This window comes from Pseudomonas sp. NPDC087185 (genome assembly GCF_044744955.1).
In the GTDB taxonomy this organism is placed as follows: Bacteria; Pseudomonadota; Gammaproteobacteria; order Pseudomonadales; family Pseudomonadaceae; genus Aquipseudomonas.
Genome location: NZ_JBIUZK010000001.1, coordinates 285,655 through 340,483, shown reverse-complemented (window position 1 = coordinate 340,483; position 54,829 = coordinate 285,655). Strand labels below are relative to the sequence as shown.

Sequence of the window (54,829 nt, the reverse complement as noted above, 5' to 3'; positions counted from 1 at the left end):
TGATCGTGGTCAACACCAACCCGCTGTACACCGAGCGCGAGATGCGCCACCAGTTCAAGGACGCCGGCGCCCGCGCCCTGGTGTACCTGAACATGTTCGGCAAGCGTGTGCAGGAGGTGCTGCCCGACACCGGCATCGAGTACCTGATCGAAGCCAAGATGGGCGACCTGCTGCCTACGGCCAAGGGCTGGCTGATCAACACCGTGGTCGACAAGGTGAAGAAGATGGTCCCGGCCTACCAGCTGCCGCAGGCCATTGCGTTCAAGCAGGTGCTGCGCGAGGGCAGGGGGCTGAGCCACAAGCCGGTAACCCTGAGCCTCGACGACATCGCCGTGCTGCAGTACACCGGCGGCACCACGGGCCTGGCCAAGGGCGCCATGCTCACCCACGGCAACCTGGTGGCCAACATGCTGCAGGTGCTGGCGTGCTTCTCGCAGCATGGCCCGGACGGGCAGAAGCTGATCAAGGACGGCCAGGAGGTGATGATCGCGCCGTTGCCGCTTTACCACATCTATGCCTTCACCGCGAACTGCATGTGCATGATGGTCACCGGCAACCACAACGTGTTGATCACCAACCCGCGCGATATCGCAGGCTTCATCAAGGAGCTGGGCAAGTGGCGGTTCTCGGCGTTGCTGGGGCTGAACACCTTGTTCGTGGCGCTGATGGATCACCCGGGCTTCCGCCAGCTGGACTTCTCTGCACTCAAGGTTACCAACTCCGGTGGCACGGCGCTGGTCAAGGCCACCGCCGAACGTTGGGAAAGCCTCACGGGCTGTCGCATCGTCGAAGGTTACGGCTTGACCGAAACCTCGCCGGTCGCCAGCACCAACCCCTACGGCCAGCTGGCGCGCCTGGGTACGGTGGGCATACCGGTTGCGGACACCGCGTTCAAGGTGATCGACGATGACGGCAATGAGTTGCCGTTGGGAGAGCGCGGCGAGCTGTGCATCAAGGGCCCGCAGGTGATGAAGGGCTACTGGCAGCAACCTGAAGCCACGGCCCAGACCCTGGACGCCGAGGGCTGGCTGAAAACCGGCGACATTGCGGTGATCGACCCGGACGGCTTCACCCGCATCGTCGACCGCAAGAAGGACATGATCATCGTCTCGGGCTTCAACGTGTACCCCAACGAAATCGAAGACGTGATCATGGGCCATCCGCAGGTGGCCAACTGCGCCGCCATCGGCGTGCCGGACGATCGCTCGGGCGAGGCGGTGAAGTTGTTCGTGGTGGCGCGTGAGGGTGGGCTCAGCGTCGATGAGCTGAAGGCCTACTGCAAGGCCAACTTCACCGGCTACAAGGTGCCCAAGCACATCGTGATGCGTGAGTCGTTGCCGATGACGCCGGTGGGCAAGATCCTGCGGCGCGAGCTGCGTGACATCGCCTGATTGGCCTGAGGCTTGTTCGCGGGCTTGCCCGCGAATGCTTCAAAACCGCTCTAACAGGCGATTATCAGCCTGATTTGCGACATTTTGGATAAATACTCTAAAAATGACCTGTATCGTTCATTGAGTCATTTTTATGACCGTGAGGCCTGATTTGGCCTCTAGGCGACCCTTGGCAAAGCTGTTACGCTCGGCCCGCTTTCAGATGATTCGGTTTGCAACGAACCGCCATCTCATATCAATAATAAACGCATCGACGCGTGAATCGAACTTCGCTGTTGCTGAAGGAGTGGGCTTCCATGATCGACCATTTTTGGAAGGATAAATACCCAGCCGGGATTACGGCGGAAATCAATCCTGACGAATTCCCCAATATCCAGGCGGTACTCAAGCAATCCTGCCAACGCTTTGCCGACAAACCGGCCTTTAGCAACCTGGGCAAGACTATCACCTACGGCGAGTTGTATGCCCTGTCGGGCGCGTTTGCGGCCTGGCTGCAGCAGCACACCGACCTGAAACCGGGTGATCGTATTGCCGTGCAGCTGCCGAATGTCCTGCAATACCCGGTGGCCGTGTTCGGCGCCATGCGCGCCGGCCTGATCGTGGTCAATACCAACCCGCTGTACACCGCACGGGAGATGGAGCACCAGTTCAACGACTCCGGTGCCAAGGCCCTGGTGTGCCTGGCCAACATGGCGCACCTGGCCGAGAAGGTAGTGCCCAAGACCCAGGTCAAGCATGTCATCGTTACCGAAGTGGCGGACCTGCTGCCACCGCTCAAGCGCCTGTTGATCAACAGCGTGATCAAGTACGTGAAGAAGATGGTGCCGGCCTACAACCTGCCGAACGCCGTGCGCTTCAACGATACCCTGGCCCAGGGCAAGGGCCAGCCGGTGACCGAGGCCAACCCGCAAGCGAACGATGTGGCCGTGCTGCAGTACACCGGTGGCACCACGGGCGTGGCCAAGGGCGCGATGCTGACCCACCGCAACCTGGTGGCCAACATGCTGCAGTGCCGCGCATTGATGGGCGCGAACCTGCAGGAAGGCTGCGAGATCCTCATCACCCCGCTGCCGCTGTACCACATCTATGCGTTTACCTTCCATTGCATGGCGATGATGCTGATCGGCAACCACAACGTGCTGATCAGCAACCCGCGTGACCTGCCTGCGATGGTCAAGGAGCTGGGCAAGTGGAAGTTCAGCGGTTTCGTCGGCCTCAACACCCTGTTCGTTGCCCTGTGCAACAACGAGGCGTTCCGTGCCCTGGACTTCTCGGCGCTGAAAATCACCCTGTCCGGTGGCATGGCGTTGCAGTTGAGCGTGGCCGAGCGCTGGAAGACCGTCACCGGTTGTGCCATCTGCGAAGGCTACGGCATGACCGAGACCAGCCCGGTGGCGGCGGTCAACCCCGCCGAAGCCAACCAGGTCGGTACCATTGGTATCCCGGTGCCGTCGACGTTGTGCAAAGTCATCGACGACGGTGGCAACGAACTGCCGCTGGGCGAGGTGGGCGAGTTGTGCGTCAAAGGCCCGCAGGTGATGAAAGGCTACTGGCAGCGCGAAGATGCCACCACCGAGATTCTCGACAGCGAAGGCTGGCTGAAGACCGGTGACATCGCCGTGATCCAGGCGGACGGCTACATGCGCATCGTCGACCGCAAGAAGGACATGATCCTGGTCTCGGGCTTCAACGTGTACCCCAACGAGCTGGAAGATGTGCTCGCAGCCTTGCCAGGTGTGCTGCAGTGCGCCGCGATCGGCGTGCCGGACGAGAAGTCGGGTGAGCTGATCAAGGTGTTCATCGTGGTCAAGCCGGGCATGACCCTGACCAAAGAGCAGGTGATGGAGCACATGCGTGCCAACGTCACGGGCTACAAGGTGCCGCGTTACATCGAGTTCCGCGATGCCTTGCCGACCACCAACGTGGGCAAGATCCTGCGCCGCGAGCTGCGTGATGAAGAGCTGAAGAAGCAGGGGCTGAAGAAGATCGCCTGATCGGCCTTGCCTCATCGCCGGCAAGCCGGCTCCCACAGGTCATGCGCAGTTATCAAGGGCTGCGCCGCCTCTGTGGGAGCCGGCTTGCTGGCGATGAGGCCGGTACGATCAGCGCAATTTCTCAAGCATCTGGTAGTACCACATCCCCGCCGCCAGCACCGGATTCCCCAGCACGTCCCCCATCGGCACCTTGATGTGCTTGCACGCCGCAAAGGTATCGAATTTCTCCAATGTCCCGGTCAGCGCCTCGGCCATGATCTCGCCCATGATGTGGCTGGTGGCGATGCCGTGCCCGGAATAACCCTGGCAATACCACACGTTGTCAGAAAGCTTGCCCAGCTGCGGAATGCGGTTGACCACGATGCCCATCGCGCAGCTCCACTGGAATTCGATCGGCACGCCCTTGAGTGCCGGGAAGGTACGCTCGATGCAGGGGCGCAATTCGCCGGCGATATCCCGCGAATCCTTGCCTGAATAGTTGGCGCCGCCGCCGAACAGCAAGCGCTTGTCGGCGGTGAGGCGGTAGTAGTCGAGTACGAAGCGGCAGTCGTACACCGCCATGTCCTGCGGGTTGATCTGCTCGGCCAGTTCCCCCAGCGGCGCGGTGGTGACAATGCCGCCCATGGCCGGGAAGATCTTGCCCTTGAGCTGGCGCTTTTCCAGCTTGTGGTAAACGTCACCGGCCAGCATCACCTGGCGCGCTTCAATGCGGCCCTGGGCGGTAACCACGGCCGGGCGCGGGCCATGGACGATATCCAGCACTTCGGAGTTCTCGAAGATCAATGCGCCCAGCGCATGGGCGGCGCGGGCCTCGCCCAGGCACAGGTTCAGCGGGTGCAGGTGCAGGTTGCGCAGATTTTTCAGCGCGCCCAGGTACAGTGGGCTCTGCAGGTGCTGGGCAACGGCGCTGCGGTCGAGCAGCTGCACCTGGTCGCCCATGCCGCGGCGCTGCGCCTCGGCTTCGAAGCCGCGCAGCTCGTCGAGGTGCGACGGTTTCATCGCCGCATGCAGGTGGCCGCGCTTGAGGTCGCAGTCGATGCCGTAACGCTCGACCCGCTGCTCGATGATCTGGTGCCCGCGCCAGCGCAGGTGCCAGATGAAGTCGTCCACCTCGCTGCCCAGGCGGTTGCGCATCTGCGTGCGCATGGCCTCATCGCCCGACAGGCTGCCGGTGACCTGGCCGCCGTTGCGGCCGCTGGCGCCCCAGCCGATGCGGTTGGTTTCGACGATCGCCACCTTGAGGCCGCGCTCGGCCAGCTCTACGGCGGTGGCCACGCCGGTGAAGCCGCCGCCGATGATGGCCACGTCGACCTGCACGGTGCCCTTGAGCTGCGGGTACTGGGTGGGGTCGTTGAGAGTGGCGCTGTAGTAGGACGGCGCGCGCTGTGCCGGGCCGTTGTTCACTGCTGCGTTCATGGGTGTTCCTTGTTCTGAAGGGTGTGAGGCTCAGGCCTGGTGCAGGTACCAGCGCCAGTCCTGTTCGCTGACTTCGGCCATGAACTGGCGGTACTCGGCGCGCTTGACCTTCAGGTACACGCCGAGGAAGTCGCCGCCGATGGCTTCCCGTGCCCATTCCGAGTGCTCCAGGGCGTCGAGCACGGTGAGCCAGTCGGTGGGCAGGTGCTCGGTGGCCTGGGCGTAACCGTTGCCCTCGACCGGAGCGCCCGGGTCGAGCTGCTCGCGGATGCCACGGTGGCTGGCGGCGAGGATGGCCGCAGCGGCCAGGTAGGGGTTGGCGTCGGCGCCACAGATGCGGTGCTCGACATGGCGGCTGTTGGCCGGCCCGCCAGGCACGCGCAGGCTTACCGTGCGGTTGTCGACGCCCCACGTGGGCGCCAGCGGCGCGTAGCTGTTGGCCTGGAAGCGGCGGAACGAGTTGGCGTTGGGGCAGAACAGCAGCAACGAGTCGCGCAGGTGACGCAGCATACCCGCTACCGCCTGGCGCAACAGCGGGGTGCCGGCCTTGTCCTCGCTGGCGAACAGGTTGTTGCCGGCGCTGTCGGCCAGGCTCAGGTGCATGTGCATGCCGGTGCCGGCCAGCTGCGCAAAGGGCTTGGCCATGAAGCACGCCTGCATGCCATGGGCATGGGCCACGCCTTTGACCAGGCGTTTGTAGCGCACCGCCTGGTCCATCGCCAGCAGCGCATCGCCGTGCTCCAGGGTGATTTCCACCTGGCCAGGGGCGTATTCGGAAATCGCTGTGCGCGCCGGTATGCCTTGCGCCTTGCAGGCTGCGTAAAGGTCGGCGAGGAACGGTTCGATCTGTTCCAGCTCGCGCAGGCCATACACCTGGGTGCTGCGGGGGCGGCCGCCGTCGTTGTCCAACGCCGGTTGCGGGCGGCCCTGGGCATCGCGCTGCTGGTCGAGCAGGTAGAACTCCAGCTCGCAGGCCATCACCGGGTGGTAGCCGTCGGCCTTGAGCGCTTCGATGGTGCGCAGCAGCACATGGCGTGGGTCGGCGACGCTGGCCGGCAGGCCTTCGCTGGGGTGCATGCTGACCTGCACGGCGGCGGTCGGCACACGGCGCCAGGGCAGGCGCACCAGGCTGCCTTCCAGGGGGTAGGCGCGGCAGTCGATGTCGCCGACGTCCCAGACCAGGCCGGAGTTTTCCACGTCATCGCCGTTCAGGGTCAGGCCAAGGATGGTGCTGGGCAGCGGGCGGCCGCTCTGGTACACGGCCAGCAGTTCGTCGCGGTGCAGCAGCTTGCCGCGCGGCACGCCGTTGGCGTCGAGGATGAACAGTTCGAACAGCTCGATATCAGGGTTTTCAGCGAGGAAACGCGTGGCGTGCTCTACAGGTGCAAAGTGCATGATGGATTCGCTCATGGGCGCACAGGACCGTCGCGCAGGCGCGGTCCCGCTGAGTCAATCGGCCGAAGGGCGGCCGGGTCTGGTCAGGCAGGCGTGAGCGAAGTATCCGGTGGGCGCGCGTGGCGGCAGTGCCACAGGGCCCAGAAGGCGAGGATCACATGCACCAGTGGGTTCTCGCCGGCGCGAGTCCGGGCCTTCGCAAGCGAAGGGCGGGAAAGCGGCGGGGCGAGGGGCTGGGCGGGGGTCATGCCTTGGATACTCACATGCGGCGTAAGGTTGATTAAAGCAGTGAATGGCAACCTTTACATCGGGCTTCACTAAACATATGTGCGGGCTTGCCGGCTCTATCGCCGGCAAGCCGGCTTCCACAGATGCCCCACACCGTTCAGGTCCTGGGGGGTACCTGTGGGAGCCGGCCTGCCGGCGATAGGGCCAGGCCAGCCAGCAAAGAACCCTCGAATCTGCGACAATCGCGCATCCTTCGAATGCCGATCATGAAAAAGCAGGCTCACCTGCATCACTAAAAAGCCCCATGACTGACCACGCCATCGACAAACTGCTGCAAAACCTTGACCACGCCATGATCGCCGATCGCCATCGCCTGCGTCGGCAACTGCACGAGCTGCGCAAGCGCCCCGACGAGGCCAAGCTGGCGCAGTGGGTGGAGAAGGTCCAGGCGTCCTGCGCCCAGGTCACTGCACGCCAGCAAAGCGTGCCGCGCATCCGCTATGACGACAGCCTGCCGATCGCGGCCAAGCGCGACGAGATCAAGAAGGCCCTGGCGGAAAACCAGGTGCTGGTGATCGCCGGCGAAACCGGCTCGGGCAAGACCACCCAGTTGCCGAAGATCTGCCTGGAACTGGGCCGCGGCAGCCACGGCCTGATCGCCCACACCCAGCCACGCCGTATCGCCGCCCGCAGTGTCGCGGCGCGGGTTGCCGAAGAGTTGGGCACGCCGCTGGGCGGCCTGGTCGGCTACCAGGTACGGTTCGAAGACCAGAGCGACAGCAACACCCTGGTCAAGCTGATGACTGACGGCATCCTGCTGGCCGAAACCCAACATGACCGCTTTCTCGAACGCTACGACACGATCATCGTCGACGAAGCCCACGAGCGCAGCCTGAACATCGATTTCTTGCTCGGCTACCTCAAGACCTTGCTGCACCGCCGCCCGGACCTGAAGCTGATCATCACCTCGGCGACCATCGACCTGGAGCGTTTCTCCCAGCATTTCGATGGGGCGCCGATCATCGAGGTGTCGGGCCGCACCTACCCCGTAGAGACCTGGTACCGCCCGCTGACCAGCGAGCAGGACGAAGAGGGTAACCAGGTCGAGGAAGACCTCACCGTCGATCAGGCCATCCTCGCCACCCTGGACGAGATCGCCCACCACGAGCGCAGTGAGGGCAAGGGCCCCGGCGACGTGCTGGTGTTCCTGCCGGGCGAGCGTGAAATTCGTGATGCCGCCGAGATGCTGCGCAAGGCCCAGCTGCGCCATACCGAAATATTGCCGCTGTATGCGCGCCTGTCACCGGCCGAGCAGCAGCGCATCTTCCAGTCGCACACCGGGCGCCGTGTGGTGCTGGCCACCAACGTCGCGGAAACCTCGCTGACCGTGCCCGGCATCCGCTACGTCATCGACACCGGTACCGCGCGCATCAGCCGCTACAGCTACCGTGCCAAGGTCCAGCGCCTGCCGATCGAGGCGGTTTCCCAGGCCAGCGCCAACCAGCGTAAAGGCCGTTGCGGCCGGGTCGAGCCGGGCATCTGCATCCGCTTGTACAGCGAAGAGGATTTCAACGGCCGGCCGGCGTTTACCGACCCCGAGATCCTGCGTACCAACCTGGCGGCGGTGATCCTGCAGATGCTGCACCTGCGCCTGGGCGCCATCGATGCCTTCCCGTTCATCGAGCCGCCAGATGGCAAGGCCATCAGCGACGGCTTCAACCTGCTGCAGGAACTGTCGGCGGTCAACCGCGAGAACCAGCTGACGCCATTGGGCCGCCAGCTGGCGCGCCTGCCGATCGACCCGCGGCTAGGCCGCATGCTGCTCGAAGGTGCCCGCCAGGGCAGCCTGCAGGAAGTGCTGATCGTCACCAGCGCGCTGTCGGTACAGGACCCCCGCGAGCGCCCGCCGGAGCGCCAGCAGGCTGCCGACCAGGCACATGCCCAGTGGAAGGACGTCGATTCCGACTTCGCCGCGCTGGTCAACCTGTGGCGCGGGTTCGAGGAGCAGCGCCAGGCGCTGACCGCCAACCCGCTGCGCAACTGGTGCCGCAAGCACTTCCTCAACTATTTGCGCCTGCGCGAATGGCGCGATGCGCACCGCCAGCTGGCGCTGATCTGCCGTGACCTGCAGTTGACGGTGAACAAGGAACCGTCCGACTACCAGAAGATGCACAAGGCCATCCTCAGCGGCCTGCTCAGCCAGATTGGCCACAAGACCGAAGAAGGCGATTACCAGGGCGCGCGTCAGCGGCGCTTCTGGGTGCACCCGTCCTCGGGCCTTGGCCGCAAGCGCCCGCAGTGGGTGATGGCCGCCGAACTGGTCGAGACCACCAAACTGTATGCGCGCATGGTCGCCAAGATCGAACCCGACTGGATCGAGCCGCTGGCGACCCACCTGGTCAAGAAGAACCACTTCGAACCCCACTGGGAGAAGAAGCGCGGGCAGGTAGTGGCCTATGAGCAGATCACCCTGTACGGCCTGATCCTGGTCGGCCGCCGCCCGGTGCATTACGGCCCGATCGACCCGGTCACCTCGCGCGAGCTGTTCATCCGCGAAGGGCTGGTCGGTGGCGAAATCCAGTCGCGGGCCAAGTGCCTGGCGGCCAACAAACGCTTGCTCGAAGAACTCGACGAGCTGGAAGCCAAGGCCCGTCGGCGCGATATCCTCGCGGATGAAGAAACCCTTTACGCCTTCTATGAAGCCCGCCTGCCAGCCGAGATCCACCAGACCGCGACCTTCGACAGCTGGTATCGCATGGGCAGCCAGAAGGATGCCAGCCTGCTGATCATGCGCGAGGAAGACGTGCTGGCCCGTGAGGCCAGCGAAGTCACCGCGGCGCAGTACCCGGACAGCCTGCAGGTGGGCGAGCTGAGCCTGCCGCTGAGCTACCACTTCGAGCCGGGCCACCCACGTGACGGCGTCACCGTGCGAGTGCCTGCGCCCCTGTTGCCGAGCCTGCCGGGCGAGCGCCTGGAATGGCTGGTGCCGGGCCTGATCGAAGCCAAGTGCGTGGCCTTGGTGCGCAACCTGCCCAAGGCCCTGCGCAAGAACTTCGTGCCGGTGCCGGACTTCGTCAAGGCCTCGCTGTCGCGCATGACGTTCGGCCAGGGCGCGTTGCCACAGGCCCTGGGGCAGGAGCTGCTGCGCATGACGGGCGCGCGCGTGTCCGACGAAGCCTGGGCAGAGTCGGTCGGCTTGGTTGAAGGCCATTTGCGCATGAACATCGAGGTGGTCGATGGTGACGGCAAGTTCCTCGGCGAGGGCCGCGACCTGGCCGAGCTGACCGCGCGCTTTGTCGCCGCCAGCCAGGCGGCGCTGGCCGTGCCGCGCAGCGACAAGCGCGAGCAGCCGGTGCAGGCCAGGGCCTTCAGCGAAGTGAAGCAGACCGCCCAGCAGAAGATCGCCGGCCTGTCGATGACGGTGTACCCGGCGCTGGTGGAGGAGAGCGGCAGCGTGCGCGAAGGGCGGTTCTCGACCCAGGCCGAAGCCGAGTTCCAGCACCGCCGCGCCCTGCAACGCCTGTTGCTGCAACAGTTGGCAGAGCCGGCCAAGTTCCTGCGTGGCAAGTTGCCGGGGCTGACTGAGCTAGGCTTGCTGTACCGCGAACTGGGCCGTGTCGAAGCGTTGGTCGAGGACATCCTGCTGGCCAGCCTGGATAGCTGCATCCTCGAAGGCGAAGCCACTCTGCCGCGGGATGGCGCCGCATTGGCCGGCCTGGCCGAGCGCAAGCGCGGCAACTGGGCCGAGCATGCCGAGCGCCTGGCCCGTCAGACCCTGGACGTGTTGAAGCTGTGGCACGGCCTGCAGAAGCGCTTCAAGGGCAAGATCGACTTGAGCCAGGCGGTGGCGCTCAACGACATCAAGCAGCAATTGGCCAACCTGGTGTACCCAGGCTTTGTGCGTGAAACGCCGTCGGCCTGGTTCAAGGAATTGCCTCGCTACCTCAAAGCGGTGGAATTGCGCCTTGAGAAACTCGGTAGCCAGGTGCAGAAGGACCGGGTGTGGAGCGGTGAACTGAGCAACCTCTGGGCCCAGTACAAGGCGCGTGCCGACAAGCATGCCCAGGAGGGCAAGCGTGACGAACAACTGACCTTGTACCGCTGGTTGCTGGAAGAATATCGGGTGTCGCTGTTTGCCCAGCAGCTGGGCACGAAAGTGCCGATTTCTGACAAACGTCTCAGCAAACAGTGGTCTCAGGTAGAAGCCTAAACCCCTGGAGATGTGGCAATATTGATGCAATTTGGGGCCGCCTGGCGGCCCTGTGGGAGCGGGTTTACCCGCGAACGAGGGCAAGGCCCTCGCCCTTGAGTTGGCACTAAAGTGCCATTGCGCATTTTTCAGCCAGCGCCCCGTGGCGATGGCCTTTGACCAGAGGAACGACCGTGCATAACGTCGTGATCAGCGGCACCGGCCTGTATACCCCGGCCCAGAGCATTTCCAACGAAGAACTGGTGGCGTCCTTCAATAATTGGGCGCAGCAGTTCAACCTCGACAATGAAGCCGCCATCGAGCGCGGCGAGGTCGAGGCGGCGCCAATGTCTGACGCTGCGTTCATCGAAAAAGCGTCCGGCATCAAGAGCCGCTTCGTCATGGACAAGGCCGGTATCCTCGACCCGCAGCGCATGAAACCGCGCTTGCCAGAGCGCTCGAACGACGAACAGTCGATCCTCTGCGAGATGGGTGTCGCCGCCGCGCGTCAGGCACTGGAACGCGCCGGTAAAACGCCTGCCGATGTCGACGGGGTGATCGTCGCCTGCTCCAACCTGCAGCGCCCGTACCCGGCCATCGCCATCGAAGTGCAGAACGCACTGGGCATTCAGGGCTTCGCCTTCGACATGAATGTGGCCTGCTCGTCGGCCACCTTCGGCATCCAGACCGCCGCCAACAGCGTGCAGCTGGGCCAGGCCCGTGCACTGCTGGTGGTCAGCCCGGAAATCTGCACCGGCCACCTGAACTTCCGTGACCGCGACAGCCACTTCATCTTTGGTGATGCCGCCACTGCCGTGCTGGTCGAGCGCGCCGACCTGGCCACCTCGGCGCACCAGTTCGACATCGTGGGTACCAAGCTGCAGACCGCGTTCTCCAACAACATCCGCAACAACTTCGGCTTCCTCAATCGCGCCGCGGAAGAGGGCGCTGGCGCGCGCGACAAACTGTTCGTGCAGGAAGGCCGCAAGGTGTTCAAGGAAGTCTGCCCGATGGTCGCCGAGCTGATCGGCAAGCACTTGGGAGAGAACGATCTGCAGCCGTCCGACGTCAAGCGCTTTTGGCTGCACCAGGCCAACCTGAGCATGAATCACCTGATCGTCAAGAAGCTGCTGGGGCGTGAGGTGGCCGAGGAAGATGCACCGGTAATCCTTGACCGTTATGCCAACACCAGCTCGGCGGGGTCGGTGATTGCCTTTCACTTGTACCAGGATGATTTGGCCGAGGGCTCGCTGGGCGTGTTGAGCTCGTTTGGGGCGGGGTATTCGATTGGTAGCGTGATTCTGCGTAAACGCTGACCTACAGCGTTGGCCCCATCGCCGGCTTGCCGGCGATGGGGCCAACGCATTTCTTGCACAAAAAAGGCAGGAAATGCCGGATGGGGTCGGCATTTCCCGCCTTGAGTGAAGCAGAGGCGTTGCAGCTTAGAACTTGGCTTCCAGGTCCACCTGCAGCGTGTCGACATCTGCATTGCTGTTTGGCAACTGCGAGAGGTCGGTCTTGGCCATCAGGTAGGCAGCACCCAGCGAGAAGTTCTTGTCGATTTCGTAACCGACCTTGAACTTGTGACCGCGCGAGCCGGTGAAGCCGTTGCCGAAGTCGGAGTCGGTGAACAGGCTGACCACGGCGTTACGCTGCACATCGCGATAGTTGTAGTCCAGGCTCCAGGCGCCAACCTTGGTCTTCAGGCCGGCCAGCCAGGCCTGGTCTTCGCCATCGGTGCTCTCGGTGTTCTTCACGTATTGGCCGTAGGCCGACAGTGGGATGGCAAAGCCGGTGAAGTCGAGCTGGCCGAAGCCTTCCACCAGGTTGAACTCGTTGGTGGTGTTGCCGAACGACTGAAGGATGGTGGCTTCCTTGTCGTTGTCATAGCCATAGATGCTCGCACCCACGGTCACCTTGAGCGCATCGACCGGCGCGAACTTGGTGCCCAGCTGTGCGTGGTAGACCTGAGCGTCGTGCTTGTACTGCACACCGTCGCCGTCTACGTTGTCCTTGAGGGTGTACTGGCCAGCGCTGGCGAATACCTCGGCGCCGCCCAGGTCAGCCTTGTAGGTGGCGGCCACGCCTTCCGGGTTGATGTCGCTGTCCCAGATGATGTCGCCCATGTTCACCCACGGCTGCTGCATCTTGCCGCCGATCAGGTGCAGGTTCGGGATAGCCGTCGGATGCCAGTCCAGGTAAGCCAGGTCGACCCACAGCGATTTCTTGTCGAAATAGTTGTCCAAGCTCTGGTTGGTCGAGCGGCGGTCGGCACTGCTGCCGGTAGCGATACGCACGCCAGCGTCGACTTGCGGGTTGATCTCGCTGTAGAAGCCGACGCGGGCACGCACGCGCTGACGGTCCTGGTTGCCGCTGCTGCTATTTGGATCGTCGACGTTGACGTCTTCGTAGCGCAGGCGCACATCACCCTTGATCTGGGTCTTGGCAGCCCATGCCACTTTTTGTTCGAAGGAGCTCATACGTTCGGACTGAGCTTTCTGGTCGGCCTTTTCCTTGGTTTCTTTTGCCAGGTCGCCTTGCAGTTCGTTGTACTGCGCCTGGTTGATCGAGCCGTTGGCGCGGAGCATTTCGAGCAGCTTGGCGTCGACAGCAGCACTGGCCGGAGTACTCAGAGCCAGCATCATGCCGGTGAGGCTCACTCCGGTAAGTGTAGAAACAAGACGCATAAGGTTCTCCCTACTGAAAAATATTGGGGAGGCTCAGCGCCCGCCCCCATGTTGGCATGTCTTCGGAAAGGGCCTGAATAGACAGGTTCTGGGGTTCCGGAAAACAGGCGCAAGTATTGCGGGGGCCAATGACAGAATAATGTCTAATTAGTGGCACTGCGGTTAAGTAATTGAGAACAAAAGGGTCAGCCAGGCATTCGTCATTTGAGTGAAGGGCTGTTATTCCCTGATACTGATGCCTTCGAAATGCGAGCCGACAACGTGACCAGCCTCTACAGCCTTGCCCATCTGCGTGACCTGCCAGCGGCGACCTGGGACGCCCTGGTGCCTGCCGGCCAGCCGTTCCTGCGCCACGCCTTCTTGAGCGCCATGGAAGACAGCGGCAGCGTCGCGCCGGCCACCGGCTGGGCGGCCGAGCACCTGGTGCTGGAGCGTGGCGGGCAGGTACGGGCGCTGTTGCCGGCCTACCGCAAGTGGCATTCGTACGGTGAGTACGTGTTCGACCATGGCTGGGCCGACGCCTGCGAACGCGCCGGTATCCCTTATTACCCCAAGCTGCTCGGGGCCGTGCCGTTCAGCCCGGTCAGCGGCCCGCGCCTGCTCACGGCCGACCCGGCCGATGGCCTGCTCGTGCTCCAGGCATTGCCGGAGTACTTATCCAAAGCCGGGCTCTCGAGCGCGCACATCAATTTCACCGAGCCAAGCCTGGATAGCCAGCTGGACGGCCTTCCTGGCTGGATGGAGCGGCTGGGTTGCCAGTACCACTGGCGTAACCGAGGTTACCGGGACTTCCAGGATTTTCTCGACAGCCTGAGTTCACGCAAGCGCAAACAGATGCGCAAGGAGCGTGAGCAGGTGGCGGGGCAGGGCATCGACTTCCGTTGGTACCGCGGCGACGAGCTGGATCAGGCGCAATGGGATTTCGTCTATCTGTGCTACGCCAATACGTATGCGGTGCGCCGGCGTACGCCGTACCTCACCCGCGAATTCTTCAGCCTCCTGGCCGAGCGCATGCCCGATGCACTGCGAGTAGTGATGGCTCGTCAGGGCGGTCGTGATGTAGCCATGGCCCTGAGCCTGGTCGGTGGCGACAGCCTGTTCGGCCGTTACTGGGGTTGCCTGGACGAATTCGACCGGCTGCACTTCGAAACCTGTTTCTACCAGGGCATGGACTTTGCCATTGCCGAAGGGCTGCAGCGTTTCGATGCCGGTGCACAGGGCGAGCACAAGTTGATTCGTGGCTTCGAGCCGGTACTGACGCGGTCTTGGCATTACCTGCTGCACCCGGGCCTGCGGCGGGCGGTAGAGGATTTTCTGCGCCAGGAGCGGGCGGGCGTACAAGGGTATGCCGAACAGGCGCGGGAGATGCTCCCTTACCGTCGGGAGTGACTGCACGGCACTGTCGCGGGGCTGCCCCCGTGACAGTGCCGCGTGCATTCAGGCCTTGCGCGGGTTGAGGATCAGCAAGGTCAGCACCCCCGCCACAATCCCCCAGAACGCCGAGCCGATGGAAAGCAGGGTGAACCCCGACGCCGTCACCATGAAGGTGATCAACGCCGCCTCACGCTCACGCGCCTCGCTCATGGCCACGGTCAGGCCGTTCATGATCGAACCGAACAGCGCCAGTGCCGCAATCGACAGCACCAGTTCTTTCGGCAGTGCGGCGAACAGCGCTGCCAACGTGGCGCCGAACACCCCGGCGATACCGTAGAAAATCCCGCACCACACTGCCGCGGTATACCGCTTGCTCGGGTCTTCATGAGCATGCGGCCCGGTGCAGATCGCCGCGCTGATGGCCGCCAGGTTGACCCCATGGGCGCCGAATGGCGCCAGCAGCAGCGAGGCAAAGCCGGTGGCCGAAATCAACGGTGAGGCCGGCACCTGGTAGCCGTCGGCGCGCAGCACGGCCACGCCGGGCATATTCTGCGAAGTCATGGCCACCACGAACAGCGGAATGCCGATGCTGATGGTTGCGGCCAGCGAGAAGCTTGGCGTGGTCCATACCGGCGTGGCCACTTCCAGCCTGAAACCGCTGAAGTCCAGCAGGCCCAGGCTACCGGAGAGCGCCGTGCCCACCAGCAGCGCGGCCAGCACGCAGTAGCGCGGTGACAAGCGCTTGACCAGCAGGTAGCTGAAGAACATGCCCAGTACCAGCAGCGTGCGGTGCTGGGCGGCGACGAAGATCTCGCTGCCGATCTTGAACAGGATGCCGGCCAGCAGCGCCGAGGCCAGCGATGCCGGGATGCGTTTGACCAGGCGCTCGAAGCTGCCGGTCAGGCCACAGATAAGCACCAGCACCGCGCAGGTGACGTAGGCGCCGATGGCCTCGCCGTAGCTCACCCCACCCAGGCTGGTGATCAGCAACGCCGCACCAGGCGTCGACCAGGCCACGGTGATCGGCGTGCGGTAGCGCAGCGACAGGGTGATGCTGCAGACCGCCATGCCGATCGACAAGGCCCAGATCCACGACGAGATCTGCGCGGTGGTCAGGCCTGCGGCCTGGCCGGCCTGGAACATCAGCACCAGCGAGCTGGTGTAGCCGGTGAGCATGGCGATGAAGCCGGCGACCACTGCCGACGGTGAGCTGTCTGCCAAGGGCCGCAGGCGTGCGGAAGTGGCATCGGTCATGGGGTAAGTCCTTGTCCATGTGTAAGCATTGTTTTCAGACTAACGCGGGCAAGGTTGATCCTTGCCATACAGCAGGCATTGCATTTAGCCGTACAGTCGCCAACTATTGGGCATTGATGCGCAACTGCATGGGAGGGAGGGGCGATGTACAAGGTGTATGGCGACTACCAGTCTGGCAACTGCTACAAGGTCAAGCTGATGCTGAGCTTGCTGGGCAGCCCGTATGAATGGCACCCGGTGGATATCCTCAAGCACGAGACCGAAACGCCCGAATTCCTGGCCATGAACCCCAACGGCAAGGTGCCCGTGCTCAAGCTCGAGGACGGCACGTGCCTGTGGGAGTCCAACGCTATCCTCAACTTCCTTGCCGACGGCAGCGAGTACCTGCCCAGCGAACCGCGCCTGCGTACCCAGGTGCTGCAGTGGCAGTTTTTCGAGCAGTACAGCCATGAGCCTTACATTGCCGTGGCGCGGTTCATCCAGTTTTACCTGGGCTTGCCTGACGAGCGCGTGGAGGAGTACCGCAAGCTGCACAAGGGCGGCTACAAGGCGCTAAGGGTGATGGAGCGGCAGCTGCAGATGACGCCCTACCTGGTGGGCGAGCAGTATTCGATCGCCGATGTGGCGTTGTATGCCTACACCCATGTGGCGCATCAGGGAGGGTTTGATCTGGCGGATTATCCGGGTGTGCGAGCCTGGTTGGACAGGGTGGCTAGCCATCCGCGTCATGTGCAGATGGTTGAGTGAGCCTGTACCGGCCTCTTCGCTGGCTTGTCCCGCGAGGAGGCCGGGAGGCCTCACGCATTGCTATCAAGCAGACGCGAACCGCTCGTCCAGATAGGCAATGATGGCCTTGGATTCATACATCCAGGTCACTTTGCCTGCCTCTTCGATCCGCAGGCACGGCACTTTCACCCGGCCGCCACCTTCGAGCAGCGCCTGGCGATGCACGGCGTCGTGCTTGGCATCACGCAGCGCCACCGGCACATTCAGGCGGTGCAGGGTGCGGCGGGTTTTCACGCAGAACGGGCAAGCATGGAACTGGTACAGCGCGAGGCCCTTGGCCTCTTGCTCGACACGCGCCTGGGCGGCGGCATCGCGCTTGCGCTTGGCCGGGCGGCTGATCCAGTCGCCGAACACGATGAGCTGGCCGAGGCCGACCCGCAAGGCTTTGACGATCATGGCAACTCCTGAAAAGAAAAGCCGACCCACAGGGTCGGCTCGGGGTCACTCGCCGATCACTTGATCAGGCTGAGGAACTCGCTGCGGGTCGAGGCGTTTTCGCGGAACTCACCGAGCATCACCGAGGTGAGCATGGTCGAGTTCTGCTTCTCTACACCGCGCATCATCATGCACATGTGCTTGGCCTCGATGACCACCGCCACACCGGCGGCGCCAGTCACCTGCTGCACGGCCTCGGCGATCTGGCGGCTTAGGTTTTCCTGGATCTGCAGGCGGCGGGCATACATGTCGACGATCCGCGCGACCTTGGACAGGCCCAGTACCTTGCCCTTGGGCAAGTAGGCGACGTGAGCCTTGCCGATGAACGGCAGCATGTGGTGTTCGCACATCGAGTACAGCTCGATGTCCCGGACCAGCACCATTTCGCTGTTGTCGGAGGTGAACAGCGCGCCGTTGGTCACTTCATCCAGCGTCTGCTCGTAACCGCGGCAAAGGTACTTCATGGCCTTTGCAGCCCGCTTGGGCGTGTCGAGCAGGCCCTCACGGGAGACGTCCTCGCCGATCTGGCTAAGGATCTCGGTGTAGTTCTGTTCCAGGGACATGTATCTACCTGTGGGAAAAAATCGCAAAAACGAAGGTTACGGCGGCAAAGCTCACGCTGCAAGCGCGGCGTTACTCGTCGCGGCCTTCCATCATGGTTCGTTTGAGCATCACGTACACCGCGCCGGTGCCACCGTGGCGGGCCTGGCAAGAGGTGAAACCGAGCACCTGCGCGTGCTGGCGCAGCCAAGTATTGACGTGGCTCTTGATCATCGGGCGCTTGCCGTCGATGCGTGCGGCCTTGCCATGGGTCACGCGCACGCAGCGCACTTCCAGCTTGGTGGCTTCGGCGATGAAGGCCCACAGGGTCTCGCGGGCCTTCTCCACGCTCATGCCATGCAGGTCGAGGCTGCCCTCGAACGCGATCTGGCCGACTTTGAGCTTGCGAATCTGGCTTTCCTGCACGCCGTCGCGGCGCCACATCAGCTCGTCTTCCGCACCCACGTCGATGACGAACTGGTCGGAGAGACCGTCGATCACCAGCGCCTGGTCGCTGCGCACGGTCGCCGCCTGGCGCAGACCGGCCAGTTGCTTGCGGTCGGCCTTGGGTTTGCCGACCTCGGCCCGGTCGTGCTTGATCGGCTTGACGCCGCGCACCTCGGCAGTGAACAGGGAAAAATCGTCGTCTTGCATGATGCCTCCACGTGGGCGGCGTAGTTTACCCGAGAGGCGGTTGGCGTGCAGCCTTGTGTCGCTTGTACCCCGCCAAGTCGAGGCAACTCAGCCGTAGGCTTCAGTCATGCTTCTTCATCAGGTGCGGCGACAGGCTCAATTCCCGCCCGCGGCGCAGGCGAATGCGGCTGCGTCGCCAGAAGCGCACGCCCAGGTACAGCAGCAGCAACCCGAGGACGGTGAGGATGCTGGAAAGCGGGCGATTGCTATTGAGTTCGGCCAGGGCCGGGTAATTACCGAGCAGCCCGGCAAAGCCGGCCATGGCCAGTAGCACACCGAGGGTGGCCAGCAGGGCCGACAGGCCGGCGGCCAAGCGGGCACCCCAGTTGCGCGGTTCGCGCTGGCGCAGGCGCTTGGCGTCGAAACTGCCTTTGAGCTTCATTCCGATTTCCTCTGTGGATATCCGGAATTGGACCTGTGGCCAACCCTTGGGTTCCGCCCGGCTGCCGGGCGGTCGTCAATGCACCAGGCTCAGATCAGGCTGGCGGTCGGTGCGACACAGGCGAAATTGTCGGCCATCACGGCCATTTCACATGCGTGGATCTGCGCGGCGGGAATCACCCGGTCTTTCAGGGCCAGGTCGCGGGTTGCCGAGGCGTCTTCCACCAACGTGCAACGATAACCATAGTCCTTGGCACGCCGCACGGTGGTGCTGACGCTGGAATGGCTCATGAACCCGCAGACGATGAGGTCCAGGTGCCCCAGTTCCTGCAGGGTTTCGTGCAGCTTGGTGTTCTTGAAGGCGTTGGGCATGCGCTTTTCGATGATGATTTCACCCTCGCGCGGCTCCAGCCCCGGGATGAATTCCCCCGCGGCGCCCTGGGGGTCGAAGCGACCGCCGACGGTGCCGAGGTGGCGGACGTGGATGATCGGACGGCCGGCCTTGCGGGCGGCGTCGAGCAACCTGGCGATGTTGGCCACGGCCTCGTCCATGCCCGACAGCGCGAGCGGACCACTCAGGTACTCTTTTTGCGCATCGATGACGATCAGGCTGGCTTGGCTCAGCTTGGCCGGCGGGTAGTCGCGGCCAGTGAGGCGGAACATCGTGGTTGGAACGGACATCAATGGCTCCTTGGAAGGGCTTTTGTATACCTATTCTCCCTTGCCTTGACGCCAATGGGAATGGTTGACATCGCATCCAGCGTAGTTACTGGCCTGTGGCTACCCGCCGGGCGATCCGCGGCAACAAATGTGCGGTGCGGGCTGTTAGACTTTTGTACGGTCTGAATTAGGAGTACCCCGTGATCACATCTCGTCTGCGCACGCTGCGCGACCACATCCGCTGGGCGGTCAGCCGCTTCCATGAGCACGAGCTGTTTTTCGGCCATGGTGCCGATAATGCCTGGGATGAAGCCCGCCTGCTGGTGCTGGGCGCTGTGCACTTGCCGTGGGAGGTGGCCGACAGCTACCTGGACTGCCAGCTGGAAGACGATGAGCGCGTACGCCTGCAGCACCTGCTCAAGCGCCGCATCGAAGACCGTGTACCGACCGCCTACCTGTTGGGTGAGGCCTGGTTCTGTGGCATGTCATTCATTGTCGATGAGCGCGTGTTGGTGCCGCGCTCGCCGATCGGTGAGTTGATCGAGAAGCGCTTCGAACCGTGGCTGGCCAACGAGCCGGCGCGTATTCTCGACCTGTGCACCGGTTCCGGTTGCATCGGGATCGTCGCTGCCGAGGTGTTCCCCGAGGCCGAGGTGGTGCTGGCCGACCTGTCCTTCGACGCCCTTGAAGTGGCCAACCAGAACATCGAGCGCCACGGCCTCGACGCGCGCGTGTTCACCGTGCAGGGCGACGGCTTCGCTGGCCTGCCGGGGCAGCGTTTCGACCTGATCCTGTCCAACCCGCCGTATGTCGATGCCGAGGATTTCGGCGACATGCCGGCCGAGTATCACCACGAACCGGAGATGGGCCTGGCCTGCGGCAACGATGGCCTGGACCTGGTGCGGCGCATGCTTGCCGAAGCGGCCGAGCACCTGACCGACAAAGGCCTGCTGATTGTCGAAGTGGGCAATAGCCAGGTGCATGTCGAGGCGCTCTACCCCGAGGTGGATTTTGCCTGGCTGGAGTTCGAGCGTGGCGGCCATGGCGTGTTTATGCTGACGGCGGAGCAGTGCCGGCAGCACCACGAGCTGTTCAAGGCACGGGTTTGATCGATACCTTGGGGCCGCCTGCGCGGCCCCGGGTTTCTAGCGAGTGGCAATCCAGATCAACAGGCCCGCCTGAAAGACTGCAAACGCCACCAGGCAGGTGATGGTAAAGCGCAATCCGCTGTCCTCGCGTCGGTACTTGGCCACCCGCTCATCGCGCTCGCGCAGTTGCGCGTCCTTCTCCAACAGGTTTTGCTCGGCCTGCTGCAGCATCCCGGCGGCCTCGAGGATGTCCACCCGCTGCACTTTCTCGCTGTTCCAGCCGCCCTTGAGCTGGCCGACCGTGGCCTCGACCGTGCGGCCTTTGAGGTGCTGCGGGTCGGCGTACTCGACGTCGATGCCCGTTGCGGCGAGGAACCGGTCACGGCGCAGGCGCGTGTCTTCGTTCAGCGCATCCTTGTTCGCCAGCGCCATTCCTTCGACCCGGTAGTGCGACCACTTGCGCTGCAGCCACTGCACGGCCTGGGCCATCATGTAACGGCCGATGCCACGGTTCAGCGGTTCCAGTTGCAGGCCGCTATCGCTGCCCACGGTGACCCGCCGCTCGGCGTGATCGACACGTACATCCAAGCGGTTTTGTTCCTTGCGCACTTTTTGCCCAGGCAGGCGGATTTCCATGCGCAACAAGCTGTGCGCCTTGTCGTGGCGCTCGGCATGGCCGAACTCGACGAAGCGCAGCGGCCGTGCGCCGCTGTTGCGGTCGGTGGGCAGCGGCGCCAGGCGCAGCAGTTGGAAGTGTTCGACAGCGAGGTCGGCCCACGGCAGCTCGGCGCTGTCCGGGGCTTGCGGCTCTTCGGCCGGCTCTACGGCGACGGGGGCATCGGTCATCAAGGCGTTCTCAAATACTGGCCAATACCGAGCGTATCGGCCGTATCAGCCAGGACCTGAGGCCATTGTGCGGCGATCTCCTCAGGCGGAGGGCAACTGATGAATGAAGGTGACCACGCGCTCACCCAGCTCACGAGCCAGCGGCAGCTCCGGGTTGAGGTAGCTGTCACGTTGCGCCTGCATGGCCTTGGGGCTGATGCGCAGCATGTGGTTCATGCCGTCGATCAGCACCAGCTGGGCGTCCGGCTTGGCGGCCTTGAGGCGCTCGGCATCGGCCACGTCGACCTGTATGTCGTTGCGGCCCTGGACGATCAGCGCCGGTATCGCCAGGCGGGCGAAGGCTTGTGCCGGGTTTTGCTGGAACAGCGAAATCAGGTAGGGCTGCACGCTGGGGCGAAACACCTGACGCAGGGGCGCCGGTACGTCGAGGGTGGTCTGCCCGGCCTGCAGGCGGTCGAGCAGGGCGCTGCCACGGGCCAGTTGCGCTGGCGGCATGCGTTGCGCCAGCTGTTCGCGCAGCACGTCCGCCATCGGCCGGCCGCTGCCGGCCAGGGTGATGACCGCGCTGGCGCCGGCTTGTTCGGCGGCCAGGCTGGCGATCAGTGCACCTTCGCTGTGGCCGACCAGGATCAGCGGGCCGAAGCGCGGGTCGGCCTTGAGCTTGCGGCTCCAGGCCACCACATCGGCAACGTAGCGCTCGACGCTGAGGTCGCGTTCATCGGGTGTGGCCGGCTGGCTGGCGGCCACGCCGCGTTTGTCGTAACGCACACTGGCGATGTGCTCGTTGGCCAGCAGCAAGGCCAGGCGCTTGAGGTTGTCGATACGCCCCGAAGCCGGGTTGTTGCCATCGCGGTCGGTGGGGCCGGAGCCGGCGATGATCAACACCACCGGCGGCGGGGTGGCCTGTTGCGGCAACAGCAGGCTGCCGTGCAGCACGCCCTGGCCGGTATCGAGGTCAATGGGGCGTTGCAGGACGGTAGGCGCGGCGGCCTGGGCCAGGCCGGTACACAGCAGGAAGAGGAAGGCGACAAGGCGCGACATCATGCGGTACTACTTGGGGAGATGACGGTTTGACCCAGTGTGTGCGGGAAGGTTCGCCAAACAGGCCCGCACGGGCGAGCAACCCGCATGAAATTTTCCGTATACTGGCCGCCTCGTTCACTTCAGGCAGACTCGCGGAGCGTCCATGTCCGGCAATACCTACGGCAAGCTGTTCACTGTCACCACCGCTGGCGAAAGCCATGGCCCGGCGTTGGTCGCCATTGTTGATGGCTGCCCACCGGGTCTGGAGATCTCCCTGGCCGACCTGCAGCATGACCTCGACCGGCGCAAGCCGGGGACCAGCCGGCATACCACCCAGCGCCAGGAACCCGACGAAGTGGAGATCCTCTCCGGCGTGTTCGAAGGCCGCACCACCGGCTGCTCCATCGGCCTGCTGATCCGCAACACCGACCAGAAGTCCAAGGACTATTCGGCGATCAAGGACCTGTTCCGCCCAGCCCACGCCGACTATACCTACCACCACAAGTACGGCGAGCGTGACTACCGCGGCGGTGGTCGCAGCTCGGCCCGCGAAACTGCCATGCGCGTGGCGGCCGGTGCAATCGCCAAGAAGTACCTGGCCACCCAGGGCATCCAGGTGCGTGGCTACATGAGCCAGCTGGGCCCGATCGAAATCCCGTTCAAGACTTGGGATTCGGTGGAAGAAAACGCTTTCTTCAGCCCTGACCCGGCCAAGGTACCGGAGCTGGAGGCCTACATGGACCAGCTGCGCCGTGACCAGGATTCGGTCGGGGCGAAGATCACCGTAGTCGCCGAAGGCGTGATGCCAGGCCTGGGCGAGCCGATCTTCGACCGCCTCGACGCCGAGCTTGCCCATGCGCTGATGAGCATCAACGCGGTCAAGGGCGTGGAAATCGGCGCCGGTTTCGCCAGCATCGCCCAGCGCGGCACCGAGCACCGCGACGAGATGACCCCGGAAGGTTTCCTCAGCAACAATGCGGGTGGCATTCTCGGTGGCATCAGCTCTGGCCAGCCGATCGTCGCCCACCTGGCGCTGAAGCCGACCTCGAGCATCACCGTGCCGGGCCGCTCGATCGACGTCGACGGCAACCCGGTCGACGTGATCACCAAGGGCCGTCACGACCCGTGCGTGGGTATTCGCGCCACACCGATCGCCGAGGCGATGATGGCCATTGTGCTGATGGATCACCTGCTGCGTCACCGTGGCCAGAATGCCGAGGTGAAGGTCGGTACTCCGGTACTGCGCCAGCTCTGATTTGTCGGTAGCGGCCCCCGCGCGGGGCAAGCCCGCTCCCACAGGTGCCTCACCCACTTCATGACGGGGCCTGTGGGGGCGGGTTCGTCCCGCGAAGAGGCCGGTGCAGGCCCCCACTAAGGCCCATTTCATGCCCCCAATCCCTTACTGGCGCCTGTCCAGTTTCTACCTCTTCTACTTCGCGTTGCTAGGTTCCACGGCCCCCTTCCTGGCCCTGTACTTCGACCACCTCGGCTTCTCCCCGGCACGCATCGGCGAACTGGTGGCCATCCCCATGCTGATGCGCTGCATCGCCCCGAACCTGTGGGGCTGGCTGGGTGACCGCAGTGGCCAACGGCTACTGATCGTACGCCTGGGCGCGCTGTCGACCCTGGCCACCTTCTCGCTGATCTTCTTTGGCAAGAGCTACGCCTGGCTGGCGCTGGTCATGGCCTTGCATGCCTTCTTCTGGCACGCGGTGCTGCCGCAGTTCGAGGTCATCACCCTGGCCCACCTGCATGGCCAGACGGCGCGCTACAGCCAGGTGCGGCTGTGGGGCTCGATCGGTTTCATCCTGACCGTGGTCGGGCTGGGCCGCCTGTTCGAATGGCTGAGCCTGGATATCTACCCGGTCGCCTTGGTGACCATCATGGCCGGCATCGTCGCCGCCAGCCTGTGGGTGCCCAACGCCCAACCGGTGGAGCAGGGCGAGCGTCGCGGGGCGGATGGCTTCCTGCGCCAGCTGATGGCCCCTGGGGTCGTGGCCTTCTATGCCTGCGTGGCCTTGATGCAGCTCAGCCACGGGCCGTATTACACCTTCCTTACCTTGCACCTGGAGCACCTGGGCTACAGCCGTGGTGCCATCGGCCTTTTGTGGGCGCTGGGGGTGGTGGCCGAAGTGCTGATGTTCATGGCCATGAGCCGGATCTTCGCGCGCTTCAGCGTGCAGCAGGTGCTGATGGTGAGCTTCCTGCTGGCCGCATTGCGCTGGCTGCTGCTGGGCTACCTGGCGGACCAGCCGGGTGTGCTGATTTTCGCCCAGTTGCTGCACGCGGCCACGTTTGGCTGCTTCCATGCCGCGTCCATCGCCTTCGTCCAGGCCAGCTTCGGCGCCCGCCAGCAGGGCCAGGGCCAGGCGTTGTATGCGGCATTGTCGGGCACCGGCGGGGCGCTGGGGGCCTTGTACTCGGGCTACAGCTGGAACCTGCTGGGGCCGACCTTCACCTTTGGTATGGCCAGTGCCGCAGCACTCGCGGCAGCCGTTATCATTGCTACTCGTTCGAAATCGATCAGGACCCGCCGCTGATGAGCATCCTCTGTGTTTTCCACCCGTCCAGCCCGGCTTTGCCAAACAAGGTGCTGACCCATCACGACGATATAGCTGCAACCTTGGCCGAGCAGGGCGTGCGTTTTGCCCACGCCCCGGTCGAGCTGCGCGTGCGGCCAGGTAGCAGCCATGACGAGGTGCTGGAAGCCAGTCGTGCCTACTTGGACCAACTCATGACTGGCCACGCCAGCATGGCTTTCGCCGTGCTCAACCGCGACGGTGCGCAACCTGCACAGGTCGACCTGCGCGATGAGCATGTGCATGACGCTGAAGAAGTCTTTGCCGTAGTGACAGGCCGCGCCCAGGTTGGGCTGCGTTTGGGTGAGTCTGTCTATACGGTGTTGTGCGAGAAGGGCGACCAACTGGTAATACCGGCAGGGAGCCGGCGCTGGGTTGACTTGGGCGACAACCCGTTTTGCCTGGCGCTGCGCCTGTTTGCCAGTGAGCAAGGTCTGCAAGCGAGGTTTACAGGTGATGAAACGGCTCGCGCGTTTGCAGGCATCGACGAGCTCTAGTGTCCGCTCCGGCCCCGCCTGGGCAAGCCCGCGCCTACAAGTACCCCGCCATCCCTATGGGCAATGCAGTACCTGTGGAAGCGGTTTTGCCCGCGCGGGGGCCGGTGCAGACAAACGTTAGCGGTAAGTCGGCAGGGCAAACCGCTGCTGGCTCTGCAGCATGGTGATCACTGGCAATTCACTGGCTTGCTCGGCCAGGTCACGGCGGATGGCGCTGATCGCCCAGGACAGCTGCTCGGCACTGTGCAGTTGCCCGTAGGTCAGCACGCGGCGGGTGACCTTGCCGTCAGCGGCGCGCAGGGTCAGCAGGACACCGCCATCGGGGCGAGGCTGGGTGGCGACCTGGTAGGCCGAAAACACCGAGACGAACTTTTCCTGGATGAGGTCCATATCAACTCCTGACTGTTGTGTGGGCAGACGTGAGTTGTAGGTTGCAGTGACCGTGCCAATCTTGGTTTGTTGGAAAATCCCTTTTAAATCAGGTATTTGAAAGCTTGTTGCTGAGGTGGGGTCGTGCAGGCTGCATGGTCGTGCATTTTGCACAGTGCATTTTGCACGAGCCAGGCAGTCGCTATCGGCTTGATAGATTATGAACCTTTGACCGGTCGTGCTTGCCTGACGAACACTTGGGCAATCTTTTCTGCCAGGAGGTTCCAGATGTCCGATCAACCCGCACCTGCCGCCATGTCCGATGACGAAACTGCGGCATTCGCCGAACAGGTCTTCGAGCGTGCCCGCCAGGGCGACGCCGAGATGCTCGGGCGGCTGCTGGCCAGCGGCTTGCCGGCCAACCTGCGCAACCACAAGGGCGACACGCTGTTAATGCTGGCCAGCTACCACGGCCGCCATGAGGCGGTTCGCGTGCTGTTGGCCGGGGGCGCAGACCCATTGATCGCCAACGACAACGGTCAGTTGCCGATCGCTGGCGCGGCGTTCAAGGGTGACCTGGCAATGATCCGCCTATTGCTGGAAAACGGCGTACCGGTGGACGCCGCCGCTCAGGACGGGCGTACCGCGCTGATGCTCGCGGCGATGTTCAACCGCAGCGAGATCCTTGACTACCTGTTGGCCCAAGGCGCCGACCCGGCGCGGCAGGATGCACGCGGCGCCAACGCGCTGATGGCCGCGCAGACCATGGGGGCAGCCGACACCGCAGCGCGCCTGCAGGCGCTGGTCGGCTAACAGCTTGGGGGCGTTTGCGGCTATCCTTGGCGACTTTTCACCCGCCGCAGGCCCCCTTCATGAAAAACCAGTTGCTCGAATTCATCAGCCTCATCGCCGCCGGCTGCATGCGCGATGAAGACATCGAGCGCATCGCCGACGAGGCCGCCCAGGCCTACGCCGACCCCGCCGCCTTCCTCGCCGCCAACCCGGACATCAACTACGACGACAGCTTCCCGATCCCGCTGGGTGAGTGGGTAGTGCTCGGCAGCCTGCCAGACACCGTGGTGTTTCAGGCCGACAGCTACCAGGAGCTGTTCCAGCAGATCAGCGATTCGTTCGACAAGAGCGTGCCGTTCACCCTCAAGCCCAAACAGCTGGCCCGTACCGAGCCGCTGACAGCGCTGAACCGCATCCAGGTGCAGATGGGCGCGCTGAACAAAGAGGCCGGTGGTTATGTGCTGCTCAACTTCAGCCAGTTGCTCGATGACGAGCTGCAGGTGGTGATGGTTGGCCAGAACGACCTGGCGCGGGTGCTGGAGTTGGGGGGAGAGCTGGGGATCAAGGTCGAGCCGGCCTTGGAGGCGTTGAAGGTCGCGGTTCACATTTGATGGGGTCGGGGGTGTGTACCGGCCTCTTCACGGGGCAAGCCCGCCAAGAGGCCAGCACAGACGACCCATGGCTTCAGCCAAGCGCGGTGTCCAGAAACATCATCACCGCAAACCCGCCCATCAAGCCCAGGGTCGCCGCCGTCTGGTGGCCATTGCGATGAGTCTCGGGGATCACTTCGTGGGATACCACGAAGATCATCGCCCCCGCCGCCAGCCCCATGCTGATCGGGTAGGCCAGGGCAAAACCGGTGGAAATGCCCAGGCCGATCACCGCGCCCAGCGGCTCCATCAAGCCTGAACCGATCGCCACCAGCGCCGCCTTGAAGTTCGACAACCCCGTTGCTCGCAAGGCCAGGGCCACGGCCAACCCTTCAGGGATGTCCTGGATGGCGATGGCGCTGGTCAGCGGCAAGCCGATGTTCATGTCGCCATTGGCAAAGCTCACGCCAATCGCCATGCCTTCAGGCAGGTTATGCAACGTGATCGCCAGCACGAACAACCACACCCGGCTGATGCGTTCGGCCTCGGGGCCGCAGGGGCCGGTGCTTTCATGTTCGTGCGGGGTAAAGCGGTCGAGGCCGAGCATCAGCAATACGCCCAGGCCCATCCCCAGCACCACGGTAAAGGCTGCGGCCGGGCCGTTGCCGGTAATTTCGCGGGCCGCGTCGAGCCCCGGCAAGATCAACGAAAACGAACTGGCGGCGAGCATCATGCCGGCGGCAAAGCCGAGCATCACGTCCTGGCTGCGCCCGCTGACATCGCGCAGCACCACGGCCAGCACCGCGCCCAGCGCCGTGGCGCCGAAGCCGGACAAGCCGCCGAGCAGCGCCAGGTGCAGGTTGTCGGCATGGTCGCCATTGATGGCGTTCCAGAAACTCGCCGCCAGCAGCACGATGACTGCCAGCAGGCTCACGCCCAGGCCCGCGCTGAGCCATGGGGTGTTCACCGCCTGTTGCCGCCAGGCGCTCAACAAGGAGGGCGGGGCGGTGCTTTGGGTGTGGGCAGGGGACATGCGAACCTCGAATCGATGGATACCGGCAGTTTATCCAGTGACCTGCATGGGGGGCCAAGGATTCCCTTCTATCGACGTGATAGCTGACTAAGCTGTGCAGCATGCACATTCAACGGGGGTTTTGGCATGGGCTCCACATTCAACGGCCTGGTTGGCCTGATCATTCTGGCCCTGGATATCTGGGCGATCCTCAATGTGATCAAGAGTAGTAGCGAAGTGGGTATCAAAGTGCTGTGGATCCTGTTGATCGCCCTGCTGCCGGTGATCGGGCTGGTGATCTGGGCGATTGCGGGGCCGCGAGGCAACGTACGGCTCTGAAAAGACCATTGCAGACAAAATCAGCAACAGCTCCGTGACAAAATTTTCACATTGGTTTAAACAGAATCCGCACCCGCACAATGCTGCTGGTCTAGGGATTGTACGAACAGCCGCCGCGCAGGCACTTTCGTACAAGGCCTGGCACCGGCGCCATCCCCGCAAACACGCAATCCTAGGACCTCCCCATTCATGGCTAACACGGATGCCTTGAAGCAACAGGGCGCGCGAGCTTTCACGCCGACCTTGAAATCGCACCTGGCCTATACGCTGCTCAGCGGCCTGGTGATCATGTTGATGCTCAGCCTGGTGCGCCTGGCGCTGCTGGTCTACAACAGCGACATGATCGGCGACACCCCTTATTCGACGGTCGCCGAAGGCTTCCTCAACGGTTTGCGCTTCGACCTGCGGGTGGTGGTGTACCTGAGCATTCCTCTGCTGCTGGCTATCCTGAGCCCTTGGGCCATGGCCCAGCGCGGTCTGTTTCGCTTCTGGCTGACCATCACCTCGAGCGTGGTGATGTTCCTCGGCCTGATGGAGATGGACTTCTACCGCGAGTTCCACCAGCGCCTCAATGGCCTGGTCTTCCAGTACATCAAGGAAGACCCGAAGACCGTCATGAGCATGCTCTGGTACGGCTTCCCGGTAGTCCGCTACCTGCTGGCCTGGATGTTCGGCACCTGGCTGCTTAGCCTGCTGTTCAAGGGCATCGACCGCCTCACCCGTGGTGATGGCCAGCAAACCGTTGCCCCCTGGTACAACCGCCTGGCGGTGTTCATGGTGATCCTGCTGGTGGCCGTGGTCGCCGCGCGTGGCACCCTGCGCCAGGGCCCGCCGATGCGTTGGGGGGATGCCTTCACCACTGATTCCAACTTCGTCAACCAGCTGGGCCTGAACGGTACCCTGACCCTGATCGACGCCGCCAAGAGCCGCTTCGGCGAGGACCGCGCCAATATCTGGAAGCCGGTACTGGAGCAGAACCTGGCCACGCAGACCGTGCGTGAACAGCTGCTGACCCCGCACGACACGCTGGTCGATGCCGACGAGGCCGCGATCCGCCGTGACTTCGTGCCGCCGGCCGAGCGTACCCTGCCGATCAAGAACGTCGTGGTGATCCTCATGGAAAGCTTCGCCGGCCACTCGGTAGGCGCCCTGGGCAGCCCGAACAACATCACCCCTTACTTCGACAAGCTGGCTAAAGAAGGGCTGCTGTTCGACCGTTTCTTCTCCAACGGCACCCATACCCACCAGGGCATGTTCGCCACCATGGCCTGCTTCCCCAACTTGCCGGGCTTCGAATACCTGATGCAGACCCCGGAAGGCGGCCACAAGCTGTCCGGCCTGCCAGCGCTGCTGAGCGCCCGCGACTACGACGATGTCTACGTCTACAACGGCGATTTCGCCTGGGACAACCAGTCCGGGTTCTTCGGCAACCAGGGCATGACCACCTTCATCGGCCGTAACGACTTCGTCAACCCGGTGTTCTCCGACCCCACCTGGGGGGTGTCCGACCAGGACATGTTCGACCGTGGCAACGAAGAGCTGGCCAAGCACGATGGCAAGAAGCCGATCTACGCGCTGCTGCAGACCCTGTCCAACCACACGCCATATGCGCTGCCCAAAGACCTGCCGGTCGAGAAGGTCACCGGCCAGGGCCGCCTGGACGAGCACCTGACCGCCATGCGCTATTCCGACTGGGCGCTGGGCCAGTTCTTCGAGAAGGCGCGTAAAGAGCCTTACTTCAAGGACACCTTGTTCGTCATTGTCGGCGACCACGGCTTCGGCAACCACCAGCAGGTCACCGAGCTCGACCTGGGCCGCTTCAACGTGCCGCTGTTGCTGATCGCGCCGGGTATCCAGGAGAAGTTCGGTGCGGTCAACCACACCGTCGGTACCCAGGTCGACATCGTGCCGACCATCATGGGCCGCCTCGGTGGCCAGGCGCGCCACCAGTGCTGGGGCCGCGACCTGCTCAACCTGCCTGAAGGCGACCAGGGCGTGGGCATGATCAAGCCATCGGGCAGCGAGCAGATCGTTGGCCTGGTACAGGGTGACCGCATCCTCATCGAGTCCAAGGACATGACCCCGCGCATGTACCGCTACCAGCTGGGCAGCGAGTTCAAGGCCGAGCTGATCGAGAGCCCGGACCAGCCGGAGATGCTCAAGACACTCGAAGCGTACATCCAGACGGCGACCAAGAGCCTGCTGGATAACACGGCCGGCGTCGTGCACGGCACGCCGAAGTAAGCCGAAGTGAACCGAAGAGGGGCCGCCAAGCGGCCCCTCTCTACTTGCGGCAACTGACTGAACAAATCCCCCCGCCCACGGTCAAGCAATTACAGGCATCACACCCGATGTTCTCTGCTTGAGAGGGCTATTCGATGAAAGAGTGGGAAGTCATCTTTGCCGATCAGAAAGGCGAGCCAACCACGCTGTTGTTGCACGCGGAGCAGTGCCCAAGCGAGGAGGAGGCGGCCCGCGCCATTCGTTCGCACCTGTTTCCGGTCATGGACGAGCTGGACCTCAACGACTTCCAGGACCGCGCCCCATCCCCCACCGCACGCTGGCTCAAGGAGCAGAACGGCGTGATCATCACCCGCATTCAAGAAGCTTCCTGACCCGCAGGTTGGCGTGGTGCCCTGGCAGGCACTACGCTGGTGGGAGGTGTTGGCCTGTTCTGCGGGGCTGCACCTGTTTCCATTCGCGTCTTGCATCAGCTCGATCTGACCGGCCATGCCGGCGGGTGCGTAGTGCACGGAAAGTCTATCCATAGCGTTATTCAGGAGGACGATTCATGAGCAGCCACGACGATATCAGCAGCAATGTCCTGCGCCAGATGAAAGCTGGCGGGTTCGACTTCAGCCAGATCCATCCCATCGAGTTCTACGCAGTATTTCCAGATGAAGCCGGCGCGCGACGCGCGGCCGGGCAGTTTCGCGGCGAGTCGCTCAATGCTCAGGTGCGTGAACGGGATGATGGTGTGTGGCACCTGGAACTGAGCAAGATCATGTATGCCACCTACGGTGGTATCGGTGATTTCGAAGAAACGTTCGAGCAGGTCGTTTCACCCTATGGCGGTGAGGTAGAGGGGTGGGGCGTCAAGCAAGAGCGGCCGATTGCCTGAAACCTCAGCGGTGTTCTTTTCGCGGGTTAACCCGCGCCCACAGGTACAGCTCAGGCCTAGAGTGCTGGGGTGTAGCTGTGGGAGCAGTTTGCCTGCGAGAAGGGTGCAATCTTTTTCAAGGCTTGCGCCCAGCCATGTGCCCCAGATAAGCCAGCAACGCATCCAGTTCCTGCTCACTCAGCACGCTTTCTGCAAACCCGGGCATCCGCGCCTGTGGCCACTGTCGCAGGCTCTGCGGGTCGCGAATGTACTGGCGCAAGAACGTCGGCTGAAAATACTCGGTCGGGTTATGCGGCACATTCAGGTCCGGCCCGAATTGTGCGTCGCCTGCGCCGTTGAGCCGGTGGCAGGCCATGCAGTTCTGCTGAAAGAGGGCAAAGCCCTGGCGAATGGGGGTATCGGCCGGGAGCTTCGGGTCCGGTAGCAGTGCCGGGAAGCGCTGTTCGACGGAAGCCAGGCGGCGGAGGGTGCTGATCTGAAATGGCCATTGCTCGGGGCGAATGCCGCTCGCCTGAGGGTCAGTCCACACCAGGTAGAATGGCCCTGCGCTTGGCTTGCCTTTGCCCAATGCCGGCCACGGCGTGGCAGGATCCTCAATGGCCAGCCACGCACGTGCAGGGCCATCCTGCAGCAGCGGCACGGCGGGCATTTCGGCAGCGAAGCCGTCCAGCGCAACCGCTTGTAAATGATCATCCGCCTGGATGCCTTGCAGCAGCGTGGCGAGGGGGACCGCGCGATAACGCATGGGCCGCTTGTAGGATACGTCGTGGTCAATGCTGATATCGCGCGCCTGCGGCAGGCTCAGCAGCTCGGCGCTGTCCCACTGCCGCGCTGTGCCGCCGAGTTCCAGGTGCAGTTGCGCCGCCGACAGCGGCAGGCTGAAGAGGAGTGCTAGCAGGGCAAAACAATGGCGCATGGGTAATCTCCGGCCGTCATGGCCGGCAGGTTACCTGTGCATTGCCCTTGAAGGCCACAACCACTGTTACCCGAACAAACGTGTGAGGTTCGGCAGTATCAGCAGCAAAGTCGTGGCGAATAAAATGAGCCCAGCTTGGCGAAGTTTCGATTGTCTGAACATGGCGGACCGCCTTCTTGTTGTTATTCCTGAATACCCGTTGGCTTCCCTGTCGCGCTTCGGGTCGATCACCGTGGCGTGCATCACGCCCGTACTGCTTGCCTCGTTGAATTCGATATACAACCAACAGTAGGGTGAACGTCATCCCTGTTTGAGAACGGTTTGTTCTAAAAGCCTAGTTGAACAATTTCGATCTGCTATGAGGCCATGGGCCAGCCCGCTGGCACGCTCTGGCTAGACAGCGGCGTATCCCTTGGTCGCAAGCCGACAAAATGTGACCGTTCGTCAGTACAGCCTACTTGCTTGTACGTGCCTTTCGCGGCAGTCTCTACAGCAGATTCCCACTCATGTCGTTCAGGACTATCCCTATGTCGTTACGCATCTGCATCCTTGAAACCGATGTCCTGCGACCGGAGTTGACCGCGCAGTACCAGGGCTACGGAAGGATGTTCGAGCAGCTCTTCTCGCGGCAGCCGATCGCAGCCGAGTTTTGTGTGTACAACGTGATGAACGGCGACTATCCCGCCGACGACCAGCGGTTTGACGCCTACCTGGTTACCGGCAGCAAGGCTGACTCGTTCGGCACCGATGCGTGGATCCAGACCCTCAAGGCGTATTTGCTCAAGCTGTATGAGCGTGGCGAGAAGCTGCTGGGTGTGTGCTTTGGTCACCAGTTGCTGGCCTTGACCCTCGGCGGCAAGGCCGAACGCGCCGACAAGGGCTGGGGCGTGGGCATTCATCGCTATTCGCTGGCGGCGCATGCGCCGTGGATGGACCCGGAGGTTTCCGAGCTGACATTGCTGATCAGCCACCAGGACCAGGTGACCGAGCTGCCCGAAGGCGCCACGGTGATCGCGTCGAGTGATTTCTGCCCGAATGCGGCGTACCACATTCGCGATCAGGTGTTGTGCTTCCAGGGGCACCCGGAGTTTGTCCACGACTACTCACGGGCGCTGCTCGATGCGCGCCAGGAGTATCTGGGGGACGAGGTTTACCACAACGCGGTGGCGAGCCTGGCCACCGAGCACCAGGGTGACTTGGTCGGCAAGTGGATGATGCGTTTCGTCCAGCAGCCGACCAAAGTCAACGACAGCGCGGCCTGACTTCAAGGGGCTGCGCTGCAGCCCGCAAATGGGCCGCGAAGCGGCCCTGTCAACCTAAAGCCAGCCGGAACGCTTGAAGCTGGCATAAAGCCCGGCGCATCCCAAGCCGATCACCCCCAGCACGCCGAAATAACCGTAATGCCAGCCCAACTCTGGCATGTTCTGGAAGTTCATCCCGTATATCCCGGCAATCGCCGTGGGGAAGGCCAGTATCGCCGCCCAGGCCGCGAACTTGCGCTGCACGATGCTCTGCCGCGACGACTCCAGCAGCATGCCGATCTCGATGGTCTGGCTGGCAATGTCGCGGATCCCCGCCAGGTCCTCCATCTGCCGCGTCACGTGAATCTGCACGTCGCGAAAATACGGGCGCATGTTCTTGTCGATGAACGGGAAACTCAGGCGCTGCAGTTCCTCGCTGACTTCCACCATCGGCGCCACGTAGCGGCGCAGGCGCAGGATGTCGCGGCGCAGGCTGTGCAGGCGGCGAATGTCCTCATCCAGCAGCGAGCCGCTGAGCACGCTCTGTTCCAGTTCCTCGATCTCGCCATGGATGGCTTCGCTGACGGGCTGGTAGTTTTCGGTGACGAAGTCGAGCAATGCGTAGAGCACGAAGTCTTCACCGTGCTCCAGCAGCAATGGGCGCGCCTCGCAGCGTTGGCGCACCAGGGCATAGGATTTCGAGTGGCCGTTGCGGCAGGTGATGATGTAGCCGTTGCCGGCGAAGATGTGGGTTTCGATGAATTCCAGCTTGCCTTCATGGCGCACCGGCGAATAGGTGACGATGAACAGCGCGTCGCCGAAGGTTTCAAGCTTGGGCCGGCTGTGCTTCTCCAGCGCGTCCTCGATGGCCAGCTCGTGCAGGTTGAATTGGCACTGCAGGTTGGCCAGCTCCTCGGCGTTGGGCTCTTCCAGGCCGATCCAGACGAAATGCCCCGGCTTGCGCGCCCACTCGCTGCCCTCGTCGATGCTGATATTGGTGACCTTTCTGCCGGCGCTGTATACCGCCGATGCCACGACTCGACCCATGGTTATCCACTTGTTCGGTTGCACACGGGATACAGCTTGGGCTGTCTGGAGCAGGAGGGCAACCTAGTGGCTGGCCAACTCACCTTCCATGCGGTCGATGCACTGTTGCATCTGCCCGCGGCACTGCTCTATCAATGCCGGCAGGTCCTGCAGGGTCATCCCGGCCGTGGCGATCGGTGGCAGTGAGCGCACCAGCACCGTGCGCTGGCGCCAGCGGTTAAGGCTCAGGCGCTTGGCATAGCGGCTGACGCACACCGGCACGATCGGCACGCCTGCCTCGATGGCCATGTGGAAGGCGCCTTTCTTGAAGGCCAGCAAGTGTTCTGCGGGGTTACGGGTGCCCTCCGGGAAGACCCAGATCGAGGTGTCGTCACGCAGGGTGTGGGTGGTCACCTGCATCGCCCTACGCGCCTGGTAGGCGTTCTTGCGGTCGATCAGCACATTGCCGCCAAGCCAGAACAGTTGCCCGAACAGCGGTATCCAGCCGAGGCTCTTCTTGCCAATGGCCACGGTGCGTTGTGGCACCACGCGGCCGAGAATGAACAGGTCGAAGTTGGACTGGTGATTGGCGACTATGACGCAGCCAGGGGGCAGGTCCCACAGCGGGCCGACTTCGGCCTTGACCTTGATGCCCATCAGCCAGGTGGCCGGTAGGCTGTAGAGGCGGGCGAAGACGCGGCTGTTGTCGCGGTTGAAGGGGCGCAGCAGGCCGATCAGCAGGCCAATAACCCCAACCAGCAGAAAGTGCAGCGCCAGCAGGAGCATGCGAAGGCAGTAAAGCATGGTACGACTCACACCAGACGGTGCGGTGCAGTGTACGGTTGTGCACTGTGTTGGGCAAACCCAGGTCTGAGGTGTGTCCGCTGGCCCCATCGCCGGCAAGCCGGCTCCCACAGGGCCGAGGGCAACGGTACCCCTGTAGGAGCCGGCTTGCCGGCGATGGGGCCGGTCAGGTCAGCCCATATGCTCCTGGTCCAGCTCGATGGCCTTATCCAGAACATCCAGCAGCCCCTTGCGCACCTTCAGCTTGGTGTTCTTGTGCGCCAGCATGTTCAGCTTCTTCAACTCACGCGCAGCAGCCAGGGCGGCTTCCTGCAATTGCTCGGCCGGGACCACCTTGTCGAGGAAGCCGGCGTCCACCGCGCCGTGCGGGTCGAAGATTTCGGCATTGTTCACCGAGCGCTGGAACGCCGCGCGGCTCAGGCGGTCGCGGGCCAGTTCGATGCCTGCATGGTGCATGGTCATGCCGATCTGCACTTCGTTCAGGCAGATCTTGTAAGGCCCTTCGACGCCGATGCGATAGTCGGCCGACAGCAACAGGAAGGCACCCTTGGCCACCGCGTTGCCGGGGCAGGCGACGATTACCGGGAACGGGTGCGAGAGCAGGCGCCGGGCCAGGGTGGAGCCGGCGGTGACCAGGCTGACCGCTTCCTTGGGGCCGGCCGTCATCACTTTGAGGTCGTAGCCGCCGGACAGGATGCCCGGCTGGCCGGTGATGATCACCACGGCGCGTTCCTCCTTGGCACGGTCGAGGGCGGCGTTGAAGGCGGTGATGACATCCGGCGAGATGGCGTTGACCTTGCCGTTGTTCAGGGTCAGGGTGGCGATGCCGTCTTCGGCATGGTAGGTAATCAGCTCGCTCATGACAGAGTCCTTTAGGGGGCGTGGCGATGAAGTTACCCAGCGCCGCAGGCCAGGTAAAGGAGCAAGGCTGACCGGCCAGTCAGCGTCAGGGCGCCATGCCTTGCGCTGCCAGGGCAGGGCCAGGGCTGGCAGTAAAAGCGCAGGCGAGATTGGCAGCATTGCCCTGCCGGCCTCGACTTTTCAGTGGGTTGGCTTAAATGCATGAAAAAACTGAAAAAAATACTTGCCAAGGAAAAGCTCTTCCACTAAATTAGCGCGCCTCGACAGGGTGAATGCCTTGAAGAGAAAACGGTGAAGTGTCCGAGTGGTCGAAGGAGCACGCCTGGAAAGTGTGTATACGAGAAATCGTATCAAGGGTTCAAATCCCTTCTTCACCGCCACATTCTGCGAAGAGCCCCCGAGCTGAAAAGTTCGGGGGCTTTTTGTTTTTCTGCCCGTCGTACTCCCCACATTCCTCATGGTTGAACTCATCCGCCGCAACCCGCTAAGGTCGCCGCCTTGATTCACGAGAGGCAACCATGGGCTACCTGATAATCGTCGCGCTGATCCAGGCGTTTTCCTTCAGCTTGATCGGTGAATACCTGGCCGGGCATGTCGACAGCTACTTTGCCGTGTTGGCGCGGGTGCTGCTGGCGGGCCTGGTGTTCTTGCCGCTGACCCGCTGGCGCCAGGTCGAGCCGCGTTTCTTGCGCTCGATGCTGCTGATCGGCGCGCTGCAGTACGGCATAACCTACGTCTGCCTTTACTTGAGCTTCCGCGTGCTGACGGTGCCTGAGGTGCTGCTGTTCACCATCCTCACGCCGCTGCACGTGACCCTGATCGAAGATGCCCTGAACCGGCGCTTCAACCCGTGGGCCTTGCTCGCCGCCCTGGTCGCGGTCGCCGGCGCGGCGGTGATCCGCTTCGACAGTATCAGTGGCGACTTCTTCATCGGTTTCCTGCTGCTGCAGCTGGCCAACTTCACCTACGCTGCCGGCCAGGTGCTGTACCGCCACCTGGTCGCCCGACACCCCAGTGACCTGCCGCACTACAAGCGCTTCGGCTACTTCTACCTGGGCGCGTTGATCGTCGTACTGCCGGCCTTCCTGCTGTTCGGCAATGCCCAGCACCTGCCGAGTACCGAGGTGCAATGGCTGGTGCTGCTGTTCCTCGGGCTGTGCCCTACGGCGCTGGGCCTGTACTGGTGGAACAAGGGCGCGTGCCTGGTTTCCGGTGGCACGCTGGCGGTGATGAACAACCTCCATGTGCCGGTGGGGCTGCTGCTCAACCTGCTGATCTGGAACCAGCACGAGCCACTGGGGCGGCTCTTCATCGGTGGTGCAATCATCCTGGGCTCAGTATGGCTCAGCCGCCTGGGCAACCGCGCCGAAGCACCACTGACCGGCAAGGCTTGATATGCATACCATCTTCGTCATCGTCGCGCCGATCTTTGCCCTGATCCTGGTCGGTTACCTGTGCCGCCGGACCAACAAGCTCGGCGACAAGGCCGCTGCCGAAATCAACAAGATGGTGGTCTGGCTGTGCCTGCCGGCGTTGCTGTTCAAGGTCACGGCCACTGCGACCTGGAGCGAGGTCTGGCACCCGGGCTTCATTGTGGCGTTTGGCGCAGGGGCGCTGGCGATGTTCGTGGTGACGCTAAGCTGGCGCCTGTACAGCGGTCATGGGCTGGTCGCGGCAAGTATCGATGGGCTCAGCGCGGGGTACGCCAACACGGGCTATATCGGTATCCCGCTGTGCCTGCTGCTGTTCGGTCAGCCAGGGCTGCAGCCGGCGCTGATTTCGTCGCTGATCGTGGTCTGCCTGGTTTTCGCCATTTCACTGACGCTGATCGAGATCGGCCTGCAGGAGGAGCGTCAGATCGGCCGCGCGATGTGGGTGGTGAGCAAGGCGCTGGCGAAGAACCCGCTGGTGATATCGCCGCTTTTAGGCGCCGCCTGGGCCATGTCCGGGTTGGGCCTGGCGGAACCGGTGATGCACCTGCTCGACATGCTGGCCCTGGCCACCACGCCATGTGCGTTGGTGTCGCTGGGGGCGTTTCTTGCAGAGAAGCGAACCGCCGTTCAGGCCAGCCCGTGGCCGCTGGTGGCGTTGAAGCTGGTGGGGCAACCGGCGTTGACCTGGGTGTTGGCGTTCAAGGTGTTCAGCCTGCCGACCCTGTGGGCGGCGTCTGCGGTACTGCTGGCAGCGCTACCGACCGGGACCGGGCCGTTCATGCTGGCGGAGTATTACAACCGGGAGGCGGGGCTGATCTCGCGCACCATCCTGCTCTCGACAGTGGCTTCGCTGGTGACCTTGACCGGGTTGTTGTACTTGCTGGGTTACGCGGGGTGATCTGTAGGGGCCGCAAAGCGGCCCCGGCACTCTCAAGCTTCGCTCAGCTCTTCCAAACGATGTGGTACCGGCTCTGGGGTCGCGCGCCCCGCCAGGCCCACTCGCATGTCATTGCCGCTCGGCTGCTGATACAGGCTCAACCCAAACTCCGGCAACACCGCCAGCAGGTAATCGAAGATATCCCCCTGAATCCGCTCGTACTCCGCCCACACCGTGGTGGTGGTGAAGCAGTAGATCTCCAGCGGCACGCCCTCGGCGCCGGTCTGCATCTGCCGGACCATGCAGGTCATGTTCTGGTGCACATTGGGGTGGTTTCTCAGGTAGGCCAGGGCAAAGGCGCGGAAGGTGCCGATGTTGGTCAGCTTGCGGCGGTTGGCCGAAAGCTCTGCCACCGGGCCCAGCGCCTCGTTCCAGGCCTGCAGTTCCTGGCGCTTGCCGGCCAGGTAGTCGCCCAGCAGCTTGACCTGGCTCAGGCGCTGTTCTTCCTCGCGGGTCAGAAACCGCACCCCCGCCGCATCGATGAACAGGCTGCGCTTGATCCGTCGCCCGCCCGATTGCTGCATGCCGCGGTAGTTGCGGAACGACTCGCTCATCAGGCGCCAGGTGGGGATGGAGACGATGGTCTTGTCGAAGTTCTGCACCTTGACCGTGTGCAGGGTGATGTCCACCACATCGCCGTCGGCACCGACCTGGGGCATCTCGATCCAGTCGCCGACGTGCAGCATGTCGTTGCTGGTGAGTTGTACGCTGGCGACGAACGACAGCAGGGTGTCCTTGTACACCAACAGCAGCACCGCCGACATCGCACCGAGGCCCGACAGCAGTAACAGCGGCGAGCGGTCGATCAGGGTGGCGACGATGACGATGGAGGCGAAGATCCACAGCATCATCTTGGTCAGTTGCACGTAGCCTTTGATCGAGCGGGTGCGGGCGTGCTCGGTGCGCGCGTAGATATCCAGCAAGCCATCGAGCAGGCACGACAGCGCCAGGGTCATGAACAGCAGGGTAAAGGCCAGCGCGACATTGCCGAGGAAGTGCTGTGCGGTGTCGGACAGCTCCGGCACCAGTTTCAGGCCGAACTGGATGACCAGCGACGGCGTGGTCTGTGCCAGGCGGTGGAACACCTTGTTGTGGCGCAGGTCGTCGAGCCATTTGAGCGCCTGCTGGCGCGCCAGCAGGCGGGTGGCGTGCAGCACCAGAAAGCGCGCCAGGCGCCCGATGACCAGGGAAATCAGCAGCAGCACGGCGAGGCCGATGGCGGCGTGGAGCATAGGGTGTTGGTCGAGGGTGCCCCACAGGTCGAGGCTGTCACGCCAGATTTTTTGCATATCCATGAGCTTCAAAGCGGTCTTTGCTTGGGAAACGAAGGCCCATTAGAGCGCGGATGGCGACAAAGTTGCCAAAAGAAATTCGGCTCCGGCTGCAGAAAACGTTACCCTATGCAACTGAATTTCCCGCACTTGCCTGAGGTTACCTCCGTGTTCTCCCAATTCGCCCTGCATGAACGCCTGCTTAAAGCCGTGGCCGAGCTTAAATTCGTCGAGCCGACCCCGGTGCAGGCCGCGGCCATCCCCCTGGCCCTGCAAGGGCGTGACCTGCGCGTGACCGCGCAGACCGGCAGCGGCAAGACCGCGGCCTTCGTCCTGCCGCTGCTCAACCGCCTGGTCGACCTGAAGGGCGGGCGTGTCGAGATTCGCGCGCTGATCCTGCTGCCGACCCGCGAGCTGGCCCAGCAGACCCTCAAGCAAGTGCAGCTGTTCTCGCAGTTCACCTACATCAAGGCGGGCCTGGTCACCGGTGGTGAAGACTTCAAGGAGCAGGCCGCCATGCTGCGCAAGGTGCCGGACGTGCTGATCGGCACCCCGGGCCGCCTGCTCGAACAGCTCAATGCCGGCAACCTCGACCTGTCCCACGTGCAGGTGATGATCCTCGACGAAGCCGACCGCATGCTCGACATGGGCTTTGCCGAAGACATGGAGCGCCTGTGCAAGGAGTGCGAGAACCGCGAGCAGACTCTGCTGTTCTCCGCCACCACCGGTGGCGCGGCCCTGCGCGACATCATCGGCAAGGTGCTGAATGACCCCGAGCACCTGATGCTCAACAGTGTCTCGCAGCTGGCCGAAGGCACCCGCCAACAGGTCATCACCGCTGACCACGACCAGCACAAAGAAGCGATCGTGCAGTGGCTGCTGGCCAACGAAACCTTCGACAAGGCGATCATCTTCACCAACACCCGCGTGCTCGCCGACCGCATCTACGGCCACCTGGTGGCCAAGGACGTGAAAGCGTTCGTGCTGCACGGCGAAAAGGACCAGAAAGACCGCAAGCTGGCCATCGAGCGCTTCAAGCAAGGCAGCTCGAAGGTGCTGGTGGCCACCGACGTCGCGGCCCGTGGCCTGGACATCGACGGCCTGGACCTGGTGATCAACTTCGACATGCCGCGCAGCGGCGATGAGTATGTACACCGTATCGGCCGTACCGGCCGTGCCGGCGGCGAAGGCTTGGCGATCTCGCTGATCACCCACAATGACTGGAACCTGATGTCCAGCATCGAACGCTACCTCAAGCAGCAGTTCGAGCGCCGTGTGATCAAGGAAGTGAAGGGCACTTACAACGGGCCGAAGAAGGTCAAGGCATCGGGCAAGGCTGCCGGCACCAAGAAGAAAAAGACCGAGAAGAAGACCGGCGACAAGAAAGCCGCCGCCAAGCGCAAGCCTACTGCCAAGCCGAGGGCCAATGCGCCGCTGACCAGCTCCGATGGCCTGGCGCCGTTGAAAAAGCGCAAACCGGCGGCCGAGTAATCAGCCCTACCGGCCTCTTCGCGGGCTTGTGCCGCGAAGAGGCCAGCAAAAATATTCACTATTCAGCCTTTTTCTCTGCCACCTTCAGCTCCTTGATCCGCTTGTCGATCAGCTGACACTTGTCGGGCAAGTCCTTGCTCGCCGTCCCCAGCTCCATACCCTGGAGCTCATCATTGATCTCTTTGGCCTTCTGCGGGTTCTGTTCGGTCAGCTGGCTAACCAACCCAGCCAATTCTTCACGTTTCTGGGTCGCTTCTTCCGGCGTGCAGGCCCAGGCGGGCAGGGCGCAGAACAAGGCGGTCGCACAGGCGATGCGCAGCAGCGGTTTCATCCTTATATACCTCTGGCATGGGTCATGATTGATGGAGATAGCGCCGAGCCTGGAAGTTCAGCGATTGTGACCGGCGGACCCAGCAAGCCGATCTGCGTGTCCCGGCGAGGCAGGCGTTTGTTGTCCTGACCCGGTTCAAGGGCCAGGATGGGACTGATCAGAGACGGATCAATCAGCTGTTGCGTCAATACATGCACGCTCAGCAACGCCAGCGCTGAGATCATTTTGAACGCTCCCTAACGCCCACCGGTCCCAACCTGTGTACTCCATGCGTCCACAGCAAGAGGCCAGAACCATGACCACTACTTACGACTGGGACCTGATCGAGCGTTTGCTGCACGAGGTGCAGAACGGCGCCGGTCATAGCTTCACGCCACGCCCCTACGCCGAGCAGCATGCTGCGGCGATGGCCGCAGAGGGCCAGCCAGTGGGGGATGTCGATCATCTCAAAACCCGCGCCTGCGAATACGAGAAGCTGTTGTTCGAGCGCGGCTTCATCGAGAGTCGGCCGTCGGAGGATGGCGGCAATGGCGAGAATTTCGTGCTCACCGAGCGGGGTTCGCGGCTGTTGAGCCTGATCGACAGCAGCATCCCGGGCTTCGAGCACCCCCGCCAGGTGCTCGACGACCAGGAAGATGCGCTGGACGAAACCACTTTTGAGCATGTGTCTGCAAAAGCGCAGATCGCTTGAGGTCGTTTTGAGGCTGGCAAGGTCGGCCTGGGAAACCCGATAATCGGTGTTCTATTGAACACTGCCGAGCCTTGCCCATGCCATCGATCACCCAGGAGGGCCGCCCATGAGCGCGGCCCGCAAGAACCCCGACGCCTTTGCCTTCCAGGTGATGCTGGGGCTGTGCCTAATCTGGGGTTGCCAACAGGTATTGATCAAGAGTGCCGCCGTGGATATCGCCCCGGTGATGCAGGCGGCGCTGCGTAATTGCCTGGCTGCCGTGCTGGTGGGTTTGTTGATCTGTTGGCGTGGCGGCTGGGGGCAGGTGGGCAGCACTTGGCGCGGCGGGCTACTGGCGGGTGGCTTGTTTGGCCTCGAGTTCCTGTTCATCGCCGAGGGGTTGAAGCTGACCTCAGCGGCGCACATGTCGGTGTTCCTCTATACCGCACCGGTATTCACCGCGCTTGGGCTGCACGTCATGTTGCCCAGTGAACGACTGCGCTTGCTGCAATGGTTGGGTATCCTGCTGGCGTTTGGCGGGATCGCCACGGCGTTTGCCGGCGGGATGTCGTTTGAAGAGATGGACGGCCGCATGCTCCTGGGCGATGCCCTGGGCGTTCTGGCGGGGCTTGCCTGGGGCGCGACCACGGTGGTGGTGCGTGGCTCGCGCTTGTCCGAGGCGCCGGCGACGTTGACCTTGTTCTATCAGCTGGCAGTGGGCTTTGTCGGGTTGCTGCTGATCGCCTTGCTCAGCGGGCAGATCGGTAAAGTGACATGGACGCCGTTGGCGATCGGCAGTGTGCTGTTCCAGGGCATCGTGGTGTCGTTTGTCAGCTACCTGACGTGGTTCTGGTTGCTGCGCAAGTACCTGGCCTCGAACCTGGCGGTGTTTTCGTTCATTACCCCGTTGTTCGGGGTAACCTTTGGTGTGCTGCTGCTGGATGAACCGCTGAGCATGAATTTTGTGCTGGGAGCTGTGATGGTTTTGCTCGGGGTGGTGCTGGTCAGTGCGGAACCTTGGGTGAAGCAACACCTGCGCAAGTTTGTGGGATAGGCGTTACCGTTACTGGCCCTTCGCCGGGAAGCCGGCTCCCACAGGTACAGCACAGCATTCAAGTCCTGCGCAGCACAGGTGGGAGCCGGCTTGCCGGCGATAGGGCCGGTACTGTTCAGCCTTGATTCATCAGGCAACCCGCCCTGCAATTTGGCAGCTCTGGTGGTTCCGGGTGCCGGTCAGCACCAACACCCCCGCCAGCCCCAACCCAGCAGCAGCCAGTACCAGCGCCGGCTGCAGGCTTCCGCTGTAGTGGTTGCTCAACGCTGCCAGCAACGGCCCACTCAATTGCCCCAGCGCAAAGCACGCAGTCAGCAGCCCGGCATTGCGCTGCGTGGCATGTGGCGCCAGCTCCCGCGAGCGTTGCATCACCAGCTGCATGCAAGCCAGGAACGGCGTACCGCAGAGCACTACGCCCAAGGCGAGGCCAAGGCCACCACCCATCAGGCAGGCCAGCACGCCAAGGCCTTGCAGCCACAAGGTCACGGTCAGCCAGGCCGAAGTGCGGCCGGCGCGTCGCACACTTACCAGCACCACACCCAGCGCTGCCGCCACACCAAACGCTGGCCAGAACAGGTCGGCCATCCAGTTGCCCTGGAACTGTTGGTTGGCCATTTGCGACAGGAACGTGGCTGGCAGGATGTAACCCACACCATACAAGGCATACACCAGGCCAAGGCGGCCAATACCAACGCTGCGCGTTGCCCCCTGCGGCGCCGTGCCAGGCACTGCAGCGGGTTCCAAGGCGCGCGGCAGCCAAGGACGCACCGCCAGCAACATCACGAACGCCGCAACGGCATATACCAGCCACAGCCCCCCCGAGCTCAGCCCCATCAGGTGCGCACCCAACGCCAGCAGACCGGTGAGTGCAATGCCCAGGCCGGGGCCTGCGAACACCAAGGCGCCCAGGCGCTGACGGTTGTGTGCGTTGGCCAGCTGCTGGCTGAGGCTGGTGATCATCACCAGCACCCACGCACTGGCCACGCCGGTGCCGAAGCGCAGCAGCAGGTGGCTCCAAAAGCCATCCGCGGCCCATGAGGCCAGGGTCAGCACGACGCAAAGCCACAGGCCGCCATGCAGGCGCAGCCTGACCTGGGCCGGCTTGCGGGCGAACATGGCGTCCGCCGCACCCAGGAAGTAACCCAGGTAGTTGGCAGCCGCGACCAGGCCGGCGACCGTCAGGTCGAACTGGCCTTCGGCAATCAGCTGCGGCAGCTGCGGTGTGAGGGCGAAGCGGCCTATCCCCATGGCCATCATCAGGGCCACGGCGCTGGCCAGCAGTTGTACGAAGGGCGACATAGGGACTCTCCTGCACGGCTGTAAACGATGGGTGGTAGGTTAGGGCGCTTTTACTTTCAATAAAATTGAATAATGATGATCAAGTTGTTCTGTTTTGGAGAATCTCATGGAGTTCAGCCAACTGCGCATTTTCCAGGCCGTCGCTGAAGAGGGTTCGATCACGCGTGCCGCCGAGCGCTTGCATCGGGTGCCGTCCAACCTGTCCACGCGCCTGCGCCAGCTCGAAGATCAGCTGGGCGTCGAACTGTTCCTGCGCGAGCGCCAGCGCCTGCAGTTGTCGCCTGCCGGCAAGGTACTGCTGGATTACGCCAACCGGCTGGCGGCGCTGCGTGATGAAGCCATGGCGGCGGTGCAGGGTGGCCAGCCGGCCGGTGATTTTGTGCTGGGCACCATGTACAGCACCGCCGCGATCCACTTGCCGGCGTTGCTGGCGCGTTACCACCAGGCGTATCCGGCGGTGAATATCCAGGTGCAGGCAGCCCCCAGTGGCGAGCTGCTCGAAGGGTTACTCAGCCACCGCCTGGATGCCGCCCTGGTGGACGGCCCGCCGAGCCTTGCCGGGCTGGATGGCGTGCCCCTGTGCGAAGAGGAACTGGTGCTCGTCACCAGCCCCGAACACCCAACGGTGCACAACGCCAGGGACGTCGCAGGCAAGGCCGTGTTCACCTTCCGCCAGGGCTGCTCCTACCGCATGCGCCTGGAAGCCTGGTATGCCCATGCGCACACGCCGATGGGGCGGGTGATGGAGATCGAGTCGTACCAGAGCATGCTGGCCTGCGTGATTGCCGGTGCCGGTGTGGCGCTCATGGCGCAATCGATGCTCGACAGCCTGCCTGGGCGTGACCGGGTGCGGGCGCATCGGCTGCAGGCGCCGTTCGATCAAGCCGTTACCTGGCTGATGTGGCGGCAGGGGATGCGCGGGGCGAATTTGCAGGCGTGGGTTGACTTGCAACAAAGCGAAACGATTAACCAGTCGTCGGAATGGGGCGTTTCCGCTTGATCCGAGTCAAACTCGCCCATATCTCAACGTACAAGAGCATGCGTAAGATGGGACATCGGACTATGATCTGTATGAAACATCGCAGGATTGATGACCGTGAGGCTGACCCGTCAAGGGGGCACTATGAAAAACCAAATGTTCAACTGGCTCCACGACTTGGCTGTCGCCTTGGGGCTGATCCCACCACCCTTGCAGCCGGTGCCGATCCCGACTGATGAAGAGCAGCGCCGGCGCCAGCCGCGTCGCCGCTGAAAACCCAAAGGCCGCTGCATCAGTGATGATGCTGCGGCCTTTTTGATTCTTCGGGTTTTTTGTGTTGCCTTTACCGGCGAGTGGGGCCGGTAAGGGCAACCTTTGGGTCACGCCAGCTTGGCGACACCCACTGTCTTGCTCGACAGCAGGCTGACCAGCACAAAGCTCACCAGCCCAACCGCCAGGCTGTAGTAGATCGGCGTATTGGCATCCAGCCCATCCTTGAACATGAACAGCAGCGCGGTGGCAAAGCCCAGTGACATGCTGGCGATAGCCCCTGCGGTGGTCGCACGCTTCCAGAAAATCGCCCCGATCAGCGGCACCAGCATGCCACCGACCAGCAGGTTGTAGGCCAAGGTCAGGGCGCTGATCACATCATTCACTGCCAGGGCGATGCCCAACACCACCAAGCCAGTGAGCAGGGTGAACAAGCGGCTGACGCCCAGGCTCGACTGCTTGCCGCCACGCAACTTGGGCAGCAGGTCTTCGGTGATGGTGGTGGACGCGGCCAGCAGGCCGGCACTGGCGGTCGACATCATCGCCGCCAGCGCAGCAGCCATCAGCAGGCCACGGATACCATCAGGCAACTGGCTCTTGATCATCTCGGCGAACGCGTTGTTCGGGTTGGCCAGGTCAGGCATCAGCACGTGCGCGGCCATGCCGATCAGGGCACAGGCCAGGCCGTACAGCACGCAGTACACACCGGCGGTGGTACCGGCGCGCTGGCAGACCTTCTCGTCACGGGCGGTGAACACTCGCTGCCAGATGTCCTGGCCAATCAGGATGCCGAAGAAGTAGATCAGGAAGTAGGTGATGATGGTGTCCCAGCCAATGGTGGTCCAGCTGAAGCTGGCCGCCGGCAGCTTGGCGACCAAAGTGTCCCAGCCGCCCGCGTTGTACAGGCACACCGGCAGCAGGATGAACATCAGGCCCACCGTCTTGATCACGAACTGTACGATGTCGGTGAGGGTCAGCGACCACATGCCGCCGATGGTCGAATACACCACCACCACACCGCCGCCGAGCAGCAGCGACATCCAGAACGGCAAGTCGAGCAGCACCTGCAGCACTGTCGCCATGGCAAGGGTCGAGGTAACACCGATCATCAGTGCGTATGCCAGCATGATTGCGGCACTGGCCTGGCGGGCCATGGGGTTGTAGCGACGCTCCAGCACCTGGGTCACGGTGAAGATCTTCAGGCGCAGCAGGGGTTTGGCGAGGAACAGGTTCAGGGCGATGATGCCCAGGCCCAGGGCTGCGCACAGCCAGAAGCCGGAGATGCCGTGGACGTAACCCAGGCGCACGGTGCCGACGGTAGAGGCACCGCCCAGCACGGTGGTGGCCATGGTGCCCATGTACAGTGTGGGGCCCAGGTTGCGCCCAGCCACCAGGTAGTCTTCGTGGGTTTTCGCACGCCGCATGCCATACCAGCCCAGCCCGAGCATGCCGGCGGTATAGATCATTACAACAATGATGTCCAAGGCCATTGGGGTTCTCCCGATTATCTTTATTATGGCGAGATCGACCGCGCAGGCGTGTTCACGGCGCCCGGCGGTCTTGTCTTGTGTTGGCGGGCCTCAGTGGCCCTCCCTCATGGCTCCTGCCGGGGTTCAGCGGTATCTGCGGGTATCAGCGACGCACGACGCCCGGCAGTACGCAAAGCATCTCGAACAGCAGGTTGGCACCGAGCAGCGAGGTGTTGCCGGTGGTGTCGTAAGGCGGGGAGACTTCAACCAGGTCACAGCCGATCAGGTCCAGGCCGTGGCAGCCGCGAATGATCTCCATCGCCTGGATGGTGGTCAAGCCGCCGATTTCCGGGGTGCCGGTGCCTGGGGCCCAGGCCGGGTCGATACCGTCGATGTCGAACGACAGGTACACCGGGCCGCCGCCGACTTTTTCGCGCACTTCGGCCATCAGCGGTTCCAGCGATTTGTGCCAGCACTCTTCGGCCTGCACTACACGAAAGCCCTGGCGGCGGCTCCAGTTGAAATCGTCGGCGGTGTAGCCCTGGGCGCGCAGGCCGATCTGCACCACGCGGTCGCAATCGAGCAGGCCTTCTTCCACGGCACGGCGGAAGGTGGTGCCGTGGGCGATTTTCTCGCCGAACATGTGGTCGTTGACGTCGGCGTGGGCATCGATGTGCACCAGGCCAATCTTGCCGTGCTTTTTGTGCAAGGCACGCAGGATCGGCAGGGTGATGGTGTGGTCGCCACCCAGGGTCATCGGGATGACATTGTGCTCGACGATCTCGTCGTAGGCTTCTTCGATGATGCGCACGGCATCGAGCAGGTTGAAGGTGTTGATCGCCACGTCGCCGATGTCGGCCACCGACAGCGAGTCGAACGGGGCGGCACCGGTGGCCATGTTGTACGGGCGGATCATTACCGATTCGGCGCGGATCTGGCGTGGGCCGAAGCGGGTGCCGGAGCGCAGCGAGGTGCCGATGTCCAGGGGCACGCCGATGAACGCGGCGTCCAGGCCTTGGGCGCTTTGCAGGTGGGGCAGGCGAAGCATGGTGGCGATGCCGCCGAAACGCGGCATTTCGTTGCCGCCCAGTGGTTGATGGAGAACTTTGTCCACGGTGGGCCTCATCAGTCGGTCGATTGTTTTGTTTGTTCGAACCTGTGCCGCCGCGCGCCTTTGAGTGGGGTCATGCCGGCGGGCAGGGACATTTCGGCCAAGTCTGCTGGAAGGTAGTGCGTGAGAAAAATCGCTACCGGCAAATACTTACTTCAGGATTTTCTAAACTGAAGGCCGCCGGAGCGGTTAGACTGCGCGCCAACGACACTGCGGAACCGTTGCACCATGGCCTCGACCTTGCCCGACCTGAAACTGCTGCGCATCTTCATCAGTGTGGTGCGCCACCAGGGCTTCGCCAACGCCCAGCGCGAGCTCAACCTGTCGACCTCGGCCATCAGTACCTACATGAGCCAGCTCGAAGGCGCCCTGGGCATCGTGCTGTGCCACCGTGGGCGCGGCGGTTTCAGCCTGACCAGCAAAGGCGAATTGTTCCACCAGGAGACCTTGCGCCTGCTGGCCGAACTGGATGGCTTCGAGCAATACGCCGCCGCGCTCAAGGGCGAGCTGCGCGGCACGCTCAACCTTGGCGTGATCGATTCCACCGTCGGCGACCGCGCGCTGCCCCTGGCCGAGGCCATCGGCGCCTACAGCCAGGAGCACCCGGCGGTGCACCTGCACTTGTCGGTGTCCAGCCCTTATGAGCTGCAGTTGGGTGTGCAGGACAATCGCCTGGACTTGGCCATCGGGGCATTTTCCTCGCGCATGAGTGGCTTGCTCTACCAGCCGCTGTACCGCGAGCAGCACTGGCTGTACTGCAGCAGCCGCCACCCGTTGTACGCCGAACGGCGTATCCCCGAGCCGGTGGTGACCCAGCAGCGCATGGTCGGGCGCGGCTATTGGAGCCAGTCGGAGTTGGCCCGGCATGGCTTCAAACACAGCGCGGCGACGGTCGAAAGCATGGAGGCGCAGCTGATTCTGATCTTGTCTGGCGCCTACATTGGCTACCTGCCTGAGCACTATGCCCAAGCCTGGGTCGACAAAGGCGATTTGCGCGTGCTATCGCCAGCGACCTTCGGCTATCAGGCGCCATTCTCGCTGATCATCCGCCGTGGCCGGAGCCGCGAACCCTTGATTCAGACCTTCCGCGATTTGCTCAAGAGCCAGCTCAACACCGGCTGATGCACACGTTGTTTCGGTCATTCCGTCGGGATAAGTAAATTTCCTGCAAAACCTGACCGCTGTGCCTTTTGCGCTCTGCTAAACCTCTACTTGCTTTGATGATTTTCCCTTTCATCTATACAAGCAAGGATCGCCCAAGATGCGCATGAATTTGCCCGTCACTGAGCACGAAAGAACGTTTTCCGGCGACCAGCGCCTGATCTCCACCACGGACCTCAACAGCCGCATCACCTACTGCAACGACGCCTTCGTGGCGATCAGTGGGTTCACCTACGACGAACTGGTCGGCCAGACCCACAACCTGGTGCGTCACCCCGACATGCCGCCAGCGGTATTCGGCCATATGTGGGACACCATCAAGCAAGGCAAGCCCTGGATGGGCGTGGTGAAGAACCGCGCCAAGAACGGTGACTTCTATTGGGTGAGTGCTTACGTCACGGCGATTTACGAGAACGGCCGCATCAGCGGTTACGAGTCTGTGCGTTCTGTGCCGAGCCGCGAGCAGATCCGCCGCGCCGAAGCGCTGTATGCGCGCTTGCGTGCCGGCCGCTCGGCCGTGCCCGTGGTGGTGCAGCTGGGGCATCGCCTGGGCCATGGCTGGCCGCTGATCGGTGCCGGCTTGCTGTCGGCGGCCGGCTACCTGTGGCTGCCGCCCTATGCGGCGCTGGGCGTCTTGATGGCCAGCCTGCTGGTGGCCTGGTACTTCATCGAGCAGCAGCAGAACCGGGCCATCCGCCGCACCCTGGCCGAACACCCCAAGGCTTTCACCAGCCCGCTGGTGGCTCTGACCTACAGTGACAACCCGGGCCTTCACGGCCAGCTGGACCTTGCGATCATCAGCGAAGAGGCGCGCCTGCAAACCGCACTGACCCGCCTGGTGGATGCCGGTGTCGGGGTCAAGTCGCGGGCGGCGCAATCGGCTGACCTGTCCGATGCCCAGGCGCAGATGCTCGACCGCCAGCGCAGCGAGACCGACCAATCGGCCACGGCCATCGCGCAGATGGCCGCGACCATCCAGGAGGTGACGCACAACGTGCAGAGCACCGCGCACGCCGCAGGCGATGCCGACCAACTGGCCCAGCAGGGCAGCGAGCTGGCGCAACAGAGCCTTCGGGCAATGGGCAGCATGAGCGAGGCGGTCAGCGACATCGGCCAGGCAGTCAATGCCTTGGCCGAGCAGACTCAGTCGATCGGCAGTGTGGTCGACACCATCACCTCGATTGCCGAACAGACCAACCTGCTGGCGCTTAACGCGGCGATCGAGGCGGCGCGCGCGGGCGAGCAGGGCAGGGGCTTTGCGGTGGTCGCCGATGAGGTGCGCTCGCTGGCCCAGCGCACGCGTTCATCGACCGATGAGATCCACCATATCATCGCCTCCCTGCGGGCAGGGGCAGAGCGGGCGGTGAGCACGGCCAACCGCGGCGAGCAGATCTCGCGGGACAGCGTGCACAGCGTCGAGGCCGTGCAGTCGGCGCTGGCCGGGATTGCCCAGGCGGTCAGCCGCATCACCGGCATGAGCCAGCAGATGGCGACGGCTTCGGAGCAGCAGAGCCATGTGGCCGAGGACATCAACCAGCAGATCGTGCGCATCGCCCAGCTGTGCGACCAGACGGCGGGGCAGGCCAAGCAGGGGGCGGAAATCAGCCAGGACCTGGAACGCATGGCCGAGTATCTGCATAGCCTGGCGGAACGTTTCAACCGCTGACCTTTAGTCTCTCCCACAAGGATGTGGGGCTTTTCCGCAGGGCTGTGGCACACTGCGCCCGGTAAGGAGAAGCCGATGTCCAGACCCCGCTGCGAGCGCTGCCAGCGCCCGCCCGATCACTGCCTTTGCCCACTGATCCCCTCGCTTGCCAGCCGCACCCGTGTGGTCCTGCTGCAGCACCCCAGTGAAACCTCGCATGCCCTCAATACCGCCCGCCTGGCCGCCTTTGGCCTGGTCAATGCCGAATTGCGCATTGGCGAGGTATTCGATGATCTCGGTGAGTTGCTGGAAGCACCGGGGTATCGCCCCGTGTTGCTGTTCCCGGGCGATGACGCCCAGGTGCTGACGGCCTATGGCGAAGCGGACGACACGCCGTTGCTGTTGATCGTCCCCGACGGCACCTGGCGCAAGGCACGCAAGCTGCTGTACCTCAACCCGCTGCTCGACGCGCTGCCGCGAGTGACACTGGCGCAGGTCGCGCCCTCACGCTATCGCCTGCGCAAGGCCCCGGAGCCGGGGGCGGTGTCGACCATCGAGGCAGTGGTGCAGGCGTTGAACGTGCTGGAGCCGCCGGCGTGTTTCGATGAGTTGCTGCGGCCGTTCGAGGCGTTGATCGAGGGGCAGATCAGGGCCATGGGGGTTGAGACGTTCGAGCGTAATCATGGTAAAGGCTGAGACTGGCTTTTGCGTGTACCGGGCTACCGCTCCCGCAACGCCTCGGTCCTGGCTTTCAACACCGGCTTTAGCAGGTAATCCAGCACACTCTTCTGCCCGGTGATGATATCCACCGTGGCCACCATCCCGGGGATGATCAGCAGCGGTTTGTTATCCCCACCCAGGTGGTTCTTCTCGGTGCGCACCTGGATCAGGTAGAACGCATTGCCTTTTTCATCCGTCACGGTATCGGCACTGATCAGCTCAAGCTTGGCCTTCAACCCACCATAGATGGTGTAGTCATAGGCACTGAACTTGACCATCGCCGGCTGCCCTGGGTGCAGGAAGGCGACATCCTGCGGCCGCACCTTGGCCTCGATCAGCAAGTTGTCTTCGATTGGCACGATTTCCACCAGGTCGCTGCCTGGCTGCACCACACCGCCAATGGTGTTGACCTTCAGCAGCTTGACGATGCCGCGCACCGGCGACACCACGGTAGTGCGGTTGACTCGGTCGTCGATGGCGATGCTGGTGGCGGTGATCTTCGACAGCTCGGTGCGTTTGTCGTTGAGTTCCTTGGCCGCATCCGAGCGGAAGCTTGCGTCGGACTCCTGGATCTTGCTGCGGATCTCAGCCACGGCCGCCTCGGCGCGGGGGATGGCCAGGCTGGTGGCGTTGAGCTGACCACGGGCTTCGACCGTGCGTTGCTTGAGGCGCAGGATTTCCACCGGCGAAATGGCACCCTTGCTCACCAGTGGCGCCGACATGTCCAGCTCCTGCTGCAACAGGCCTACTGCCGAGCGGTACTGGTCGACCTTGGAGCGAAACTCGGCCAGCTCCTGGGTCTTCTGCCGCAGTTGTTCGTTGAGGGTCTGCTTTTCACTGGCCAGCCGGCGTTGGCGCGAGTCGTACAGCGAGAGCTCGTCGTTAGCCACCTGCGGCGCCTTGGCGCGCACTTCGTCGGACAACACGAACGGCCGCCCTTCAGCTTCGGCTGACAGGCGCTCGACTTGGGCGGTCAGGGCATAGCGATCGGCCTCGCTTTCGCCTTTGTTGGACTTGAACCGCGTGTCGTCCAGGCGCAGCAGGGTGGCGCCTTTGTCGACCATCTGGCCTTCGCGCACGAAGATCTCGGTGACGATACCGCCTTCAAGGTTCTGCACCACCTGCACCTTGCTTGACGGGATCGCCTTGCCTTCGCCGACGGTCACTTCGTCGAGCACCGCCAGGCTGGCCCAGGCCAAGGCTACCAACAGCAACGCCGCCGCCAGCCACACGGTCAGGCGTGACAGGCGCGGTGAATCCTGCAAGGTGGCGCTGGCCAGCTCCGGCATGTAGTCGCGCTCGGTGCGCTTGTCGGAGCCGCTGTGGGTGCTGCGCACGCTGTGGCCAATGGGCATGGAAACCTCCTAGAGCGCTGCGCCGATGCGGCCTTTGCGCAGGGCGTCGATGACCGCATCCTTCGGCCCGTCGGCAAGGATCTTGCCGTTGTCCAGTACCAGCAGCCGGTCCACCAGGCTCAACATCGAGGTGCGGTGGGTGACCAGCAGCAAGGTCTTGCCCGGCACCCAGCCGAGCAGGCGCTGGCGCAGTTGTTCCTCGCTGCTGTTGTCCATGTGGCTGGTGGGTTCGTCGAGGATCAGGATCGGCGGCTCCAGCAGCAGCGCGCGGGCCAGCAGCACGGCCTGGCGCTGGCCGCCGGACAGCAACTGGCCACGCTCGCCCACCGGCCGGTCGAAACCCTGCGGGTGCTGCCGGGCCAGTTCGCTGACGCCGGTCAGTTCGGCCACTTCGAGCATGCGCGCATCACTGATATGGCGGGCACCGAGGGTTAGGTTGTCACGCAGACTGCCGGCCAGCAGTGGCAGGTCGTGGGCGACGTAGCCGAGCTGGCTGCGCAGGTCGGCGATGTCCAGTTGGCGCAGGTCGAGGTTGTCCAGCAGCACTTGGCCGTCGTCCGGGTGATGGAAACCCATCAGCAGTCGGCCCAGGGTGCTCTTGCCCGAGCCGCTGCGGCCGATGATGCCGATGCGCTCGCCGGGTTTGATCGTCACGCTCACGTCCTGCAGGGCCGGGCTGGTCTGCGCCGGGTAGCGGAAGCAGACATGGCTGAGGCTCAGGCCGCCCTTGAGGGGGGTGTGCTCCAGCGCCTGCTGTTCGGGCTGGCGCTCTTGCGGCAGGGCCATCAGCGCATCGGTGCTGCGCATGGTCAGCTGCGCCTGCTGGTAACGGGTGATCAGCCCGGCGATCTGGCCGAGCGGCGCCAGCACACGGCTGCCGAGCATGTAGCTGGCGACCAGGGCACCGACGCTGAGGTTGCCGGCAATGATGCTGTACACCCCGGCGACGATGGTGGCCATGCCGCAGAATTGCTGGATGAACAGCGTGCCGTTGCTGGCCAGCGACGACAGGTTACGGGCGTGGGCGTCGAGGCGGGCCATGGCGCCGTTGGTGTGTTCCCACTGGTACTGGCGCTCGCTTTCGGCACCGCAGGCCTTGAGGGTTT

At 63.4% G+C, this 54,829-nt stretch carries 52 protein-coding genes and 1 tRNA gene (2 of these 53 running past the window's edge); 28 read left to right on the top strand and 25 right to left on the bottom strand.

All coding sequences use genetic code 11. From position 1 onward, the window contains the following. Positions 1-1,391, top strand: partial view of a long-chain-fatty-acid--CoA ligase FadD2 gene (fadD2, locus tag ACIPIJ_RS01510; protein ID WP_401072049.1) — the 3' portion only. It extends 298 nt beyond the left edge of the window; 1,391 of the gene's 1,689 nt are visible here — the last part of the coding sequence; its start codon lies beyond the left edge, outside the window; it ends in the stop codon at positions 1,389-1,391. Positions 1,392-1,687: 296 nt separating this feature from the next. Then, a complete protein-coding gene (fadD1, locus tag ACIPIJ_RS01505; protein WP_401072047.1) occupies positions 1,688-3,385 on the top strand; it encodes a long-chain-fatty-acid--CoA ligase FadD1 in 1,698 nt (565 codons plus the stop codon). A gap of 108 nt (positions 3,386-3,493) precedes the next feature. On the opposite strand, the gene ACIPIJ_RS01500 is transcribed toward fadD1, so the two are convergent. Next, positions 3,494-4,801, bottom strand: coding sequence for an NAD(P)/FAD-dependent oxidoreductase (locus tag ACIPIJ_RS01500; RefSeq protein WP_401072045.1), 1,308 nt, complete (start codon positions 4,799-4,801; stop codon positions 3,494-3,496). 30 nt (positions 4,802-4,831) lie between these two features. Beyond that, entirely contained in the window at positions 4,832-6,196 is a 1,365-nt protein-coding gene (locus tag ACIPIJ_RS01495; protein ID WP_401073391.1) for a glutamine synthetase family protein, read from the bottom strand. A 532-nt stretch (positions 6,197-6,728) separates the two neighbouring features. On the opposite strand from ACIPIJ_RS01495, the gene hrpA reads away from it, so the two are divergent. After that, complete coding sequence (hrpA, locus tag ACIPIJ_RS01490; protein WP_401072043.1) at positions 6,729-10,634, top strand: ATP-dependent RNA helicase HrpA; 3,906 nt, start codon at positions 6,729-6,731, stop codon at positions 10,632-10,634. Between the two features lie 173 nt (positions 10,635-10,807). Then, positions 10,808-11,929, top strand: a complete 1,122-nt coding sequence (locus ACIPIJ_RS01485; RefSeq protein ID WP_401072041.1) for a beta-ketoacyl-ACP synthase III — start codon at positions 10,808-10,810, stop codon at positions 11,927-11,929. Positions 11,930-12,055: 126 nt separating this feature from the next. On the opposite strand, the gene ACIPIJ_RS01480 is transcribed toward ACIPIJ_RS01485, so the two are convergent. Beyond that, positions 12,056-13,300, bottom strand: a complete 1,245-nt coding sequence (locus ACIPIJ_RS01480) for a putative porin (RefSeq protein WP_401072039.1) — start codon at positions 13,298-13,300, stop codon at positions 12,056-12,058. A gap of 246 nt (positions 13,301-13,546) precedes the next feature. Between ACIPIJ_RS01480 and ACIPIJ_RS01475 the strand changes: the two genes are divergently transcribed. Next, a complete protein-coding gene (locus ACIPIJ_RS01475) occupies positions 13,547-14,689 on the top strand; it encodes a GNAT family N-acetyltransferase (protein WP_401072037.1) in 1,143 nt (380 codons plus the stop codon). A 48-nt stretch (positions 14,690-14,737) separates the two neighbouring features. Here ACIPIJ_RS01475 and ACIPIJ_RS01470 read toward each other — a convergent pair whose 3' ends face one another. After that, complete coding sequence (locus ACIPIJ_RS01470; protein ID WP_401072035.1) at positions 14,738-15,928, bottom strand: benzoate/H(+) symporter BenE family transporter; 1,191 nt, start codon at positions 15,926-15,928, stop codon at positions 14,738-14,740. A gap of 144 nt (positions 15,929-16,072) precedes the next feature. On the opposite strand from ACIPIJ_RS01470, the gene ACIPIJ_RS01465 reads away from it, so the two are divergent. Beyond that, positions 16,073-16,675, top strand: a complete 603-nt coding sequence (locus ACIPIJ_RS01465; RefSeq protein WP_401072033.1) for a glutathione S-transferase family protein — start codon at positions 16,073-16,075, stop codon at positions 16,673-16,675. 63 nt (positions 16,676-16,738) lie between these two features. Here the strand turns inward: ACIPIJ_RS01465 and ACIPIJ_RS01460 are convergent, their stop codons facing one another. The 5 genes from ACIPIJ_RS01460 to ACIPIJ_RS01440 all read right to left on the bottom strand — a co-directional run bounded on the left by ACIPIJ_RS01460 (position 16,739) and on the right by ACIPIJ_RS01440 (position 19,444). After that, positions 16,739-17,110, bottom strand: coding sequence for a glutaredoxin family protein (locus tag ACIPIJ_RS01460; protein WP_401072031.1), 372 nt, complete (start codon positions 17,108-17,110; stop codon positions 16,739-16,741). A gap of 56 nt (positions 17,111-17,166) precedes the next feature. Further along, positions 17,167-17,712, bottom strand: coding sequence for a GTP cyclohydrolase I FolE (gene folE, locus ACIPIJ_RS01455; protein ID WP_401072029.1), 546 nt, complete (start codon positions 17,710-17,712; stop codon positions 17,167-17,169). 70 nt (positions 17,713-17,782) lie between these two features. Next, the gene (locus ACIPIJ_RS01450; protein WP_401072027.1) at positions 17,783-18,343 is read right to left on the bottom strand and encodes a Smr/MutS family protein; all 561 of its coding nucleotides are present in this window, start codon (positions 18,341-18,343) and stop codon (positions 17,783-17,785) included. A 100-nt stretch (positions 18,344-18,443) separates the two neighbouring features. Further along, complete coding sequence (locus tag ACIPIJ_RS01445) at positions 18,444-18,764, bottom strand: hypothetical protein (RefSeq protein ID WP_401072025.1); 321 nt, start codon at positions 18,762-18,764, stop codon at positions 18,444-18,446. 89 nt (positions 18,765-18,853) lie between these two features. Next, entirely contained in the window at positions 18,854-19,444 is a 591-nt protein-coding gene (locus ACIPIJ_RS01440; RefSeq protein WP_401072023.1) for a cysteine hydrolase family protein, read from the bottom strand. Positions 19,445-19,623: 179 nt separating this feature from the next. Here ACIPIJ_RS01440 and prmB point away from each other — a divergent pair, with 179 nt between their 5' ends. Then, positions 19,624-20,532, top strand: coding sequence for a 50S ribosomal protein L3 N(5)-glutamine methyltransferase (gene prmB, locus ACIPIJ_RS01435; RefSeq protein WP_401072021.1), 909 nt, complete (start codon positions 19,624-19,626; stop codon positions 20,530-20,532). A gap of 36 nt (positions 20,533-20,568) precedes the next feature. On the opposite strand, the gene ACIPIJ_RS01430 is transcribed toward prmB, so the two are convergent. Further along, positions 20,569-21,357, bottom strand: a complete 789-nt coding sequence (locus ACIPIJ_RS01430; protein ID WP_401072019.1) for a hypothetical protein — start codon at positions 21,355-21,357, stop codon at positions 20,569-20,571. 81 nt (positions 21,358-21,438) lie between these two features. Then, entirely contained in the window at positions 21,439-22,401 is a 963-nt protein-coding gene (locus tag ACIPIJ_RS01425; protein ID WP_401072017.1) for an alpha/beta hydrolase, read from the bottom strand. Between the two features lie 142 nt (positions 22,402-22,543). On the opposite strand from ACIPIJ_RS01425, the gene aroC reads away from it, so the two are divergent. From aroC to ACIPIJ_RS01410, 3 genes are all read left to right on the top strand, one after another. After that, positions 22,544-23,635, top strand: a complete 1,092-nt coding sequence (aroC, locus tag ACIPIJ_RS01420) for a chorismate synthase (protein WP_401072015.1) — start codon at positions 22,544-22,546, stop codon at positions 23,633-23,635. A 130-nt stretch (positions 23,636-23,765) separates the two neighbouring features. Then, on the top strand, positions 23,766-24,920 hold the full coding sequence (locus ACIPIJ_RS01415; RefSeq protein ID WP_401072013.1) for an MFS transporter: 1,155 nt from the start codon (positions 23,766-23,768) through the stop codon (positions 24,918-24,920). Then, positions 24,920-25,456 carry an oxidase gene (locus tag ACIPIJ_RS01410; protein ID WP_401072011.1) on the top strand — a complete coding sequence of 179 codons (537 nt, stop codon included), beginning with the start codon at positions 24,920-24,922 and terminating at the stop codon, positions 25,454-25,456. Before ACIPIJ_RS01415 ends, ACIPIJ_RS01410 begins: the two co-directional genes overlap by 1 nt. A 117-nt stretch (positions 25,457-25,573) precedes the next feature. Here ACIPIJ_RS01410 and ACIPIJ_RS01405 read toward each other — a convergent pair whose 3' ends face one another. Continuing rightward, the gene (locus tag ACIPIJ_RS01405) at positions 25,574-25,846 is read right to left on the bottom strand and encodes a DUF3509 domain-containing protein (protein WP_033700646.1); all 273 of its coding nucleotides are present in this window, start codon (positions 25,844-25,846) and stop codon (positions 25,574-25,576) included. 267 nt (positions 25,847-26,113) lie between these two features. Here ACIPIJ_RS01405 and ACIPIJ_RS01400 point away from each other — a divergent pair, with 267 nt between their 5' ends. Both ACIPIJ_RS01400 and ACIPIJ_RS01395 read left to right on the top strand, forming a co-directional pair. Further along, entirely contained in the window at positions 26,114-26,638 is a 525-nt protein-coding gene (locus ACIPIJ_RS01400) for an ankyrin repeat domain-containing protein (RefSeq protein ID WP_401072009.1), read from the top strand. Between the two features lie 59 nt (positions 26,639-26,697). Further along, positions 26,698-27,228 (top strand): hypothetical protein, encoded by a 531-nt coding sequence (locus ACIPIJ_RS01395; RefSeq protein ID WP_401072008.1) that lies wholly within the window; start codon positions 26,698-26,700, stop codon positions 27,226-27,228. A gap of 73 nt (positions 27,229-27,301) precedes the next feature. Here ACIPIJ_RS01395 and ACIPIJ_RS01390 read toward each other — a convergent pair whose 3' ends face one another. Then, positions 27,302-28,240: a ZIP family metal transporter gene (locus ACIPIJ_RS01390; protein ID WP_401072006.1), complete on the bottom strand. Its 939-nt coding sequence runs from the start codon at positions 28,238-28,240 to the stop codon at positions 27,302-27,304. 126 nt (positions 28,241-28,366) lie between these two features. Between ACIPIJ_RS01390 and ACIPIJ_RS01385 the strand changes: the two genes are divergently transcribed. The 4 genes from ACIPIJ_RS01385 to ACIPIJ_RS01370 all read left to right on the top strand — a co-directional run bounded on the left by ACIPIJ_RS01385 (position 28,367) and on the right by ACIPIJ_RS01370 (position 31,679). Continuing rightward, a complete protein-coding gene (locus ACIPIJ_RS01385) occupies positions 28,367-28,558 on the top strand; it encodes a PLDc N-terminal domain-containing protein (protein WP_401072004.1) in 192 nt (63 codons plus the stop codon). A 189-nt stretch (positions 28,559-28,747) separates the two neighbouring features. Further along, entirely contained in the window at positions 28,748-30,802 is a 2,055-nt protein-coding gene (locus tag ACIPIJ_RS01380; protein WP_401072002.1) for an LTA synthase family protein, read from the top strand. Positions 30,803-30,936: 134 nt separating this feature from the next. After that, entirely contained in the window at positions 30,937-31,173 is a 237-nt protein-coding gene (locus tag ACIPIJ_RS01375; protein WP_401072000.1) for a hypothetical protein, read from the top strand. A 176-nt stretch (positions 31,174-31,349) separates the two neighbouring features. Continuing rightward, entirely contained in the window at positions 31,350-31,679 is a 330-nt protein-coding gene (locus tag ACIPIJ_RS01370; protein ID WP_401071998.1) for a ribonuclease E inhibitor RraB, read from the top strand. Positions 31,680-31,794: 115 nt separating this feature from the next. Here ACIPIJ_RS01370 and ACIPIJ_RS01365 read toward each other — a convergent pair whose 3' ends face one another. Next, complete coding sequence (locus tag ACIPIJ_RS01365) at positions 31,795-32,595, bottom strand: c-type cytochrome (RefSeq protein ID WP_401071996.1); 801 nt, start codon at positions 32,593-32,595, stop codon at positions 31,795-31,797. A 527-nt stretch (positions 32,596-33,122) separates the two neighbouring features. Between ACIPIJ_RS01365 and ACIPIJ_RS01360 the strand changes: the two genes are divergently transcribed. Then, positions 33,123-33,857 carry an amidotransferase gene (locus ACIPIJ_RS01360; protein ID WP_401071994.1) on the top strand — a complete coding sequence of 245 codons (735 nt, stop codon included), beginning with the start codon at positions 33,123-33,125 and terminating at the stop codon, positions 33,855-33,857. A gap of 54 nt (positions 33,858-33,911) precedes the next feature. Here the strand turns inward: ACIPIJ_RS01360 and ACIPIJ_RS01355 are convergent, their stop codons facing one another. The 3 genes from ACIPIJ_RS01355 to ACIPIJ_RS01345 form a co-directional block, all read right to left on the bottom strand. After that, positions 33,912-34,883, bottom strand: coding sequence for a magnesium and cobalt transport protein CorA (locus tag ACIPIJ_RS01355; protein WP_401071992.1), 972 nt, complete (start codon positions 34,881-34,883; stop codon positions 33,912-33,914). A gap of 63 nt (positions 34,884-34,946) precedes the next feature. Beyond that, on the bottom strand, positions 34,947-35,666 hold the full coding sequence (locus ACIPIJ_RS01350; protein WP_401071990.1) for a lysophospholipid acyltransferase family protein: 720 nt from the start codon (positions 35,664-35,666) through the stop codon (positions 34,947-34,949). A 171-nt stretch (positions 35,667-35,837) separates the two neighbouring features. After that, a complete protein-coding gene (locus tag ACIPIJ_RS01345) occupies positions 35,838-36,527 on the bottom strand; it encodes a crotonase/enoyl-CoA hydratase family protein (protein WP_401071988.1) in 690 nt (229 codons plus the stop codon). Between the two features lie 290 nt (positions 36,528-36,817). Here ACIPIJ_RS01345 and ACIPIJ_RS01340 point away from each other — a divergent pair. From ACIPIJ_RS01340 to ACIPIJ_RS01330, 3 genes are all read left to right on the top strand, one after another. After that, a tRNA-Ser gene (locus tag ACIPIJ_RS01340) sits at positions 36,818-36,907 on the top strand. 138 nt (positions 36,908-37,045) lie between these two features. Next, positions 37,046-37,921 carry a carboxylate/amino acid/amine transporter gene (locus ACIPIJ_RS01335; protein ID WP_401071986.1) on the top strand — a complete coding sequence of 292 codons (876 nt, stop codon included), beginning with the start codon at positions 37,046-37,048 and terminating at the stop codon, positions 37,919-37,921. A gap of 1 nt (position 37,922) precedes the next feature. After that, positions 37,923-38,858 carry an AEC family transporter gene (locus tag ACIPIJ_RS01330; protein ID WP_401071984.1) on the top strand — a complete coding sequence of 312 codons (936 nt, stop codon included), beginning with the start codon at positions 37,923-37,925 and terminating at the stop codon, positions 38,856-38,858. Positions 38,859-38,890: 32 nt separating this feature from the next. Here ACIPIJ_RS01330 and ACIPIJ_RS01325 read toward each other — a convergent pair whose 3' ends face one another. Next, positions 38,891-40,192 (bottom strand): mechanosensitive ion channel family protein, encoded by a 1,302-nt coding sequence (locus ACIPIJ_RS01325; protein WP_401071982.1) that lies wholly within the window; start codon positions 40,190-40,192, stop codon positions 38,891-38,893. Positions 40,193-40,297: 105 nt separating this feature from the next. On the opposite strand from ACIPIJ_RS01325, the gene ACIPIJ_RS01320 reads away from it, so the two are divergent. Beyond that, positions 40,298-41,659, top strand: a complete 1,362-nt coding sequence (locus tag ACIPIJ_RS01320; RefSeq protein ID WP_401071980.1) for a DEAD/DEAH box helicase — start codon at positions 40,298-40,300, stop codon at positions 41,657-41,659. 58 nt (positions 41,660-41,717) lie between these two features. Here the strand turns inward: ACIPIJ_RS01320 and ACIPIJ_RS01315 are convergent, their stop codons facing one another. Continuing rightward, entirely contained in the window at positions 41,718-41,990 is a 273-nt protein-coding gene (locus ACIPIJ_RS01315; RefSeq protein ID WP_401071978.1) for a hypothetical protein, read from the bottom strand. A 2-nt stretch (positions 41,991-41,992) separates the two neighbouring features. Next, complete coding sequence (locus ACIPIJ_RS01310; RefSeq protein ID WP_401071976.1) at positions 41,993-42,214, bottom strand: hypothetical protein; 222 nt, start codon at positions 42,212-42,214, stop codon at positions 41,993-41,995. A gap of 71 nt (positions 42,215-42,285) precedes the next feature. On the opposite strand from ACIPIJ_RS01310, the gene ACIPIJ_RS01305 reads away from it, so the two are divergent. Beyond that, positions 42,286-42,681, top strand: coding sequence for a transcriptional regulator (locus ACIPIJ_RS01305; RefSeq protein ID WP_401071974.1), 396 nt, complete (start codon positions 42,286-42,288; stop codon positions 42,679-42,681). A gap of 106 nt (positions 42,682-42,787) precedes the next feature. Next, positions 42,788-43,714 (top strand): DMT family transporter, encoded by a 927-nt coding sequence (locus ACIPIJ_RS01300; protein ID WP_401071972.1) that lies wholly within the window; start codon positions 42,788-42,790, stop codon positions 43,712-43,714. A 129-nt stretch (positions 43,715-43,843) separates the two neighbouring features. Here ACIPIJ_RS01300 and ACIPIJ_RS01295 read toward each other — a convergent pair whose 3' ends face one another. Next, positions 43,844-45,013: an MFS transporter gene (locus ACIPIJ_RS01295; RefSeq protein WP_401071970.1), complete on the bottom strand. Its 1,170-nt coding sequence runs from the start codon at positions 45,011-45,013 to the stop codon at positions 43,844-43,846. Between the two features lie 106 nt (positions 45,014-45,119). Here ACIPIJ_RS01295 and ACIPIJ_RS01290 point away from each other — a divergent pair, with 106 nt between their 5' ends. Together ACIPIJ_RS01290 and ACIPIJ_RS01285 are read left to right on the top strand one after the other, a co-directional pair. After that, the gene (locus ACIPIJ_RS01290) at positions 45,120-46,013 is read left to right on the top strand and encodes a LysR substrate-binding domain-containing protein (RefSeq protein WP_401071968.1); all 894 of its coding nucleotides are present in this window, start codon (positions 45,120-45,122) and stop codon (positions 46,011-46,013) included. Positions 46,014-46,136: 123 nt separating this feature from the next. Further along, positions 46,137-46,265 (top strand): PA1414 family protein, encoded by a 129-nt coding sequence (locus ACIPIJ_RS01285; RefSeq protein WP_008090807.1) that lies wholly within the window; start codon positions 46,137-46,139, stop codon positions 46,263-46,265. Positions 46,266-46,372: 107 nt separating this feature from the next. On the opposite strand, the gene ACIPIJ_RS01280 is transcribed toward ACIPIJ_RS01285, so the two are convergent. Both ACIPIJ_RS01280 and speB read right to left on the bottom strand, forming a co-directional pair. Beyond that, positions 46,373-47,752, bottom strand: coding sequence for a sodium:solute symporter (locus ACIPIJ_RS01280; protein ID WP_401071966.1), 1,380 nt, complete (start codon positions 47,750-47,752; stop codon positions 46,373-46,375). A gap of 142 nt (positions 47,753-47,894) precedes the next feature. After that, positions 47,895-48,845 carry an agmatinase gene (speB, locus tag ACIPIJ_RS01275; protein WP_008090804.1) on the bottom strand — a complete coding sequence of 317 codons (951 nt, stop codon included), beginning with the start codon at positions 48,843-48,845 and terminating at the stop codon, positions 47,895-47,897. A 225-nt stretch (positions 48,846-49,070) separates the two neighbouring features. On the opposite strand from speB, the gene ACIPIJ_RS01270 reads away from it, so the two are divergent. The 3 genes from ACIPIJ_RS01270 (at position 49,071) to ACIPIJ_RS01260 (ending at position 52,344) form a co-directional block, all read left to right on the top strand. Continuing rightward, positions 49,071-49,964, top strand: coding sequence for a LysR family transcriptional regulator (locus ACIPIJ_RS01270; RefSeq protein WP_401071964.1), 894 nt, complete (start codon positions 49,071-49,073; stop codon positions 49,962-49,964). A 139-nt stretch (positions 49,965-50,103) separates the two neighbouring features. Further along, on the top strand, positions 50,104-51,669 hold the full coding sequence (locus ACIPIJ_RS01265) for a methyl-accepting chemotaxis protein (RefSeq protein WP_401071962.1): 1,566 nt from the start codon (positions 50,104-50,106) through the stop codon (positions 51,667-51,669). A 75-nt stretch (positions 51,670-51,744) separates the two neighbouring features. Further along, positions 51,745-52,344 carry a tRNA-uridine aminocarboxypropyltransferase gene (locus ACIPIJ_RS01260; RefSeq protein ID WP_401071960.1) on the top strand — a complete coding sequence of 200 codons (600 nt, stop codon included), beginning with the start codon at positions 51,745-51,747 and terminating at the stop codon, positions 52,342-52,344. Positions 52,345-52,367: 23 nt separating this feature from the next. On the opposite strand, the gene ACIPIJ_RS01255 is transcribed toward ACIPIJ_RS01260, so the two are convergent. Both ACIPIJ_RS01255 and ACIPIJ_RS01250 read right to left on the bottom strand, forming a co-directional pair. Continuing rightward, positions 52,368-53,723 carry an HlyD family type I secretion periplasmic adaptor subunit gene (locus tag ACIPIJ_RS01255; RefSeq protein ID WP_401071958.1) on the bottom strand — a complete coding sequence of 452 codons (1,356 nt, stop codon included), beginning with the start codon at positions 53,721-53,723 and terminating at the stop codon, positions 52,368-52,370. Between the two features lie 9 nt (positions 53,724-53,732). Then, a protein-coding gene (locus ACIPIJ_RS01250) for a type I secretion system permease/ATPase (RefSeq protein ID WP_401073389.1) crosses the window boundary here: on the bottom strand, positions 53,733-54,829 show its 3' portion. 1,039 nt of this gene lie beyond the right edge of the window; the window shows 1,097 of its 2,136 coding nt (coding positions 1,040-2,136); its start codon lies off the right edge, out of view; its stop codon occupies positions 53,733-53,735.

What these genes read in the sequence shown, in the direction of transcription:
- ACIPIJ_RS01405 (WP_033700646.1), bottom strand. Translation starts at nt 25,846, where the DNA reads ATGGACCTCATCCAGGAAAAGTTCGTCTCGGTGTTTTCGGCCTACCAG.
- ACIPIJ_RS01475 (WP_401072037.1), top strand. Translation starts at nt 13,547, where the DNA reads ATGCGAGCCGACAACGTGACCAGCCTCTACAGCCTTGCCCATCTGCGT.
- ACIPIJ_RS01425 (WP_401072017.1), bottom strand. Translation starts at nt 22,401, where the DNA reads ATGATGTCGCGCCTTGTCGCCTTCCTCTTCCTGCTGTGTACCGGCCTG.
- ACIPIJ_RS01305 (WP_401071974.1), top strand. Translation starts at nt 42,286, where the DNA reads ATGACCACTACTTACGACTGGGACCTGATCGAGCGTTTGCTGCACGAG.
- ACIPIJ_RS01410 (WP_401072011.1), top strand. Translation starts at nt 24,920, where the DNA reads ATGAGCATCCTCTGTGTTTTCCACCCGTCCAGCCCGGCTTTGCCAAAC.
- ACIPIJ_RS01460 (WP_401072031.1), bottom strand. Translation starts at nt 17,110, where the DNA reads ATGATCGTCAAAGCCTTGCGGGTCGGCCTCGGCCAGCTCATCGTGTTC.
- ACIPIJ_RS01385 (WP_401072004.1), top strand. Translation starts at nt 28,367, where the DNA reads ATGGGCTCCACATTCAACGGCCTGGTTGGCCTGATCATTCTGGCCCTG.
- hrpA (WP_401072043.1), top strand. Translation starts at nt 6,729, where the DNA reads ATGACTGACCACGCCATCGACAAACTGCTGCAAAACCTTGACCACGCC.
- ACIPIJ_RS01400 (WP_401072009.1), top strand. Translation starts at nt 26,114, where the DNA reads ATGTCCGATCAACCCGCACCTGCCGCCATGTCCGATGACGAAACTGCG.
- ACIPIJ_RS01350 (WP_401071990.1), bottom strand. Translation starts at nt 35,666, where the DNA reads ATGCTTTACTGCCTTCGCATGCTCCTGCTGGCGCTGCACTTTCTGCTG.
- ACIPIJ_RS01470 (WP_401072035.1), bottom strand. Translation starts at nt 15,928, where the DNA reads ATGACCGATGCCACTTCCGCACGCCTGCGGCCCTTGGCAGACAGCTCA.
- ACIPIJ_RS01320 (WP_401071980.1), top strand. Translation starts at nt 40,298, where the DNA reads ATGCAACTGAATTTCCCGCACTTGCCTGAGGTTACCTCCGTGTTCTCC.
- ACIPIJ_RS01300 (WP_401071972.1), top strand. Translation starts at nt 42,788, where the DNA reads ATGAGCGCGGCCCGCAAGAACCCCGACGCCTTTGCCTTCCAGGTGATG.
- ACIPIJ_RS01345 (WP_401071988.1), bottom strand. Translation starts at nt 36,527, where the DNA reads ATGAGCGAGCTGATTACCTACCATGCCGAAGACGGCATCGCCACCCTG.
- ACIPIJ_RS01315 (WP_401071978.1), bottom strand. Translation starts at nt 41,990, where the DNA reads ATGAAACCGCTGCTGCGCATCGCCTGTGCGACCGCCTTGTTCTGCGCC.
- ACIPIJ_RS01445 (WP_401072025.1), bottom strand. Translation starts at nt 18,764, where the DNA reads ATGAAGCTCAAAGGCAGTTTCGACGCCAAGCGCCTGCGCCAGCGCGAA.
- ACIPIJ_RS01295 (WP_401071970.1), bottom strand. Translation starts at nt 45,013, where the DNA reads ATGTCGCCCTTCGTACAACTGCTGGCCAGCGCCGTGGCCCTGATGATG.
- ACIPIJ_RS01465 (WP_401072033.1), top strand. Translation starts at nt 16,073, where the DNA reads ATGTACAAGGTGTATGGCGACTACCAGTCTGGCAACTGCTACAAGGTC.
- fadD1 (WP_401072047.1), top strand. Translation starts at nt 1,688, where the DNA reads ATGATCGACCATTTTTGGAAGGATAAATACCCAGCCGGGATTACGGCG.
- ACIPIJ_RS01325 (WP_401071982.1), bottom strand. Translation starts at nt 40,192, where the DNA reads ATGGATATGCAAAAAATCTGGCGTGACAGCCTCGACCTGTGGGGCACC.
- ACIPIJ_RS01430 (WP_401072019.1), bottom strand. Translation starts at nt 21,357, where the DNA reads ATGACCGATGCCCCCGTCGCCGTAGAGCCGGCCGAAGAGCCGCAAGCC.
- ACIPIJ_RS01415 (WP_401072013.1), top strand. Translation starts at nt 23,766, where the DNA reads ATGCCCCCAATCCCTTACTGGCGCCTGTCCAGTTTCTACCTCTTCTAC.
- ACIPIJ_RS01290 (WP_401071968.1), top strand. Translation starts at nt 45,120, where the DNA reads ATGGAGTTCAGCCAACTGCGCATTTTCCAGGCCGTCGCTGAAGAGGGT.
- ACIPIJ_RS01495 (WP_401073391.1), bottom strand. Translation starts at nt 6,196, where the DNA reads ATGCACTTTGCACCTGTAGAGCACGCCACGCGTTTCCTCGCTGAAAAC.
- ACIPIJ_RS01365 (WP_401071996.1), bottom strand. Translation starts at nt 32,595, where the DNA reads ATGCGCCATTGTTTTGCCCTGCTAGCACTCCTCTTCAGCCTGCCGCTG.
- ACIPIJ_RS01370 (WP_401071998.1), top strand. Translation starts at nt 31,350, where the DNA reads ATGAGCAGCCACGACGATATCAGCAGCAATGTCCTGCGCCAGATGAAA.
- ACIPIJ_RS01310 (WP_401071976.1), bottom strand. Translation starts at nt 42,214, where the DNA reads ATGATCTCAGCGCTGGCGTTGCTGAGCGTGCATGTATTGACGCAACAG.
- ACIPIJ_RS01390 (WP_401072006.1), bottom strand. Translation starts at nt 28,240, where the DNA reads ATGTCCCCTGCCCACACCCAAAGCACCGCCCCGCCCTCCTTGTTGAGC.
- ACIPIJ_RS01450 (WP_401072027.1), bottom strand. Translation starts at nt 18,343, where the DNA reads ATGCAAGACGACGATTTTTCCCTGTTCACTGCCGAGGTGCGCGGCGTC.
- ACIPIJ_RS01280 (WP_401071966.1), bottom strand. Translation starts at nt 47,752, where the DNA reads ATGGCCTTGGACATCATTGTTGTAATGATCTATACCGCCGGCATGCTC.
- ACIPIJ_RS01265 (WP_401071962.1), top strand. Translation starts at nt 50,104, where the DNA reads ATGCGCATGAATTTGCCCGTCACTGAGCACGAAAGAACGTTTTCCGGC.
- ACIPIJ_RS01500 (WP_401072045.1), bottom strand. Translation starts at nt 4,801, where the DNA reads ATGAACGCAGCAGTGAACAACGGCCCGGCACAGCGCGCGCCGTCCTAC.
- ACIPIJ_RS01440 (WP_401072023.1), bottom strand. Translation starts at nt 19,444, where the DNA reads ATGTCCGTTCCAACCACGATGTTCCGCCTCACTGGCCGCGACTACCCG.
- aroC (WP_401072015.1), top strand. Translation starts at nt 22,544, where the DNA reads ATGTCCGGCAATACCTACGGCAAGCTGTTCACTGTCACCACCGCTGGC.
- ACIPIJ_RS01355 (WP_401071992.1), bottom strand. Translation starts at nt 34,883, where the DNA reads ATGGGTCGAGTCGTGGCATCGGCGGTATACAGCGCCGGCAGAAAGGTC.
- ACIPIJ_RS01375 (WP_401072000.1), top strand. Translation starts at nt 30,937, where the DNA reads ATGAAAGAGTGGGAAGTCATCTTTGCCGATCAGAAAGGCGAGCCAACC.
- ACIPIJ_RS01480 (WP_401072039.1), bottom strand. Translation starts at nt 13,300, where the DNA reads ATGCGTCTTGTTTCTACACTTACCGGAGTGAGCCTCACCGGCATGATG.
- folE (WP_401072029.1), bottom strand. Translation starts at nt 17,712, where the DNA reads ATGTCCCTGGAACAGAACTACACCGAGATCCTTAGCCAGATCGGCGAG.
- ACIPIJ_RS01395 (WP_401072008.1), top strand. Translation starts at nt 26,698, where the DNA reads ATGAAAAACCAGTTGCTCGAATTCATCAGCCTCATCGCCGCCGGCTGC.
- ACIPIJ_RS01335 (WP_401071986.1), top strand. Translation starts at nt 37,046, where the DNA reads ATGGGCTACCTGATAATCGTCGCGCTGATCCAGGCGTTTTCCTTCAGC.
- ACIPIJ_RS01270 (WP_401071964.1), top strand. Translation starts at nt 49,071, where the DNA reads ATGGCCTCGACCTTGCCCGACCTGAAACTGCTGCGCATCTTCATCAGT.
- ACIPIJ_RS01260 (WP_401071960.1), top strand. Translation starts at nt 51,745, where the DNA reads ATGTCCAGACCCCGCTGCGAGCGCTGCCAGCGCCCGCCCGATCACTGC.
- ACIPIJ_RS01380 (WP_401072002.1), top strand. Translation starts at nt 28,748, where the DNA reads ATGGCTAACACGGATGCCTTGAAGCAACAGGGCGCGCGAGCTTTCACG.
- ACIPIJ_RS01285 (WP_008090807.1), top strand. Translation starts at nt 46,137, where the DNA reads ATGAAAAACCAAATGTTCAACTGGCTCCACGACTTGGCTGTCGCCTTG.
- ACIPIJ_RS01255 (WP_401071958.1), bottom strand. Translation starts at nt 53,723, where the DNA reads ATGCCCATTGGCCACAGCGTGCGCAGCACCCACAGCGGCTCCGACAAG.
- ACIPIJ_RS01360 (WP_401071994.1), top strand. Translation starts at nt 33,123, where the DNA reads ATGTCGTTACGCATCTGCATCCTTGAAACCGATGTCCTGCGACCGGAG.
- ACIPIJ_RS01330 (WP_401071984.1), top strand. Translation starts at nt 37,923, where the DNA reads ATGCATACCATCTTCGTCATCGTCGCGCCGATCTTTGCCCTGATCCTG.